Genomic DNA, 57,671 nt, shown 5'->3' with positions numbered 1-57,671 from the left:
GGGGCCTCGCCGCGTTGCAGCAGCCCGGCCGGCAGCGTCCAGCTGTAGCCGGGCGGCTGGCGCAGCAGCAGGATCCGGCCCGCGCCGGTGGCCTCCGTGTCCTTGACCAGCGTGACCGCGCCGACGATGTACTTCGGTACGGCCAGCCGGACCAGCCGCCGTCGCAGCGGGACCGGAAGCCGGTAGAAGATCTGGTAGCCGAGGGCCCGTCCGGTGGCACGCGCGCGGGGGATCATGCCGTCCAGGCTAGTGGTCCCGGCGCGGACCGGCTCCGTCTACTGCCTGTGGTCGACCAGATCGATCAACTGCTGGACCACGGTGTCCGGCTCGACGGTGCGGTCGAAGACCGCCACCAGCAGCGTCTCCAGGTCGGGGTAGCCCAGTTCCTCGGACAGCCGCAGCAGCGGCAGGTCGCTGGCCAGGCCCCGGCTGTGCTTGCGCAACGCCAGGCCGATCGAGGCCCGGCCGAGCCGGACCTTGTCGGCGATCGAGATGCCCGGCTCGGTGTGCTCGGCGAACCAGCGGTTGATCTGCATCTGGGCGTGCGGGGACTTCACGAAGCCCAGCCACTCCCGGCGCGGGCCGCGCGGGGCCACGTCCGCCTCGAAGCCGCTCTCCGCGTCGTTCTCGGTGAAGATCTCCACCACGTCGCCCTCTTCCAGTTCGGAGGACAGCGGCGCGAGCCGGCCGTTGATCCGGGCGGCCAGGCAGTGGTCGCCGCGCTCGGTGCCCAGCTCGTACGCGAGGTCGACAGGTGTCGCCCCGGCCGGCAGCACGACCTGCCGCCCGTCGGCCACCACCTGGATCTGCGCCTCGGACAGGTCACAGCGCAGCGACTCCATGAACTGGGTCGGGTCGACCGTCTCCTGCTCCCAGTCGAGCACCCGGCGCAGCCAGGCCAGCTCGTCCGCCCGGTCGGCGCCCCGGCCCGCGGCCCGGGGGAAGCGGTAGTGGGCGGCCACGCCGTACTCCGCGGAGCGGTGCATCTCGGTGGTGCGGATCAGCACCTCGACGGTGCGGTCCTGCGGGCCGCAGACGCTCGTGTGCAACGACCGGTAGAGGTTGTTCTTCGGGGAGGCGATGAAGTCCTTGAACCGGCCCGGCACCGGCCGCCAGAGCCCGTGCACGGCGCCCAGCGCGGCGTAACAGTCGGTCGCCGGACCGTCCACCACGATCGCGATGCGGGGCAGGTCGAACGGGGCGGCGTGGTCGCCGGCGACCGTGTCCTTCCAGATCGAGTAGAGGTGCCGGGGGCGGGGGGAGACGTCGGCGTCGACCCGGTTGCGGCGCAGCGCCGCCCGGGTGCGGGCCACCACGTCGGCCAGGTAGGCGTCCCAGCCGGGCCGGTCGTGCACGAACCGGGCGATCCGCGCGTGCTCCTCCGGCCGCAGGTGCAGCAGCACCACGTCGTCCAGCTCGCGTTTGAGCGTCTGGATGCCCAGCCGGTCGCAGAGCGGGACCAGCACCTCCTGGGTCTTGCGGGCGATCCGCTCCCGGGAGGCGGCCGAGCGGACGCCGAGCGTACGCATGTTGTGCAGCCGGTCCGCCAGCTTGATCACCAGCACCCGGACGTCCTTGCCGGCCGCCACGATCATCTTGCGGACGGTCTCCGCCTCGGCGGCCTTGCCGTAGAACGCCTTGTCGAACTTGGTCACGCCGTCGACCAGGTGGGCGACCTCGCGGCCGAAGTCCTCCTGGAGCGCCTGGAGCGTGTAGCGGGTGTCCTCCACCGTATCGTGCAGCAGCGCGGCGACCAGGGTGATGGTGTCCATGCCGAGGTCGGCGCAGATCTGCGCCACCGCCAGCGGGTGGGTGATGTACGGCTCGCCGCTCTTGCGGAACTGGCCGCGGTGCATGTTCTCGGCGATCGTGTAGGCCCGGCGCAGTACCGAGGCGTCGGCGCTCGCGTGGATGCCACGGTGGGCGCGGACCAGTGTGGTGACCGGGTCGCCGTCGGCCGTCGGCCAGGTGAGCAGGGAACGCAGGCGGCGGGTGAGCGGTAGTTCGCCCTGGGTCGGGAGCGCGCCACCCAGGGCGGCGCCGTGTCCGGCGTCGACGTCCACCTGGGACACCTCCTCACCCCGGCCCTCGGCCACCGGGAACCGGCGACCGGGAGCAGAGCCCGCGAATCGGGCAGGTCTGCACTCCTTTAACAGACTAAGGGAGTCGAGGTAGTCCGATCGGTCAGTTGGTCATGAGCGTTCGGTCGAGAGTTTGGCGGATCCGCCGTTCTCCGCCTTCGTCAGCAGGTCACGGAAACGCCCCGCACCGGCCACCGGCGAGGCCCACCCGTCTGTCGTCTCGACCAGCCGGGTCTCCGGTCGTTCCAACCAGGACAGGATCCGCTCGGTCTCCTCGGCGGTGGCGGCCGGCACCGGACCGTGCCCGGGCAGCACCGTCTCGGCGGTGGCGCGGATCGCCGCGATGGTGGGTCGCGGGTGGACACCCGGCGGGGACACCCCGGCCCCGGCGAGCCGGCCGTGCCGGACCAGCGCCAGCTCCCAGCCGCCCCGGGCGGCCGGACGGGCGGCGGCCAGCTCGGCGATGCCGGTCAACGCGGCCAGCCGCTGCATGCGGACCGCCGCGCGCAGCACCGCGACGAGCCGGCCGCGGACCACAGCCGCCTCCTCGTACCGCCGGGCGGCCGACAGCACCTCGATGCGGGCGAGCAGCGCGTCCACCACCACTCCGGGGTCGTCGCTGGTGGCGGTGCGGAACGGCGTCGCCGCTGCCTCGTCGTACTCCTCGGGGGTGATCCGGTGCTCGCAGGGCGCCGGGCAGCGACCCAGCTCGGCCAGCGCGCAGGCCGGCATGGTGGTGCGCCGGGAGAGCCGGTGCGTGCACTGCCGCAGCGGCACCGCGTCGTGGAAGCCGGCGGCGGCCAGCTCCGCCGCCTGCCGGGACCGGAACGGCCCCAGGTAGGCCGTGTCGGTGGGCGCGATGTCGCGCACGATCGACAACCGGGGGTACGCCTCGTCGGTGAGCTTCAGCCACACCTGGCGCTCCGGATACTTCGACCTGCGGTTGTACGGCGGCGCGTGCGCCGCGATCAGCCGCAGCTCACGGACCTCCGCCTCCAGCGAGTGGGCGCACTCGACCGCCTCCACCCGCTCGGCGGCGGCGAGCATCTCGGAGATCCGGGCCCGCTTCTCCGCGGCGGTGAAGTAGCTGCGGACCCGGGTGGCGATGTCGCCGGACGTGCCCACGTAGAGCGGCCGGTCGTCGGCGGCCCGGAAGATGTAGACGCCCGGCACCTTCGGCAGCCCGTCGGCGAGGTGCCGCTTGCGGCGCTGGGTGGGGGTGACCGCGCGGGCGAACTCGATCGCCTCGCCGACCGTGCCGACCCGGTGCCCGCCGAGGCGGCCGATCAGCCCGTGCAGCACGTCGACTGTGGCCTTCGCGTCGTCGAGCGCGCGGTGGGTGGGCTGGGTCGCGGTGCGGAAGTAGGCGGCGAGCGTGCCCAGCTTGCGGTTGGGCACCTCGTCGCGGGTGAGCACCCGCCGGGCCAGCGCGGCCGTGTCCAGCACCCGGGGGTTGGGCCAGCGGTAGCCGTGCTTCGCGCAGGCCGCCTTGAGGAAACCCACGTCGTACGGCGCGTTGTGGGCGACGAGCACGGCGTCGCTGACGAACTCCAGGAAACTCGGCAGCACCTGCTCGATCGGCGGGGCGGGCAGCAGCATGGCCTGGGTGATGCCGGTGAGCACGGTGATGAACGGCGGGATCGGCACGCCCGGGTTGACGAGCGTGGCGAGCACGCCCAGCTCCTCGCCACCGCGGACCTTCACCGCGCCGATCTCGGTGATCCCGCCGCCGTCGGGAGCGCCGCCGGTGGTCTCCAGGTCGACCACCACGAAGGTGGTCGCGTAGAGCGGCAGCGCCGGGTCGACACCGCTGCCCGCCGGGTCCAGGCCGGCCAGCGACTCCTGGACGTACTCCGCTCGTGTCACCCGCGGGACGCTAGCGGCACGGTCCGACACTCCTGTCACTGCCGCCCCAGGAGATACCACGGGGGTACGATGAGAGATCGGCTCACTCACCGGGCGGTGGGCCCGTTCGGGGTGGGAGACTTGCCTCATGCCCCTCACCGAGCCGTACGACGACCACTCCTCCGTGGAGGAGCCGGTGGTCGGCGTGCCCGCCGATGAGGACGCGCCACCCGCGATCGAGCCCGAGCCCGTGCTGCCCGAGCCGGTCCGGCAGCGGATCGTCACGCTGACCGCCGCCGTGCTGCCCGGCCTGCCCGCCGACGAGGTGCCGGTGCCGCTGCGGCGGGTCGCCAAGTTCGCCCCCAACCGCCGCGCCCGCCTCGGCGCGCCCGCGATCGCCGCGCAGCTCACCGCCGACCCGCTGTTCCGGCAGCGGATCACCGCCCGGGTCCTCGCCGACGCCGGTGACCTGGGTGCGGCTGTGGTCGAGGGCACCGCGCCGGCCGCCGCCGACCCGGTCGAGGTGGCCGCCCTGGCCTACCTGGCCCGGCCCCGCGGCTGGCGGGAACTCATCGACGCCAGCGGCGAGGCGGTACGCGCCGAGGCAGACAGCGCGGTAGTGGCCGAACTGGTACGCGAGGCCGAACAGCGGGCCGCCCGCGCCGAGCACGACCGTGCGGTGGCCCGGGTCGAGGCGGAGAAGCTGCGCGACGAGCTGGCCCGGGTCCGGGAGGAGCTGGGGCAGCTCCGCGAGGAGGCCCGCCAGCTGACCCGTACCCTGCGGGAGACCCAGGCCCGGGAGCGCAAGGCCACCGAGATGCTCGCCACCGAGCGGGGGCGGGCAGCCCGCGCCGCCGCCGACGCGGACGCCGAACTGCGCCGCGCCCGGGCCCGGCTGGCCGAGGCGGAGGCCGCCGCCGGAGTGGCCCGGGCCAGCGCCAAGGAGGCCCGCTCGGTCGACGACGCGCGGCTGTGGCTGCTGCTGGAGACGATCGGCCAGGCCGCCGTGGGGCTGCGCCGCGAGCTGGCGCTCGACCCGGTGGACAAGCTCCCGGCCGACTTCGTCGCCGACGCGTTCGCCGAGCAGCCGGGCGCCGCACCGGCCGGCCCGTCGACGCGGGCCCGCGACACCGACGACCCGGCCCGCCTCGACCAGTTGCTCGCGCTGCCCCGGGCGCACCTCGTGGTGGACGGCTACAACGTGACCAAGCGCGGCTTCGGCGAGATGTCCCTGGAGCAGCAGCGCAAGCGGCTCATCACCGGGCTGGGCGGGATCGCCGCGCAGACCGGGGACGAGGTCACAGTCGTCTTCGACGGCGCCGAGCGGATCCACGGCCTGCCACCGGCGCCGCGCGGCGTGCGGGTGCTGTTCTCCCGCAAGGGGGAGACCGCCGACGAGTTGATCCGCCGGCTGGTCCGCGCCGAGCCGGCCGGGCGGCCGGTGGTCGTGGTCTCCTCGGACCGCGAGGTCGCCGACGGGGTACGCCGGCACGGCGCGTACCCACTGGGCGCCGACTCGCTGCTGCGGCGCCTGGCGCGTTCCTGAGCCCGTCCTTTCTGCCGCTTGATCGACTCCAGTTCGGGGACGTGGCGGGGTCGCGCGCGTGCTGATCGCGCCACTTCGGCGTACTGGTTCGGGTTCGCGGCGGCTGCTGCCTCGATGTCCGGTTCTGTCGTACCCGAGCGTTAGCGTCGTGGTGACCGACGGTGGTGGCTCCTTCCCCGGCCGCCACCGGCGACCCGTCAGGAGGCGTTGATGCTGATCGACTGCGACACCTGCGGCAACCGTGGTGCCGACTGCTCCGGCTGCCTGGTGACCGCCCTGTTCGACTCCGGCCCGGCCGATCTCGGCCCGGCCGAGCACCGGGCGATCGAGGTGTTCGCGCGGGCCGGATTCGACGTGGAGGTGCTGCCGTCCCCACCGGCTGAGACACGGGCACCGGCGCCCCGCCGTGGTGGCCGTCGCCGAATCGCCTGACACCGCCTGCCTGCCCGGGCTCTGTCGGCCGTTCGCTGCCCAGCCCTCGGCCCCGGCCCTCGGCCCCCGACCCTCGGCCCTCGGCCCTCGGCTCTCGGCTCTCGGCCCCGGCCCCCGACCCCCGACCCCCGGCCCTCGGCCCTCGGCCCTCGGCCCTCGGCCCTCGGCCCTCGGCCCTCGGCCCTCGGCCCGGGCTCCGGCCCCGGTGCCGTGCCTGAGCCCTGCCCGACTGATGCCGGGCCACGCCGCCGGGTCGCGCGTCGGGCACGGCGGTCCCGATCGAGGGCCGGGCAATAGGATGGGCGGTCACGGCGGGAGGGGAGCGGCATGACGCGGACGGGGCACGACGGCGGGGTGGGTCGGTGACCCCGCGCGCCTGGGCGCTGCTGACCCTGGGCGGCCTGGTGGTCGCGCTGCTCGTGGCGGTGGCGCTGCTGGTGCCGTGGAGCCGCCCGCCGGCGCCCCGCGCCGACCAGCTCGCGGCACTGCGAGACCTCCCGGCCGAGCAGGTGACCCGGGGCCGGGCGTTCCACGGCGCGCTGCGCCCGGCGGCCTGGTCGGCGCTCGCAGTAGGGCTGGTGGTGGCGCTGCTGCTCGGGCTGACCCCGCTGGGCGGGCGCCTTGTCGAACTGGTCGGCCGGCCCTTCGGCGGGCACTGGATCGCGCAGGCCGTGCTCGGCGGGCTCGCCGTCATGTTCCTCGCCGACCTGCTCACGCTGCCGTTCGCGGCCTGGCGCCGGACCGTGCTGGTCCGCTACGGGCTGAGCACCCAGACCTGGGGCGGCTGGGCGGTCGACCTGCTCAAGTCGTACGCGGTCAGCGCGGTGATCGGCGCGCTGGTCCTGCTCGGCTTCTACACAGTGGTACGGCTCGCCCCGCGCTGGTGGTGGGCGTTCGGCGCGGCCGGCGCGGCGGTCCTGGTGGTGGTGCTGTCGTTCGTGCTGCCGGTGCTGGTCGAGCCGGTGTTCAACCGGTTCACCCCGATGGAGCCGGGCCCGCTGCGCAGCGAGCTGACCGCGATGGCCGCCCGGGACGGCGTACCGGTGCGCGACGTGCTCGTCGCCGACGCGTCCCGGCGCACCAGTGCGGTGAACGCGTACGTCTCCGGGCTCGGCCCGACCCGACGGGTGGTCGTCTACGACACGCTGCTGCGCGAGGCGGAACCGGCCGAGGTGACAAGCGTGGTCGCCCACGAGCTGGGGCACGCGAAGGACCGGGACGTGTGGACCGGCACGGTGCTCGGCGCGCTCGGTGCCGCCGCCGCGGTGGTGGCGCTCTACCTGATCGGTTCGTGGACGCCGCTGCTGCGGCTCGCCGGCGTCGACTCGATCGCCCAGCCGCGGGCGTTCCCACTGCTGATCGTGCTGGTCACGGTCGCCGGCCTGCTCTCCACCCCGGTGCAGGCGCTCGTCTCCCGCCGGATCGAGGCCCGCGCCGACGCCCACGCGCTGGCGCTCACCGGCGACCCGGCGACGTTCGAGGCGATGCAGCGGCGACTGGCCGGGGTCAACCTGGCCGACCCCGACCCGCCGCGCTGGGAGCGCCTCTGGTCGGCGACCCACCCGTCCACCGTGGAGCGGATGGCCGCCGCCCGCGCCTACGCCAGGGAGTCCGGCCGATGAGCCGCACCTTGCTGATCACCAACGACTTCCCGCCGCGCCCCGGCGGCATCCAGTCGTTCGTGCACAACCTCGCCGTACGCCAGCAGCCCGGCTCGGTGGTGGTGTACGCGTCGAGCTGGCGCGGGGCGGAGAAGTTCGACGCCGACCAGCCGTTCGAGGTGGTCCGGGAGCGGACCCGGGTGCTGCTGCCCACCCCGCTGATCGCCCGGCGGGCGGCGCGGCTGGCGCGCGCGTACGACTGCGACACCGTGTGGTTCGGCGCTGCGGCCCCGCTGGGGCTGCTCGCCGCGGGCCTGCGGCGGCGGGCCGGGATCCGCCGGGCGGTGGCGTTGACCCACGGCCACGAGGTCGGCTGGGCGGCGCTCCCAGGCGCCCGGTCGGCGTTGCGCCGGATCGGGCGGGGCGTGGACGTGACCACCTACCTCGGCGAGTACACCCGGGCGCGGCTGGCCCGCGTGCTGGACGGGCTCACCGAGCTGCGGCGGCTCGCGCCCGGCGTGGACGTGGACACCTACCACCCGGACGTCGACGGCGGGCGGGTCCGGTCACGGCTCGGGCTGGCCGACCGGCCGGTGGTGGTGTGCGTGTCGCGGCTGGTGCCCCGCAAGGGCCAGGACATTCTGATCCGCGCGCTGCCGGAGATCCGCCGCCGGGTGCCCGACGCCGCGCTGCTCGTGGTCGGCGGCGGCCCGTACCGCTCGACGCTGGAGAAGCTGGCCCGGCAGGCCGGGCTGGAACGCGACGTGGTCTTCACCGGCTCGGTGCCCTCGGCCGAGCTGCCCGCCCACTACGCGGCCGGCGACGTCTACGCGATGCCGTGCCGCACCCGCAACCGCGGGCTGGACGTGGAGGGCCTCGGGATCGTCTACCTGGAGGCGAGCGCGACCGGGCTGCCGGTGGTGGCCGGTGACTCCGGCGGCGCGCCGGACGCGGTCCGCGAGGGGGAGACCGGGTACGTGGTCGGGGGCCGGGACGTGGCCCAGCTCGCCGACCGGGTGGCCACGCTGCTCGCCGACCGGGATCTGGCCCGGCAGTTCGGCGCCGCCGGGCGCGCCTGGGTGGAGCGGGAGTGGCGCTGGGAGACGCAGGCGCAGCGGATGGCCGCCCTGCTGGCCGGCTGAGGGTAGGTCAGGCGAAGCGGACCACCACGATCGGGCCACGGAACCCCGCGCGGGCCGGGCCGGGAGGCCGCGTGCGGGCCGGATCAGGGCAACTGCGGGCCGGCCGGGTCAGGCGGCGGCTGGGTCAGGGCGACGGTCGGGTCAGGAGGCCGCGTCGACGTGGGCGGGCACCCGGCCCAGGTGCGGCGCGGCCGGGCCGGGACGGCCGAAGTGCCAGCCCTGCCCGGCGTCGCAGCCGATCGCGCGCAGCCGGTCGGCCTGGTCGGCCGTCTCCACGCCCTCGGCGGTGACTGTGAGGTCCAGCGCGTGCGCCAGCGACACGAGCGAGGCGAGGATCCGCTCGTCGGTGCCGCTGCCCGGCGCGCGCAGGCCGGTCACGAACTCGCCCGCCACCTTCAGCTCGTCGACCGGCAGGTCCCGCAGGTACGCGAGGTTGCAGTAGCCGGTGCCGAAGTCGTCGATGGCGACCCGGACCCCGAGGTCACCGAGCACCCGCAGGGCCCGCACCGGCTCGACCACTGTGCTCATCATGGTGCTCTCGGTGATCTCCAGCTGCAGCCGGTGCGGCGGCAGGCCGGTGCGCCCGAGCACGCCGCGTACCTCGGTCACCAGGTCGGTGCGGTGCAACTGCCGGACGGCGAGGTTGACGCTGACGAACGGCGCGTCGCCCTCCGCGTCCGGCCAGGTGCCCGCCTCGCGGCACGCCTCGGCCAGCACCCAGCTGCCGAGCCGGACGATCAACCCGGTCTCCTCGGCCAGCGGGATGAAGCTGTCCGGCCGCAGCACACCCAGCTCCGGGTGACGCCAGCGCACCAGCGCCTCCATGCCGAGCACCCGCCCGTCGCGCAACGACGTCAGCGGCTGGTAGTCGAGGTAGAACTCGCCCCGGTCCAGCGCGGCGGGGATCGCCGCGGACAGCGCGTACCGGGCCAGGTCGCGGCGGTTGCGGTCGGCGTCGAACAGCGACCAGCGGGCCCCGCCGGCGGCCTTGGCCCAGTGCAGCGTGCTGTCGGCCGCGCGCATCAGGTCCATCGGCGAGGTGCCCGCGACCGGGCGTTCCACGATGCCGATGCTCGCGGAGACGGTCAGCTCGTGGCCGTCGACGAGCGCCGGTTCGCGTACCGCGGCGAGGGCCGCCTCGGCGACCTTCACCGCGTCGTCGGTGCCGGCGGTGCGTTCGACCAGGATCACGAACTCGTCGCCGCCGAGCCGGGCCACCAGGTGCTCGCCGAGCGCCCGGTGCAGGCGCTGCGCCACCGTCACCAGCAGCGAGTCGCCGATCTGGTGGCCGAGGGAGTCGTTGACGACCTTGAACCGGTCCAGGTCGAGGAAGCAGACACCGACCCGGTCGGCGCCCCGCCCCGGCGCGGTGATCGCGGCGGTCAGCCGTTCGGTGAACAGCGTGCGGTTCGGCAGGCCGGTGAGCGGGTCGTGGGTGGCCTGGTGCCGGAACCGGGCCTCGCTGTCGCGCAGCGCCCGTTCCGCCTGCGCACGGGCCATCATGGCGGCGCGGCGGATGGACTCCTGCTCGTCCAGCGTGCGGTCGCGCAGGGCGCGGGCGTACCCGGTGGCGACCGTGGCGAGCAGCCGGGCCATCCGGTCCTCGACGTCGTCGACGACCAGGTCGAGGTCGCGGACCAGGCGCAGCTGGATCACCTCGACGGTGCGGCCCAGCCCTTCCGCGGAGGCGATGTGCGCCTGCACCAGCTCCGCGCCGACCTGCTGGCCGATCCGCAGGTCGAACGGTTCGGCGCGCAGCGCCTGGGCCAGCCGGTCAGTGAGCCGTTGCAGCATCTCCTCCAGCTGCGACTGGGTCATCGGCAGGTAGCTGGTGCCGGACACCGCCTTGGCCCAGGCCCGGGCGAAGACGCCGGGCCTGCTGCGGGCCGCGTCGTCACCCACCGAGCCGCCCGACCCCGCCCATGAAGACGGCCCGCTCGGCGTTCTCCGCCTGGTCGGGGGAGTCCGGCCGCCACTGCGGCACCCACACCACGCCCGGGTCGACCAGCTCGAAGCCGTCGAACAGCGCGGTCATCTCGGCCCGGCTGCGGATCCAGAGCTGGCTGTCGGTACGCCGGTAGACCCGCTCCGCCTCGGCCCGTTCGCCGGTGCCGGCGCGGCCGTCCTCGCTGGCCTGGGAGAGCACCAGGTGGCTGCCGGGCGCCAGCGCCCCGCGCAGCGTCCGCAGGATCTCCTCCGGGCGGTCGGCGTCCGGGATGAAGTGCAGCACCGCCACGACCATCACGGCTACCGGCCGGGTGAAGTCCAGCAGCCGGGTGACCTCCGGGTGAGCGAGGATCGCCTCCGGGTTGCGCAGGTCCTCCTGGAGCACCGCGGCGTGCTCGTTGCCGGCCAGGATCTCCTGGCTGTGCGCCACCGCCACCGGGTCCACGTCGACGTAGACCACGCGCGACTCCGGGTCGATCCGCTGCGCGATCTCGTGCACGTTGCCGACGGTCGGGATGCCGGAGCCGATGTCGAGGAACTGGCGGATGCCGGCCTGGGCGAGGTACTGCACCGCCCGGCGCAGGAACGCGCGGTTGGCCTGCGCCATCAGCGGCGCCTCCGGCACCGCCTCCACCATCGCGCGGGCGGCCGCCCGGTCGGCGGCGAAGTTGTGCGAGCCGCCGAGGTAGTAGTCGTACATGCGGGCGACGCTGGGGCGCTCGATGTCGATCGTCTCGGGTGCCCAGTCCGGCCGCTGCATGTCCTGCCCCTCGGGTGTCGGCGACACGCGGTCGTCACCGCCGCGCGGATCACCCGGGTATTCTGCCCCTCCGCCGTCGCGGTGCAAAGACCGCCGTCGCTACGCGTCCGGCTGCTCACCGTACGCGACCACACGTGGCCGGGAACGCCGAGAGGCCCGCGTCCGTGGTGGACGGGGCCTCTTCCGGCGGTACGCGTCAGAACTTCGGCGCGTCCGGGGCCTCCAGCAGCCCCAGCCGCAGCGCGGTCATCAGCGCCTGCGCCCGGTTGGCGGCGCCCAGCTTCTCGTAGAGCTTGGAGATGTGGGTCTTGGCGGTCGACTCGCTGACGAACAACTGCTTGGCGATGCCGGCCACGCTCATGCCGTCGGCGAGCAGCCGCAGCACCTGGCCCTCACGGGGGGACAGCTGCGGGCCGGACGGCGCCAGCCGGCGCTTCATCGCCTCGGCCAGGTCGGCGGCGGTGAACGCGCTGGGAGAGGAGGCGGCGTGCCGGGCGGCGGCCACCACCTCGTCGGCCGGGGCGGTCTTGGGCACGAAGGCGCTCGCACCCGCCTCCAGGGCGCCGAAGAGCTGGTCGTCACCGGCGTACATGGTGAGCACGACGATGCCCATGGACGCACTGGACTTGCGCAGGGCGCGGGTGGCCTCCAGGCCGCTGCCGTCGGGCAGGCGGAGGTCCATGATCACCACGTCGGGCTGGAGCGCGCCGGCCTGGCGCACGCCCTCCGCAGCGGTGGCCGCCTCGCCCACGACCTCGAACTGACGGTCGCGCTCGAACGCGTGACGCAGCCCCTTGCGGATGAGGTCGTGGTCGTCGACCAGGAGAACCTTGGTACGGGTGGCCGGTGTCGGACTGCTGGTCATCCTCGGGTTACTCCCCTTCTGCTGCTGCGGCGCTGCCGCGCACCTTATCGCGCCGGGGCGACGAACCGAGCACCACCGCCACAGTCGTCCCACTCGGCTGCCGCGGCCTGATCTCCAACCGGCCTCGGATACGTTCCGCCCTCTCGGCCATGATCGCAAGGCCATAGTGCCCGTCCGGGCGCTGGTCACCGATGCCGTGACCGTCATCCGACACTTCGATTCGGGTGTACGGGGGATCCACCTCGCACGTGACCCACAGGTTCGACGCGCCGGCGTGCTTGCGCGCGTTCGTCACCGCCTCCTGCGCGATGCGCAGCAACTCGGCCTCGGTGGCGGCCGGCAGCCGGGCGGTGGACTCGTCCAGCGACAGGTGCACCCGCAGGCCGCCGGACGCGCCGACGGTGCGGGCGTACTCGGCGATGGCGGCGGCCAGGCCACCGTGCCGGTCCACCTCGCTGCGCAGCTCGAACAGGCTCAGCCGCAGCTCGGTGATCACCCGGGTGACCTCCTGGCGCAGCGTGCGCAGCGAGTCGGCGGTCTCCTCCGCGTCCTCGTGCACGGTGGCGAGCGCGTTGTCGATGCCGTACCCGACCATGACCAGCTCCTGGGCGACCCCGTCGTGGATCTCCCGGGCCAGCCGCTGCCGCTCCTCGTTGGTCGCCAGCGAGCGCACCTCGTCGAAGAGCAGAGCGGCTTCGAGCCGCAGCGCCGCCGGGCCGGTCAGCGCCGTCACCCGGGACACCACGGGCGGCGGGTACGCGGCGGCGGTGTCCGCCTCGATCACCACCAGGCCGACAGTGCGTACGCCCGCCACCAGCGGGACGATCAGCGCGGAGACCTCGCCGGAGCGCCGGGACCGGGCCTGCGAGCGGGCCGAGACGGTCGGCTGCTGGCTGGCCCAGGCGTCGGCGATGGCGGAGTCGGCGTCGAGCGTGGTCTCCCAGTCGACCCGGTCCGCGCCGATCTGCGCGAGCACCACGAGCCGGCCGCCGCCGCTGGCGGACAGCACCGCGCCCCGGTCGGTCTTGGCCACCACCCGCAGCTCCTCCAGCAGGTGCTCGGAGATGCCGCCCGGGTCGAGGGTGGCGCCGGGCAGCTGGCGGGCGACCGTACGGAGCTGGGTGAGCAGGCGGGTCGCCTCGGCGTACGGCTGGGGTTTGCCCTCGCCGCGCACCCGCATGACGCGCTGGAGCGTGCCGGCGGTGTAGAGGCCGAGCCCGGCGAGGATCAGCCACTGGGCGCAGACCGCGAGGTAGCCGACCTGGCCGAGCTGCGGCCCGCCGTCGACCTGCGTGAACGCGGCGCTGGCCAGCAGCGTCGCCGCCGCCACGGCGAGCAGCGCGGCGCCCTCGCGGAACCGGCGGCTCAGCGCGGTCACGGTGACCGGCACGGCGAGGTACGGCAGCACCGCCGAGGCGCCCACCCCGCCGGTCACGCCGGACAGATGGGTGTCGGCGGCGACCTGGCTGGCGGCCAGCCCGAGCACCACCACCTCGGCGAAGCGGCTGATCGGGGCGAGCAGCCGGTGTTGGGGGGCGAGCACGGCGGGCAGGCCGGCGACGCCCAGCAGCGCGATCCACCAGAGCTGGGTGGCGTCGCGGGTGGCGAACAGGGTCAGGGCGGCGACCAGCGCGAGGAGGACCGCGCGAGCCGCCGCCGCGAGGGGCTGCGTCGACGGCTGGCGGGATGTGGAGGCGGGCACGTGACGGATGGTAGTCAGCCCCGGTAGATCTCGGCGATCTCCGAGGCGTACGTCTTGTGCACGACCTGACGCTTGACCTTCAGCGACGGGGTCAGCTCGCCGGTGGTCTCGGTGAAGTCATGCGGCAGGATCCGGAACACCTTGATCGCCTCGGCCTTGGAGACCGCCTGGTTGGCCTGGTCGATCGCGGACTGCACCTCGGCACGCAGCGCCGCGTCGTCGCGCAGCTCGGCCATGCTCGTGGTCTCCGGGCGCCCCTGCCCGGCCAGCCACTTCGGCAGCGCCTCCTCGTCGATGGTGACCAGCGCGGCGATGAACGGCTGCCGGTCGCCGACCACCACGCACTGGCTGATCAGCGGGTGCGCCCGCACCTGGTCCTCCAGCACCGCCGGGGCGACGTTCTTGCCGCCGGCGGTCACGATGATCTCCTTCTTCCGGCCGGTGATGCTCAGGTAGCCGTCGTCGTCCAGGTGCCCGAGGTCGCCGGTGCGGAACCAGCCGTCGGTGCTGATCGCCTCGGCGGTGGCCGCGTCGTTGTGCCAGTAGCCCTGGAAGACGATGTCGCCGGCGATCAGGACCTCGCCGTCGTCGTCGATCCGGATGGTCACGCCGGGCAGCGGGCGGCCGACGGTGCCGATCCGGGTGCCGGTGGGCAGGTTGGCGGCGGCGGCCGGCGAGGTCTCGGTGAGGCCGTACCCCTCGCAGATGGTCACCCCGACGCCGCGGAAGAAGTGCCCGAGCCGCGCGCCCAGCGGCGCGCCGCCGGAGATGGCGTCGCGGCACCGGCCGCCCATCGCCGCCCGCAGCTTGCGGTAGACCAGCTTGTCGAAGAGGGCGTGCTGCGCGCGCAGGCCCAGGCCGGGACCGCCCGGCAGCTCCTGGGCCTCGCTCCACGCGATGGCGACCTTCTCCGCGCGGTCGAAGATCTTGCCCTTCCCCTCGGACTCGGCCTTCTGCCGCGCGCCGTTGTAGACCTTCTCGAAGACCCGGGGTACGGAGAGCACGAACGTCGGCTTGAAGTCCTGCAGCTCGGCGACCAGGTTCTTGGTGTCCGCGCAGTGCGCCATGGTGGCCCGGGCGTGCACGACGCCGACCTGGATGAGCCGGGCGAAGGCGTGCGCGAGCGGCAGGAACAGCAGGGTGGAGGCGCCCTGGCGGAACAGGTTCGGCAGCACCGGCACCGCGTTGGCGATGTCGGAGTAGATGTTGCGGTGGGTCAGCACGCAGCCCTTGGGCCGGCCGGTGGTGCCGCTGGTGTAGATGATCGTGGCGACGTCGTCGGCCTTGAGCAGCGAGCGGCGGGTCTCCACCTCGGCCCGGTCCACCGACGCACCGGCGGCGACCAGGTCGTCGACGGCGCCCAGGTCGATCTGCCACACCTCGCGCAGCTCGGGCAGCCGGTCCCGGACGCCGGCGACCATGGTGGCGTGTGCGGTGCTCTCCACCACCACCGCCACGGCGCCGGAGTCGCCGAGGATCCAGGCGGCCTGCTCGGCGCTGGAGGTCTCGTAGATCGGCACGGTCACCGCGCCGGCCGCCCAGATCGCGTAGTCGAACAGGGTCCACTCGTAGCGGGTGCGGCTCATCAGGCCGACCCGGTCGCCGGGCGAGACGCCTGCGGCGATCAGGCCCTGCGCCACCGCCACCACCTCGTCGCGGAACTGGCGGCAGGTGACATCCTCGCGCGCGTCCGTTCCCGCGCCGGGGCGGACGAACTGCACGGTGTCCGGGGCGACCTCGGCGTTTTCCCAGACCGGGTCGGTCAGGTTGGCCGCGTCGCCGACGGTGACGATCGGCGGGACGGAGAACTCGCGCACCTGCACTCCCTCGTGCTCTACCGGCGGGGGCCGGCCTGGTCGGCTCTGTCGAAACCTACCCGCACACCCCGGGGGGTCTGCCAGGGAGGTTGCCCGCCCGGCTGGTGGGACGCCGTCCGGCGGGTGGAGCGGGACCGGGCGGGAGGCGGCCGGGTAGCCTCCCCACATGGCGGACTCCTCCACCCAGTCGATCATCGTCGGCGCGTCACCGGACCGGGTGGCGGCCGTCATCTGCGACTTCCCGAGTTATCCCGAGTGGGCCGAGGCGGTACGCCGGGCCGAGGTGATCGAGGAGTACGAGGACGGCTACGCCAGCCAGGTCCGGTTCACCCTCGACGCGGGCGTGATGGCCGACGAGTACGTGCTGGCCTACGAGTACGCCGAGGACATCTCCCGGATCGAGTGGCACCTGGTCGCCCCGTCGAAGATGCAGCGCTCCCAGCGCGGGTCGTACGACCTGGTGGGCAACCCGGACGGGACGACCACGGTGACGTACACCCTTGAGGTGGAGCTGTCCGTGGCGATGCTCGGCATGTTCCGCCGCAAGGCCGAGAAAATGATCATGGACGCGGCGTTGAAGCAGCTCAAGCGCCGGGTAGAAGCACCCGGTGCGGCGCAATGACCCGACCGTCGTCCCGGTAGTCACGCTGGAGGAGCCGAACCATGGGCACCACTGATCCGGGTTCGGCCCGGGAAGAGGCCGAGCGCCTCGTCGCCACACTGCTCGCCGGCGCGAAGATGGCCGCCGCACCCGGCTCCGGCGCCTGGGGTCCGCTCGGTGGGATCCTCTCCGGTGTCCTCGGTCACACCCCGCCCGGCGCCGGCCCCGCTCCGGAGACGCCCGCGCCCGCCGGTTTCGCCACCGGCTCGCCGGAATGCTGTGTCTGCCCCGTCTGTCGCGGTATCGCCGCGTTGCGGGATCCAAGTCCCGAGTTCGCCGAGCGGCTTGCCACCGGTGCCGGGGACCTGGCGGCCGGGGTGGCCAGCCTGCTGCGCGCGTTCACCCCGGCTGAGCCGGAGCGAACCGCCGACGCCGGCACCGCCGCACCGGCCGGATCCGGGGACCACGTGTGGCGCGAGGCGACCCGTACCGGGCATGATTCTCAGCCGGCACCCGAGCAGGACGTGTGGTCCGCCGCCACCCGGGGGGAGGGCGCGGCCGATTCGGGTGCCACCGCCGACGCCGCCGGGCCGCCGGAGCCGGACACGAGCCGGACACCGGCCGGCCGTCCCGTGGTGCCCGCCTCGCGGGCGTCCGGAGAGGTGGGCGCGGACGCACCAGGCGACGGGGCCTGACCACCGGACATCCCGGGACCGTACGGCCGGTTCGGCCGGTCCCCGGGCAGCACAGCAGAGGGGAGTGGCAGCGGTGACGCTGACCATCGGAGTCGACGTCGGTGGCACGAAGGTGGCCGGCGGTGTCGTGGACGACGCCGGCACGGTACTCGTGCAGACGCGACGGGACACCCCCGCCGACGACGTGGCCAAGACCCGCGACGTCATCATCGAGGTGGTCACCGAACTGGCCGCCGGTCACGCCGTGGAGGCGGTCGGCATCGGCGCCGCGGGCTGGATCGACGCCTCCCGCTCCACCGTGCTGTTCGCCCCGAACCTGGCCTGGCGGGACGAGCCGCTGCGCGCGTACGTCGGCGACGCCACCGGCCTGCCGGTGATCGTGGAGAACGACGGGAACGTGGCCGCCTGGGCGGAGTTCCGCTACGGCGCGGCCCGCGACGCCGACGACTCGATGGTCATGTTCACCATCGGCACCGGTGTCGGCGGCGGCATCGTGCTCGGCGGTGGCCTGGTCCGCGGCGCCAACGGCATCGCCGCCGAGCTGGGCCACATGCTCACCGTGCCGGACGGCCACCAGTGCGGCTGCGGCCGGCTGGGCTGCATCGAGCAGTACGCGAGCGGCAGCGCGCTGGTCCGCTTCGCCCGCGCCGCCGCCCGGCAGGAGCCGCACCGGGCGGCCGCGTTGCTGGAGCTGGCCGGGGGCGAGGCCGAGACGATCACCGGTCCGATGGTGACCGCCGCCGCGAAGGGCGGCGACCCGGTCTCCACCGAGGCGTTCGCCCAGGTCGGCCGCTGGCTCGGCACCAGCCTCGCCGACATGGCGCAGATCCTCGACCCGCAGGTGCTGGTGGTGGGCGGCGGCGTGATCGACGCCGGTGACCTGCTGCTCGGCCCGACCCGGCGGTCGTTCGCCGACGCGCTGGCCCAGCGCAGCCGCCTGCCCGTCGCCGAGGTGCGCCCGGCCGAGCTGGGCAACACCGCCGGTGTGATCGGCGCCGCCGACCTGGCCCGGCGGATCTGACATGACTGATGCGGGTGTGCCGCTGCGGGTCGTGTCGTACAACATCCACAGCCAGCGCGACGACACGGCCGCGCTGGCCGAGGTGGTCCGGACGGCAGCCCCGGACGTGGTGATCGTCCAGGAGGGACCGCGCCGGTTCCGGTGGCGGCAGAAGACCGCCGCGCTGGCCGAGTCGTTCGGCATGGTCGTGGCGGCCGGTGGCCTGCCGTCGCTGGGCAACGTGCTGCTGACCAGCCTGCGGCTGCGGGTCGTCGACACCAGCTGCCAGCGGTACCCGCTGACGCCGGGACGGCACATGCGCGGCGCCGCGTATGCGTACTGCCGGGTCGGCGGCGTCGACGTGCTGCTGGCCGGCTCGCACCTGTCCACCGACCCGGCCGAGCGGCCCGCCCAGGCGGCGGCGTTCAAGCGTGAGCTGGCCGCGTCCACGCTGCCCGTGGTGGCCGGCGCGGACATCAACGAGGGCCCGGACGGGCCGGCCTGGCAGACGCTCGCCGAGGGGCTCACCGACACGGCGCTCGCCGCCGACCGGGCCGACCGGCACACGTTCTCCTGCGCCGACCCGCGCCGCCGCATCGACGCGCTGTTCGTCGCCCCCCGGATCACGGTGGTCGACTACGACGTGGTGGACACGCCGGCGGCCCGCCGGGCCAGCGACCACTTCCCGGTCCTGGTCGACCTGCTGCTGCCCACCGCCTGACCGGCACGGACCGCCGGGCCGCACCTCGTCCGGCGGTCCACCCGCGTCGAACGCCTGTCCGCGCCCACGCCGCGCGCCCGCCTGCGCCGCGCGTCCGCCCGCGCTTGCGCAGCGGCCGGACCGTCGGGCCGTGACGCACGGCCAGGTGCCTGGCGGCCGGCAGGACCACCGCTTCGCCGCCTTTGCTCTGCCGCCATATGCGCACCAGCTACCCGCCGTGACCGGCGGACCGCGTCCCGGCCGGACGGCCGCGAGACATCGGCGCAGCTCCCGGCGGTGCTGCGTCCGTGGCTGCAGAGCAAAGGGCGGAAGAGGGTACGCCTCCCGCGCCGCCGGTCCACTCACGCTCGGTGACCAGCTCTGCGGTGACGCTGAGTCAGGGGAGCCGGGCGGGCGCCGGGTGCCGGATCCGATGGCTGGACAACGGCGGGCATTCTCGGCAGGATTTCGCTCCGACCCGGCACGCGTGCCGCACAAAGGAGAATTCGCGGTGTCCTCCTCCACCGACCCCGGCCGCCCCGATCCGGACCGGACGGACGTCCCGGTCCGCGACGACCGCCCGGTCTCCGACCGGGGCGACACGGTCTGCGTGATCGGCGCCGGCGCCAGCGGCCTGACCGCCGTGAAGAACCTGCGCGAGGCCGGCTTCGGCGTGGACTGCTACGAGCGGGAGACCGGCGTCGGCGGCGCCTGGAACTGGCGGCACGACCGCAGCCCGGTGTACGCCAGCACCCACCTGATCTCGTCCCGGCCGTTCACCCAGTTCCCCGACTTCCCGATGCCCGACGACTGGCCGGACTACCCGCACCACAGCCAGCTGCTGTCCTACTTCGAGCGGTACGCCGACCACTTCGACCTGCGCCAGCACGTCTGGTTCGGCACCGAGGTGGTCCGCGTCGAGCCGGTCGAGGGGGACCGCTGGGACGTGACCACGCGCAGCACCGGCGGCTACGGCCCCGAGCGCACCTCCCGGTACGCCGCCGTGGTGCTCGCCAACGGCCACAACTGGTCGCCCAAGCTGCCCCGCTACGAGGGGCTGGAGGAGTTCCGCGGCGAGGTCATGCACGCCTCGTCCTACAAGGACCCGGCGCAGTTGCGCGGCAAGCGGGTGCTCGTGGTCGGCGCCGGCAACACCGGCTGCGACATCGCGGTGGAGGCGGCCCAGCAGGCGTCACACTGCTGGCACTCCACCCGCCGCGGCTACTGGTACGCCCCCAAGTACGTCCTCGGCCGCCCCGCCGACCAGGTGAACGACACGCTGCTGGCGCTGCGGGTGCCGTTGCGCGTACGGCAGTGGCTCTACCACTGGACGCTGCGGCTGACGGTCGGCGACCTGACCCGGTTCGGCATGCCCAAGCCCGACCACCGGGTCTACGAGACGCACCCGATCGCCAACAGCCAGCTCGTCTACTACGTCGGCCACGGCGAGGTCACGCCGGTGCCGGACGTGGCCCGGTTCGACGACCGCGCGGTGGAGCTGACCGACGGCCGCCGGATCGACCCGGAGCTGGTCGTCTTCGCCACCGGCTACCTGCCGCGCTTCGAGTTCCTCAAGGGCCGGGTGCTCGGCGACGAGGACGGCTCCGGGCGGCCCCGGCTGTGGCTCAACGCGTTCACCGCCGGTCACCCCACGCTCGCGGTGGTCGGCCTGGTGCAGCCGGACTCCGGCATCTTCCCGATCTCGCACTGGCAGAGCGTGCTGTTCGCCCGGCTGCTCACGCTGCGCGCCACCCGGCCGGAGCGGGCCGCCGCGTTCGACCGCAAGGTCCGGGCCGGCCTGGGCGAGCGGTACTCGGCCAAGGTCAAGGACAGCACCCGGCACTGGTTCGAGGTCGGGCACGCCGACTACCTGCGCGCGTTGCAGCGCGCGCTGCACGAGCTGGAGGGAACCAGGTGAGCGCGAGGAACGCAGCGCAGCGGAGTCCCGCAGTCGCGAACGAAAGGCGGGCACGGTGACGGTTGAGCGGGTGCGGGTGGTCCGGTCTTGGGAGTGGGCCCGCCCGGAGCGGCCCGCCCGCCGCGAGGTGCTCGCCGCCCTGCCGGAGCGGGAGGAGGCGAAGCCGCCGCTGCTGTTCGTGCCCGGGTTCGGGCACGGGGCGTGGGCGTTCGCCGAGCACTGGCTGGGGCACGCCGCCGGTCGCGGCTTCCCGGCGTACGCGCTGAGTCTGCGCGGGCACGGCGGCAGCGAGCCGGCGCCGGAGGCGACGCTGCGGTCGTACACCCATGACGTGACGCAGGTGGCGGCGAGCCTGCCGCGGCAGGCGGTGCTGGTGGGGCACGGCGCCGGCGCCCGGGTCGTGGCGCACGCGATGGCCCGCTACCCGGCGCGGGCCGCGGTGCTGGTGGCGCCGGTGCTCGGCGGCTGGGGGACGTTCGGGACGGCGTTGCGGCGCAACCCGGTCGGCACGGTGCCTGCGGTCTTCGGCGCCGGACTGCGGCTCAACCGGCGGCAGTTGTTCAGCCGGGAGCTGCCGGACGCCGACGCGCGGCGGCACCTGGCCCGGCTGGGCCGGGCCGGGCGGCGGGCGCAGTGGCAGCTGCTGACCGGCCGGTCGCCGGAGCCTGCGGTGGGCCGCCCGCCGGTGCTGGTGCTCGGCAGCCCGGACGACCGGGTGCTGCCGGCCGCGGCGCTGACCAGGGCCGCCCGGCGGTACGCCTCGGCGCCGCTGCTGTTCCCCGGCATGGGGCACGACCTGATGCTCGACGCCCGCTGGCGCGAGCCGATCGACGCGATCCTGGACTGGCTGGACAAGGACCCGGCGCCCGCCCAGGGGTGAGCGCCGGGGCTCGGGTCACCGGGTGGCGGGGCGGCGGCCGACGAGCGTTCCGCTCTCCTCCAGCGCGCTGAGGTAGGACGCCGCCCAGGCGTGGATGTCGTTGTGGGCCAGGTGTTCGCGCATCGCGCGCATCCGGGTCGCGACGTCCTCCGGGCCGGCGCGCAGCGCGGCCAGCAGCCCCTGCTTCAGGCCGTCGAGGTCGTGCGGGTTGACCAGGTACGCCTGCTCCAGTTCGGAGGCGGCGCCGGCGAACTCGCTCAGCAGCAGCGCGCCGGTGCCGTCGACCCGGGCCGCCACGTACTCCTTCGCGACCAGGTTCATGCCGTCGCGCAGCGGCGTCACCGCCATCACGTCCGCGACCCGGTAGAGCGCCACCAGCTCGGCGCGGTCGAACGGCTGGGTGAGGTAGTGGATCGCCGGCTCGCCGACCCGGCCGAACTCACCGTTGATCCGGCCGACCTGGTGCTCCACCCGGTCGCGGAGGATCTGGTACTGCGCCACCCGGTCGCGGCTGGGCACCGCCACCTGGACCAGCACCGTGTCGCGGACCTTGATGTCGCCGTTGGCGAGCAGCTCCCGGTACGCCTTGAGGCGTTGCTCGATGCCCTTCGTGTAGTCCATCCGGTCGACGCTGAGGATCACCTGCTCGGGCCGGCCGAGGTCCTGCCGCAGCCGGCGGGCCCGCTCGGCGACCTCGGGGCGGGCGGCGAGCGCGGACATCTCGGCGGTGTCGATGGCGACCGGGAAGGCGCCGATGCGCACCACCCGGCCGTCCACACCGATCCGCCGGTCGGTGGCGGGCAGGCCGAGCACCTTGGCGGCGAGCTGGGCGAAGTTGTGCGCGGCCTGGGCCCGCTGGAAGCCGACCAGGTCGGCGCCGAGCATGCCGCGCAGCAGTTCGGCCCGGCGGGGCAGCTGCATGAACAGTTCCGGCGGCGGGAACGGCACGTGCAGGAAGAACCCGATCCGCAGGTCGGGGCGCAGCTCGCGGAGCAGACCCGGCACCAGCTGGAGGTGGTAGTCCTGCACCCAGACCAGACCGCCCGGCTCGGCCACCCGGGCCGCGGCCTCGGCGAACCGCTGGTTGACCCGCTGGTACGCCTCCCACCAGCGGCGGTGGTACTCCGGCTGCTCGACGGCGTCGTGGTAGAGCGGCCAGAGGGTGGCGTTGGCGAAGCCCTCGTAGTGGTCGCGGAAGTCCTCGGCGCTCAGCGGCACGGTGTGCATCCGGACGCCGTCCACGTCCGGCAGGTCGGGCGCGGGACCGGTGCCGCCGGCCCAGCCCACCCAGGTGGCGGGTGTGTGCCGCAGCAGCGGGTGCAGGGCGCTCACCAGGCCGCCGGGGCTGCGGCGCCACTCGAAGGCGCCGTCGGGCGCCACGCTGTCGTCGATGGGGAGGCGGTTGGCCACCACCACGAGGGGGCTCTGTCGCATCTCGGGCATTCCGCTCAGCAGGGGACCGGCAACCCGGAGGAGTCGCAAGCCGGACAGCCGGTGCGGGACGTGACGTTCGGCCTATTCCTACTGACTGTAAGTTACACGCTTGTTACGCCCCCGCCCAGGGCGGGCGGCGTCCCGCCATCCGGGCAGCGTCCGGTGCGCCGTCAGACGACCGCGCCGTCGTCCGGGTCGTGGTCGTCCCGGTCGCCCGGGCGCAGCCGCCAGATCAGCATGACGAAGCCGGCCAGGATGCCGGTGAAGCCGAGCAGCGTGACCACCGACGGGTCGACCAGCGACACCACGGTGGGGGACAGGAACAGCAGGAAGCCGAGCACGATGCAGGCCACGCCGAGCACCGCGTACTTGGAGAAGCGGGGCAGCGGGGGCGGCGGGGGCGGGGTGTAGTGCTCCTCGTCCGACGCCTCGTCGGGCAGGTTCGCGCCGAACGTGTCCAGGCCGTCGAGCAGCGAGGGCTCGTCGTGCCGGTCCCGGCTGAGCGAGACACCGGAGACGTCGGCGGCGTACGGCAGCCGGCGCACGTCGGTGGCGGTCGGGCCGGCGGGCTCCTCGGCCCGGCCGCCGGCGGCGGTGCCCGGCGCGGGCGGGTCGTCCACGTCCTCGGCGGCGGGCCAGGGGTGGCTGCCGGCGCTCGGCGCGGTGTGGAAACCGGCGACGATCTTCGCCCACTCGGCCTCGATGTCCGGCTCGTCGGCGCGCGGCGGGTCGCCCCCGCCCTCGTCGGCGAGCTGGGTCAGGTAGTCGCGGGCGGTGGTCAGGTGCGACCTGTCGACGTAGAGCCGGTCGACCGGGCGGGCCGGGACGGTGGTGGTGCGGGTCACCGGGTTCAGGTCGGCCGAGGGCTGGAGGTAGGCCGCGATGCCACCGGCGGCGAGCACGTCGAGCAGGTGCTCGCCGACGCGTGGATCGACGTCGCCCGCGATCGCGTACTCGGCCGCGTCGAGCCCGTTGTCCCGTCGTCCCCGACGGGGCCCGCCCCCTGACACCGGACACCCCCTTCGCCGATCCCTGCCCGTGCCCTGAATCGTGACACGTCGGCACCCGGTTCCGGGAGTGCGTTGTGGCGTGCCGCTCGTCGTTCGTACCCTCTTCCCGGACTCCCGTGGGCGCAGCCGGCGCCTCCGGGGCCACGCGGCGACCCGTCCGCCGCCACCGACACGGGAAGGACGCCGGTGCTGTACTGGCTGCTGAAGTACGTCGTTCTCGGCCCACTGCTGAGGTTGATCTTCCGCCCGCAGGTCGAAGGGCTGGAGCACGTTCCGGAGACCGGGCCGGTGATCCTGGCCAGCAACCACCTCTCCTTCTCGGATTCGATCTTCACACCGCTGATCGTCAAGCGAAAAGTCACATTCATCGCGAAAGCCGAATACTTCACCGGTAAGGGCCTCAAGGGCCGGCTCACCAAGATGTTCTTCGTCGGCTCCGGCACCATTCCGGTCGACCGCTCCGGTGGACGGGCCGCCCGGGCCGCCCTCGACACCCAGCTCTCCGTGCTGCGCGCCGGTGGCATCGCCGGGATCTACCCGGAGGGCACCCGGTCGCCGGACGGCCGGCTCTACCGGGGCAAGACCGGCGTGGCCCGGCTGGCGCTGGAGAGCGGCGCCCCGGTCGTCCCGATGGCCATGCTCAACTCCGACGCGATCCAGCCCACCGGCCAGATCGTCCCGAACCTGGGCCGGGTGCGGATCCGCTTCGGCCCGCCACTGGACTTCTCCCGCTACGCCGGGATGGCCGGCGACCGGTTCGTCGAGCGGGCGGTCACCGACGAGATCATGTACGAGCTGATGGAGCTGTCCGGCCGCGAGTACGTCGACACGTACGCCCAGAAGGCCAAGAGCGCCGCGGTGGGGCAGCCGGTCCCGGCCTGACCTCAGCCCGCCCCGGCGATCCGGAGCAGCCCGGTGGCGGCGTGCCGGCCGGCGAACGCGCGTACCCGGGCCAGCGTCGCCGCCGCGGCCGGCGGGTCCGCCTCGGTCAGCGGCCCGACCGCCAGCGCGGACGCGATCATCTGGTCGGTGACGTCGGTCATCTCCGCGTACCCCTCGGCGGCGGAGGTGAGCAGCCGGCCCGCCCGCGCGGCGTCCCCGTCGCCCCGGGCCAGCGCCGCCTCGGCCGACCGCCCGGCCTCCCGTGCCCAGCGGGTCACCCGTGGCGCGTGGGCCAGCAGGTCGCGCACCAGCACCGCGGCGTCGCCGCCGAGCAGCGCGGCGACGTGACCGACCGCCGGCACCCACTCGGCGAACGGGATCATCTTGGTCTGCCGCCAGTCCTCGTCCAGCTCGGTCAGCAGCGCCATCGTCTCGTCCCGGCGGCCCTGCACCGCGCGGCAGAGCGCGGCGTGCGCCAGCGTGGAGCGCAGCACGCGCTGGAAGCCGCTGCGCCGGGCCGCGACGAGCGCCTGGTCCACCAGGTCCTCGCCGGTGCCCGGCCCGGCCGGGTCGTCGCCGAGCGCCCGGATCCAGCCGGACACGGCCACGATGTGCAGGTCCCACTCGTCGGTCGGGCGCCGCGTCGACCCCTCGGCCATCCGCAGCGCCGACGTCCAGTCCCCGCTGTAGTACGACCGGGCCCACTGGTCGCTGAAGCTCACCGTGAGGGCGTGCTCGCCGGCCAGGTCCAGCGAGCGCTGCTCGTCGACCAGCCGGGCCGAGCCGGTCAGGTCGCCCTCCTCCTGGAGCACCCAGGCCAGGTTGTGCACCGCGCGGCGGCGGCTGGTCAGCCGCTCCACCCGGCACTCCTCGGTCACGTCGGCCAGCTCGGCATACGCCTCCTCGGCGCCGGCCTGGTAACGGACCACCGCCAGCGTGATGCGCGCGTTCGCCCGCGCCTCGCGCAGCTCCAGCCGCTCGGCCAGCTCGGCGGCGGTGCGCGCGGCCACGCACGCCGGCTCGGTCTCCGCGTCGAGCATGTGCGCCCGCGCCAGCTCCAGCAGCACGCCCACCTTGTCCTCGCTGTCCGGCAGCGTGGCGTGCAGCCCGATCGCCCGGTCCAGGCAGCGCATCAACTCCGAGCGGTCGGCCCGCGCGAAGGCCGCAGTGGCCAGCAGCCGCCACGCCTTCGCCGCACCGGGCCGGTCACCCGCGCCGGCCAGCCGGCCGGCCAGGGTGGTGAGCAGCGCCGTCCCGCCGCCGTCGAGGAAGCCGTCCCGGTCCCGGTAGAACGCCAGCTCGGCCTGGAACAGCTCGAGCGCCGGGTCCGGACCGCACTCCACGCTCAACGCGCGGTCCACCAGCGTGGCCGCGGTCTCCAGCGCGTGCAGGTCGTACGCCCGGCGTGCGGCCCGGTGCAGCGCGGACCGGGTCGCGGCGGCGTGCGGGGTCTGGTCCAGCCCGACCGTACGGGCGATCTCGTGCGCCGCCCACCTGTGGTTGGCCAGCACCTCGGCCAGGTCGTGCTGCCGGCCGTCGGCGAGCTGCTCCAGCCAGTCGGCGGTGCGCTGGTGCCGGGCGACCCGCTCGGCCCGGGGCAGCCGCTGATAGCAGACGTCCCGGACCAGCACGTGCCGGAACCGGTACTCCGCCTGTCCGGGCATTGTCGACACGGGCAGCTCGTAGACGAGGTCACGGCGCTGGAGGTGGTGCAGCGCGCGTTCGACCCACTCCACCGGGCGGCCGAGCGCCAGCGCCACCGGCGCGGCCCAGAACTGCACGCCGACGACGGAGGCGGCCTGGAGCACCGCGCGGTCGGCCGGGTCGAGCAGGTCCAGCCGGTTGGCGATGACCGCCTGCACGGTACGCGGCATCCCGGCGCCCCCGGCCGGATCGACGAGCGCCAGCCCGGCGGTCCGCTCGGCCAGCCCGCCGTCGAGCAGCATCCGCGCGTACTCCTGGGCGTAGAGCGGGTTGCCGTCGGCGAACTCGATCAGCGGCGCCCGTGCGTCCTGCGGCAGCGTGGCCTGGCCGAGCAGCAGCGAGTAGAGCGTGTCGATGTCCCCGTCGTGCATCGGCGGCACCGAGATGGACATCGCCCCGCTGATCGTGCCGGTCCAGGCCGGGTGCCGCTCGCGCAGTTCCGGCCGGGCGGTCGCGACGACCAGCAGCGGCACGTTGCGGGCCGCCGCGCCGAGCTGCTCGACGAAGGACAGCATCGCCTCGTCGGCCCAGTGCATGTCCTCGAAGACGAGCACCGTGGGGCCGGTCGCGGCCAGGGTGAGCAGGAAGCGCCGCCACGCCGCCTCGGTCTCCGCCGAGGTGAGCCGTTCGCCGGAGACGCCGACGAGCGGGCCCAGCGCCTCGGCCAGCCGTATCGCGTGCGGGTCGGCGAGGTGGCCCAGTCGCTCGCGCAGCCGGTCCCGGATGGTGGCCGGGTCGTCGGCGCCGGTCAGCCCGGCCCAGCTCCGGACGATGTCGGCCAGCGCCGCGTAGGTGACGTTCTCGCCGAACGGCGGGCACTGGCCGGTCAGCCAGGTGACCCGGGTGCCGGGCAGGCTGGCGGCGTGCCGGGCCAGCTCGCGCAGCAGCCGGCTCTTGCCCACCCCGGCCGGGCCGAAGACGGTGAGCAGCTGCGAGGTGCGCTCGGTCAGCGTGCGGTGCAATGCGCTGACCAGCAGGCCCCGCTCGTGGTCCCGGTCGACCATCGGGGTCAGCTCGGCGGTCTGCCCGTCGCGCCGGGGCCGCGCCCGTACGGCCAGCCAGATCCGGCTCACCGACGACCGGCCGCGCAACGTCACCGGTGGCTGGTCGTCGTACTCCATCTCGCGCCGGGTGGCCGCCCAGGTGCTCTCGTCGACCACCACGCCGCCGACCGGGGCGAGCCCCTGCAACCGGCTGGCGGTGTTCACCACGTCGCCGGTGACGAACGCCTGGCCGCCGTCGCGCGCCGCGGCCAGGTCGACCAGGGCCTCGCCGGTGGCGATGCCGACCCGGAACCCGAGCGGCGGGTGCGGTCCGGCCGGCTGCCGGGCCAGGCTGCGTTGCAGCTCCAGCCCGGCGCGTACGCAGCGCAGCGCGTCGTTGTCGGTGGCCACCGGCGCGCCGAACAACGCCATGACCGCGTCGCCGATGTACTTCTCCACCACGCCGCCGTACTGGTGCACCAGCCGGCGCACCGTGGCGAAGTAGACCTGTTGCAGGCTGCGGGCCTGTTCCGGGTCGGCCCGCTCGGCGTATGTCGTGAAGTCGACGATGTCGATGAAGAGCACGCTGACCTGGCGGCGGTCCTCCTGCACCGTGACCGCGTGGTCGCGCAGCGGCTGACCGCAGTTGGTGCAGAAGTTGGCGCCGGTGTCGTTGGCGTGGCCGCAGCCTGGGCAGGCCGCGGCCAGCGGACGGCCGCACCCACCGCAGAAACGGTCGTCCGGCCCGGCGGTCCGGGCGCAGTGTCCACAGGTGAGGTCGATGTCCGGCTCCGTACGCGTGAGGTCCCCAGTGTCCCGCGCGGCCGCGCAGTCGGGTACCCGACGGGTCGGCGGGACGTCACGGCTGTTCGGCCGGGTCTAGTCTCCCCTAGCAGGAAGTCCCGTCGACAGGGAGATTGCCGTGCACGTCCGGCTGTCCGCCTCATGGACCGATCCACGGGGGACGGTGTGGGCCGTCGGTGACACGGTCGACGTGGACGCTGTCACCCTCGCCGAACTGGAGGAAAAAGGCATGGTGGAGCAGCCCGCGGGTAGCGGATCGACCGAGACCACGACCACCACGACGACCCCGCCGAAGAAGACCGACCCGTCGAAGATCGGCCCGGGGCCGAGCTCGCCCCCGGCCGACACCACGAACGACTGACCGGGCGTACGACGAACGGGCGTACGACGAACGCGGCGGGGGCCGGCGGGACGACCGCCGGCCCCCGCCGTCGTCGTGTCAGCGGTCGTTCATGCCGGCCCGGCGGCGCAGCGCGGCCACGTCGGTGACCACGATGCGGCGTCCCTCGGTCCGCAGCCAGCCCCGGCTGGCGAACGAGCCGATGGCCTGGTTGACGCTCTGCCGGGAGCCGCCGGCCATCTCGGCGAGCTGGCTCTGGTTCAGCTCGATCGTGATCATCGGAGCCTGGCTCTCGCCGGCCAGCCGGACCAGCGTCTTTGCGACCCGGCCGGGCAGGTCGAGGAAGACGTGGTCGGCGTTCTGCTCGGTGAGCCGGCGGATCAGCTGGCCCAGCGAGCGCATCACCGCGTCCAGGATGCGCGGGTTGGAGTGCACCAGCTCCATGAACGCGGGCCGCGACAGCGCGAGCGCGGCGCAGTCCTCGATCGCCTCGGCCGACGCCGAGCGGGTGGAGGCGTCCAACAGGGACACCTCGCCGAGCACGTCCGGGGGTCGGATCACCGACAGCACCGCGCGCTCGCCGGTCGGGGCGGTGCGGAACACCGCCACCGCGCCGCGGCGCAGCACGATCAGCGACTCGCCGGGGTCGTTCTCGACGAAGAGCAGCTGGCCCTTGCGGTAGGTGCGCGGTACGGCCGCGGCGATGACACGCTGCCGCACCTCCGGCTCAAGCCCGGCGAACATCTCCACACCCGTGAGCGCGTCACCCGGCTCCGGCAGGCGAGACTCCACGGCTCAACCCCTCCCCGGTCAGAAGTCACGACTCGCACACCGGGTGAAGCTGTCAGTCCCGGTACGAGGCAGCTCAACCGGTTCGGCGCCCGACGGCGGTACACATCAGATCATGACGCTCTCGTCGCGTGCTGTACACCCCCGGAAACACTTCCGTGACCATGCCCGGCCGCCGACGGCACGCCCGCCGACCTCGGCGGACGCCCCGGCGACCGGCGCGTGCCGGTGATGGGTGAGGATGGGGGCGATGGTCTACCGCTATTTCTACGACTGCGAATTCATCGAGGACGGCCGCATCGTCGACCTGGTGTCGATCGGCGTCGTCGACGAGTACGGCCGCGAGTTCTACGCGGTCTCCACCGAGTTCGACGACTCCCGGGCGGTGCCCTGGGTGCGGCGCAACGTGCTGGACAAGCTCCCGTCGCCGGCCGACCGGGCCTGGCGCTCCCGCGCGCGCATCCGCGACGACCTGCACGAGTTCCTGCTGGAGCCGGTGCGGGACCGGCCGGGCGAGCAGCTGGAGCTGTGGGCCTGGTACGCCGCCTACGACCACGTCGTGCTGGCCCAGCTCTGGGGCGCGATGCCGGCGCTGCCGCGGGAGATCCCCCGCTTCACCAAGGAGCTGCGTCAGCTCTGGGACGACCTGGGGCGCCCCCGGCTGCCGGACGCCGAGGCCGACCGGCACGACGCGCTGGTCGACGCCCGGCACAACCTGGCGCGGTGGCGGGCGATGACGGCGCGGGAGGTTTGACCGGTTCCGCCCAGGGCACCGGAGCGGCATCTGCGCCGATCCGAGACAGGAGTGCCCCATGAGCAATGAGCCGACCAACGCCGCGGACGCCCGCCGCCGGGTCACCGAGCTGATCCGGGACGCCCGGATCTGCCTGCTCACCACCACCGGCGTGGACGGGCGTCTGGTCAGCCGCCCGATGGGGTTGCAGGAGGCGGACTTCGAGGGCGACCTGTGGTTCTTCGCGTACGCCGACTCGGCGAAGGTCCGGCAGATCCGGGTGAACCCGCAGGTGAACGTCGGTTTCTCCGACCAGCGTCACCACGCCTGGGTGTCGGTGGCCGGCACCGCCACCGAGGAGTGGGACGCCGACCGGGCGAAGGAGCTGTGGAGCCCGCTGCTGAAGGCGTGGTTCCCGGACGGGCTGGACACGCCCGGGATCACCTTGATCAAGGTGCACGCCGGGTCGGCGGAGTACTGGGACTCGCCCGGCAGCACCGTGGTCAACCTGCTCGGCTTCGCCAAGGCGGCGGTGACCGGCAAGCCGCCGAAGGCGGGGGAGAACCACGAGGTCGGCTACTGACGGGTAGCCCGTCCGCCGTCCGGAACGGCCCGGGGTGCGGTGCCGGCGTACACCTGCGCCGACTACAGTGCGCAGTGACGGCCCGCCCCGGGCCGGCAACGGCGCCGATGGTCTGATCTGACACATATCCTGGGGCTTATCCGGGCTTCACCTGATGCTCCAGGAGGATGAGCAGATCATGCGTATCGGCGTGCTCACCGGCGGCGGCGACTGCCCAGGTCTCAACGCGGTGATTCGGGCGGTGGTCCGCAAGGGCGTCGCCACCTACGGTCACGAGTTCGTGGGCTTCCGCGACGGCTGGAAGGGCCCGCTCGAGGGCCTGACCAAGCCGCTCGGCATCGCCGAGGTGCGCGGCATCCTGCCCCGTGGCGGCACCATCCTCGGCTCGTCCCGCACCAACCCGTTCAAGATCGAGAACGGCGTGGAGCGGATCAAGGACAACCTCGCCGCCCAGGGCGTGGACGCGCTGATCGCGATCGGCGGCGAGGACACGCTCGGCGTCGCGACCAAGCTGCACGAGCTGGGCGTCAACGTCATCGGCGTGCCGAAGACGATCGACAACGACCTCGGTGCGACCGACTACACGTTCGGCTTCGACACCGCCGTCAACATCGCCATGGAGGCGATCGACCGGCTGCACACCACGGCGGAGAGCCACCACCGCACGCTCGTGGTCGAGGTCATGGGCCGGCACGCCGGCTGGATCGCCCTGCACGCCGGTCTCGCCGGTGGCGCCAACGTGATCCTGCTGCCGGAGCGGCAGTTCGACGTCGAGCAGGTCGCCGGCTACGTCGAGAAGCGCTTCCAGCACCAGTACGCCCCGATCGTCGTGGTCGCCGAGGGCGCCCAGCCGCTCGACGGCCAGATGGTGCTGCACAACCAGGAGCTGGACGCGTTCGGTCACGTCCGTCTCGGCGGCATCGGCCAGTGGCTGGCCGAGCAGCTGGAGGCGAAGACCGGCAAGGAGGCCCGCACCGTGGTGCTCGGCCACATCCAGCGCGGTGGCACGCCGACCGCGTTCGACCGGGTGCTGGCCACCCGGCTCGGCCTGCACGCGATCGACGCCGCGCACGAGGGCGACTGGGGCAAGATGGTCGCGATGCAGAGCACGGACATCGTCCGCGTCCCGCTCGCCGACGCCACCCGCGAGCTGAAGACCGTGCCGCTGGAGCGGTACGCCGAGGCCGAGGTCTTCTTCGGCAGCTGATCGACGGCGCACGGGCGTGGCGGGCCGGTGACCCGGCCCGCCACGCCGTGCCCACGTGACCCGGGAAGGGGTACGGCTGATGGCACGCGAGGTGCACACGGTCGCGGTGATCGGCGCCGGCAAGATCGGTGAGCTGATGCTCTCCGGGCTGCTGCGTTCCGGCTGGCCGGTGGAGCGGCTGCTCGCCACCGCGCGGCGGCCGGCGCGGGCGCGGGAACTGGCCGACCGTTACGGCGTACGGGTGGTGGACAACCTCACCGCCGTGACCGAGGCCGAGGTGCTGGCCGTGTCGGTCAAGCCGCAGGACGCCGCCGCGCTGCTGGACGAGATCGGCCCGAAGGTGCCGGCCGACAAGCTGGTCATCTCGCTCTGCGCCGGTCTGCCGACCGCCTTCTTCAACCGCCGGCTGCCCGAGGGCACCCCTGTGGTCCGGGTCATGACGAACACCCCGGCGCTCGTCGACGAGGCGATGAGCGCGATCTCGGCGGGCGCGTACGCCACCGGCGAGCACCTGGCGCTGGCCGAGGAGATGTTCTCCCCGCTCGGCGCCACCGTCCGGGTGCCCGAGTCGCAGCAGGACGCGGTCACCGCGCTGTCCGGCTCCGGCCCGGCCTACTTCTACCTCCTGGTCGAGGCGATGATCGACGCGGGCATCCTGCTCGGCCTGCCGCGCCAGGTGGCGCACGAGCTGATCGTGCAAACCGCGATCGGCTCGGCGGTGATGCTGCGCGATTCCGGCGAGCACCCGGTGAAGCTGCGCGAGGCGGTCACCTCGCCCGCGGGCACCACCATCTCGGCGATCCGTGAGCTGGAGAACCACGGCGTACGCGCGGCCATGCTGGCGGCGCTGGAGGCGGCCCGGGACCGGGCGCGGGAACTCGCCGCCCAGGCCGACTGACGCCCAGGCCGACTGACGCCCAGGCGGACTGACGCTCAGCCGGGCCGCGACGCCGGTCCTGGTCGCCGGTGCCGGCGCAGCAGCAGGATCAGCACGGCCAGCGCGAGCGTCCCCCACAGCGGCACCCAGCGGGGCCGGTGCTGGGCGAGTGTGCCGACCGCGCCGCCGACGCTGTAGCTGACCAGGGCGAGCAGTCCGAGCAGGGTGCCCCGCCGGGCCCGGCCCCGGCCCGCGGTGGGGCCGAGCAGCCAGCGGGCGGCCCGCTCACCGGTCTTCGTCGTGGTGTCCGACTGGTACGTGATCGGCGTCGCGATGCCCGCGGTCCGGCTCGCCAGGGTGGTGAGGCTGCCCATGGCTACCGCGCCCGCGGCGGCGAGCAGCACCCGGGACGCCGTGCCGTGCCGGCCGTACGCGAGCACCAGGTTGAGCACCGTCCAGACGATCATGGCGGCCTCGGTGACCGCGATGTCGACGAGCGGCGCCACCGTCGGCCGGGTTCGGCGGCGGAGCAGATTCACCAGTCCGGCGGCGGTGGCGAACGCGACGATCGAGGCCGCCGAGACCGGCCACGTGGGATGCCCGCCGGCCGGTCCCATGCCGAGGAAGATGGCGTTGCCGGACTGGTTGGCGACGAACGCGCCGTACCGCAGGAACGCGAAGGCGTCCAGCGCGCCGGCGGTGACGACGGCGAGTACGAGCGCTGCGAGCGGGTGCCGGAACTCGCGGTAGGAGTCCGCGGGGCCGTACGGCGCCGACCGGTTCACCCTTCCCCCGTCCGTGTGCAGGAGCGACCCCGGCAGCGTCATCGTTTCGCTGTCGGACCGCTGCGGCGAACCTACTATATGTCGCATATATAGGTTTTCGGCCGTTTCGGTGGGCGGTCGCCGGCGGACGGGGTGACATGGCGGCGAGCGGACGCGCGGCCGGCCGGCCGGCCCGCCACAACCTCGTGGCGATCGTGTCGATCGTCGTCCTGTCCGGCGCGTTCTTCGGCTACAACCAGGGCGTCATCAGCGGTGCGCTGCACGACATCCGGCACACGTTCGACGTGGACACCTTCGAGGTGGAGGTGGCGGCGAGCTGGGTGACGCTCGGCGCGCTGGCGGGCGCGCTCGCCGGTGGTCACCTCGCCGACCGGATCGGCCGGCGCGGCGCGCTGTGGGTCGCCGCCGGGGCGTACGTCGTCGGCACGATCGTGCAGGCCGCGGCGCCGGCCATCGGCGCCCTGCTCGGCGCGCGGCTGCTGCTCGGCGTGGGCATCGGCGTGGCCTCGGTCGCCGGGCCGATGTTCGCGGCCGAGGCGGCGCCGGAACGGATCCGCGGCGGCCTGCTCGCGGTCTACCAGTTCTCGACCACCTTCGCGATCTTCATCGGCTACCTGGCGGACGAGCTGTTCACCGGCGGCGAGTCGTGGCGCTACCTGCTCGGCGCGGCGGTCGTGCTGGGCGTGGCGCTGATCCTGGTGACAGTGGTGGTGCCGGACTCGGCGGTCTGGTACCTCAAGCGGGGCGACCGGCGCCGCGCCCGGGAGTCGCTGCGCCGGACCGTTCCCGAGCAGCGGGTGGAGCAGCGCCTCGGCGAGATCGAGAAGAGTCTGCACGGCCGCACGGCGAGCTGGCGGGAGCTGCTGTCACCGCAGTGGCGGCGTCCGCTCGCGCTCGGCGTCGGGCTGGCGCTGTTCCAGCAGACGACAGGCATCAACGGCATCATCTACTACGCCGACTCGATCTTCTCGGCGGCCGGATTCCGTACCCCGGAGGCACAGCTCTCCGCGACCACCTGGGCGATCGGCGCGGTGGACGCGGCGTTCGCGCTCGTCGCGGTGGGCCTGCTCGACCGCGTCGGCCGCCGGCCGCTGCTGCTGGTCGGCCTGGCCGGGATGGCGGTCTCGCTCGCCGTGGTGAGCGTCAGCTTCCTGGGCGCGGGCACCGGGCGCGGCGACGGCCGGATCACCACCTCGGGCCTTTTCCTGCTGGTCGGAGTGGTCTTCTTCGTCGCGTTCTACGCGGTGTCGATCGGGCCGGGCGCGTGGACCGTGATCAACGAGATCTATCCCGGTCCGATCCGCGGCCGGTGCGTGGCGATCGCGTCCGCGACCCACTGGGGCACCGAGTACCTGATCACGCAGTTCTTCCTGAGCCTGCTCGACGCGCTGGGCCGGTCGGGCGTGTTCGCGCTCTTCGCCGGGCTGTGCGTGCTCGGCTTCCTGTTCGTCCGGCGCTACCTGCCGGAGACCAAGGGCCGGACGCTGGAGCAGATCCAGCAGATGTGGGTCGCCGACTACCACCGGCGCGAGCGGGCCCACACCGGTTCCTGAAATCTCCCTGAACGGGCTGCGGGCGGACCAAACCGCTCTTACCGTGACGCAATAGCTGAAACCGTACAGAAGGTGCGGACGAAGGGATCGCGAAGTGCATCTCACGCCGAAGGAATTCGACAAGCTGACGATCCACTCGTTGGCGATGGTGGCAAACGCCCGCAAGGCGCGCGGGGTCAAGCTCAACCACCCCGAGGCGGTGGCGGTCATCTGCGCCGCGGCGCTCGAAGGCGCGCGCGAGGGCAAGACCGTCGAGGAGGTCATGAACGACGCGAGCCACGTGCTCACGGCCGACGACGTGATCCCCGGCGTGGCGGACATGATCCCGATGCTCCAGGTCGAGGCGGTCTTCACCGACGGGTCACGGTTGATCACCGTCCACTCACCCATCCAGTAGAGCAGCGACCGGAGGCCACGGTCTCCGGCAGAGCGGGGGCGACATGGCGAAGCAACACCCGGGACCGAACTCCAAGCACCTTCGGCCCATCGGCGGCTACAAGCTCAGCGACCAACCTCTGGAGCTCAACGCCGGGCGGCCGGTGACCGAGGTGGTCGTGCACAACACCGGTGACCGGCCCATCCAGGTCGGCTCCCACTTCCACTTCTTCGAGGCCAACCGCTTCCTGGAGTTTGACCGTCCGTCGGCGTTCGGCAAGCGGTTGAACATCCCGGCCACGACCTCGATCCGGTTCGAGCCCGGCGACCGCAAGACCGTCCAGCTCGTCCCGTACGGCGGCTCCCAGCGGGTGTACGGCTTCAACGGCCTGGTCCAGGGCTGGACCGGCGACGGGCCGATCCCCGGCTACCGGCCGGACCGGGCCGAGGCGCTCCACCAGGCCCAGACGCGCGGCTTCAAGACCACGTCGCAGCAGCAGGACCAGGGCAAGGGCCAGAGCAAGGGTCAGGGCAAGGGCCAGGACAAGAGCGGCAAGGGCGACAAGTAGCCGGCAATCCTTCGACGCGCCAGAGCTGGAGCGACAACGCATGAGTCAGATCTCACGGCAGGAATATGCCGGAATGTACGGCCCGACCACGGGCGACCAGATCCGTCTGGGTGACACCGACCTCTACATCGAGATCGAGAAGGACCTGCGGGTCCTCGGTGACGAGGTCATGTACGGCGGTGGCAAGACCCTGCGCGACGGCATGGGCAGTGCCAGCCAGGCCACGAGCGCCGAGGGCGTGGTGGACCTGGTGATCACCAACGTGACCGTCGTGGACGCGCTGCTCGGCGTGGTCAAGGCGGACGTGGGGATCAAGGACGGCAGGATCGCCGGGATCGGCAAGGCCGGCAACCCCAACATCATGGACGGGGTGACCCCGGGCCTGGTGACCGGTCCGGGCACCGACGCGATCTCCGGTGAGCACCTGATCCTGACCGCCGGCGGCATCGACGCGCACGTCCACCTGGTCACCCCGCAGCAGGTGTACGCCGCGCTCAGCAACGGCGTCACCACCCTCTGGGGCGGCGGCACCGGGCCCACCGACAGTACCAACGGCGTCACCATCACGCCCGGTCCCTGGAACATCCACAACATGATGCGGTCGTTCGAGAACCTGCCGATCAACATCGGCCTGCTGGGCAAGGGCAACAGCAGTGGCCGGGCGCCGCTCGTCGAGCAGATCATGGCCGGGGTGCCCAGCTTCAAGATCCACGAGGACTGGGGTGCGCCGCCCGCGGTGATCCGGTCCTGCCTGGCCGTCGCCGACGAGTACGACGTCCAGATCAGCATCCACACCGACACGCTCAACGAGAGCGGCTACATCGAGGACAGCATCGCCGCCTTCGAGGGCCGGACCATCCACACCTTCCACACCGAGGGTGCCGGCGGCGGGCACGCGCCGGACATCATCAAGGTCGCCGGCCAGATGAACGTGCTGCCCGCCTCGACCACGCCGACGGTGCCGTACGGCATCAACAGCCAGTCCGAGCTGTACGACATGATCATGGTCTGCCACAACTTCAACCCGAAGGTGCCCTCGGACGTCGCCTTCGTGGAGAGCCGGATCCGCACCGAGACCATCGCCGCCGAGGACGTGCTCCTCGACGAGGGCGTCATCTCGATGATGCAGAGCGACTCGCAGGCCATGGGCCGGGTGGGGGAGACCTGGCTGCGCACCGTCCAGCTCGCCGGGCAGATGAAGAACGTCCGCGGCAAGCTGGCCGAGGACTCCGACGCCAACGACAACTTCCGCGTCCTGCGCTACGTCGCCAAGATGACCATCAACCCGGCGATCACCCAGGGCGTCTCGCACGTCATCGGCTCGGTCAGCCCGGGCAAGCTCGCCGACCTGGTGCTCTGGGAGCCCGCGTTCTTCGGCACGAAGCCGAAGATGGTGCTCAAGGGCGGCATGATCGCCTGGTCGATCATGGGCGACCCGAACGCGTCGCTGCCCACCCCGCAGCCGGTCTACTACCGGCCCATGTTCGGCGCCACCGGCTCCCAGGTCGCCAAGAACTGCGTGACGTTCGTGTCCCGGGCCGCGCACGAGTCGGGGGTGGCCGAACAGCTCGGTCTGCAACGGCAGGTCATGCCGGTCTACGGCTGCCGCAACCTGACCAAGCGCGACATGGTGCGCAACGACCGTACGCCGAAGCTCGAAGTCGACCCGGAGACCTTCGCCGTGAAGATGGACGGCGTGCACGCGACAGTGCCGGCGGCCAAGAACCTCCCCCTCAGCCAGCTCTACTTCTTCAGCTGACCCGGCGCGGTGCCCGCCCCCGGCCGGGCCGGTGGCGGGGTCGCGTGAAAGGAGAACACATGCTCGTCGAAACGGTACTCGGCAACGTGAACGAGCCGGCCTGGACCGAGCGGCTCCGGGAGGCCAAGGTCGACGACCTGGTCCTCGACCAGTGGGACGCCCAGAAGAGCCGGCTGCGCCGCACCACAAGCCTCGGCACCGAACTGGCGCTGTCCCTGGCCCGCGGCGTACGGCTGCGCGACGGCGACGTGCTGGCCTGGGACGACGCCACCGCGACCGCGGTGGTGGCCCGGATCGCGCTCGGCGAGGTGATGGTCGTGCACCTCGACACGCTGCACGGGGAGTCCCTGGACATGGTGATCCGCTCGGCCGTCGAACTGGGCCACGCGATCGGCAACCAGCACTGGCCGGCGGTGGTGAAGGGCACCAAGATGTACGTCCCGCTGACTGTGGACCGCAAGGTCATGGACTCGGTGATGCGGACCCACGCGTTCACCGGTCTCACCCACGAGTTCATCCCCGGCACCGAGATCATCGCGTACCTGGCCCCGCACGAGTCGCGGCGCCTGTTCGGCGGGGCCGACTCGACCCCGCACACACACCTGCCCGCCGACCTGAACTGAGGGGCCGGGGTGTCCACGGTGACCGAGGCACTGAAACTGCTCCAGTTCGGCGACTCGGTCTTCCCGGTCGGCGCCTTCTCCTTCTCCAACGGGCTGGAGACGGCGGTCGAGCAGGGCGCGGTGCACGACCGGACCACGTTGCAGGAGTTCGTGCGTACCGTCACGCGCGCCGCCGCCACCGGTGACGGGGTGGCGCTGCTCGTGGCGCACCGCGCCGCCCGCGCCGGCGACCTCGACCGGATCCGGGCGGCCGACGAGGCCGTACACCTGCGCAAGATCAACGAGGAGACGCGGACGATGACCGTCCGCATGGGGCGCAAGCTGGCCGAGGCCGCCGAACGGGTGGTGGGGGAGTCCCTGCTGCGCAAGCGCGTCGCGGAGAGCGGCGGCGGCGTCCCGGTCACCTACCCGGTCGCGCTCGGCGTGCTCTTCGCCGAACTCGGCGTGGGCGAGGCGGACGCGTTCGCCGCCCACCAGTACGGCGCGGCCTCCATGGTGCTCGGCGCGGCGGTCCGGCTCATGCGGGTGGACCACCTCGACACCCAGTCGATCCTCTTCGCGGTCAACGAGCGGGTCGGCGAGGACTACGAGGAGGTGCGCACCGCCGGGCTCGACGACATGCAGAGCTTCGCACCGCACCTCGACGTGCTGGCCGGCGCGCACCAGCACGCACACGTACGGATGTTCATGAGCTGAGCGCTCACCCACCTGAAGGGCTTTCGGAAATGAAATCAGCGAGTCGGATCGGCGTCGGCGGCCCGGTGGGCAGCGGCAAGACGGCCATCATCGAGGCCGTCGTGCCCCGCCTGGTCGAGCAGGGCCTGCGCATCCTGGTCATCACCAACGACGTGGTCACCACCGAGGACGCCAAGCACGTCCGCCGCGCCCTGACCGGCGTGCTGGTGGAGGAACGCATCGTCGGCGTGGAGACCGGCGCCTGCCCGCACACCGCTGTTCGCGAGGACCCCAGCATGAACCTCGCCGCGGTCGAGGACATGGAGGCGCGGTTCCCGGACAGCGACGTCGTGCTCATCGAGAGCGGCGGCGACAACCTCACGCTCACCTTCAGCCCCGCGCTGGTCGACTACTTCATCTACGTGATCGACGTGGCGGCCGGCGACAAGATCCCGCGCAAGAACGGCCCCGGTATCTCCAAGTCCGACATCCTCGTGATCAACAAGACCGACCTGGCCCCGTACGTCGACGCCGACCTGGACGTGATGGCCCGCGACGCCGAGCTGATGCGCGGCGGCAAGCCGTTCGTCTTCACCAACTGCAAGACCGGCGAAGGCATCGACGACCTGGTGGACCTGGTCCGCCGCAACGCGCTCTTCGACGCCGAAGTCCTCGCATGACCACTCTGGACTCCGTCCGGGAACTCGCGCCGTACCAGGATCAGCCGGCGCAGCTGCCGGCCGCCGCGAACGGCAAGGTGGGCATCCTCCGGCTGGGGTTCGAACGGCGCGAGGACCGGACCATCATGCGCGACGTCTTCCGGCAGTCCCCGCTGCTGGTGCAGCGCGCGCTGTACTGGGACGAGGAGATGCCGGGCCTGCCCTGCGTCATGATCCTCACCACCTCCGGCGGCGTGCTCCAGGGCGACCGGCTGCGGATGGACGTCGACCTGGGGCCGGGCGCGCAGGCGCACCTGGTCACCCAGGCCGCCACCAAGATCCAGGAGATGGACGCCAACTACGGCACCCAGGCCCAGAGCTTCACCCTGGCCGACGACGCCTACCTGGAGTTCCTGCCCGAGCCGGTGATCCCGTTCCGGCGCAGCCGGTTCGTCTCCGACACCGTGGTCCGGCTGCCGGAGACCGCCACCATGCTGTACGCCGAGGTGCTCCAGCCCGGCCGCAAGTACTACCGCGACGGCGAGATCTTCGCGTACGACCTGTTCTCCACCACCCTGCGGGCGCAGCGGCCCGACGGGCGGCCGCTGTTCGTCGAGAAGTTCGTCATCACGCCCGGCCGGTTCCCGGTGTCGCGGATCGGGATGATGGACCGCTTCCACGTCTTCGGCAACGTCGTGCTGCTCACCGACCCGGACCGGGCGGCCCGGGTCTTCGAACGGACCGCGACGCCGGTGTGGGACGAGCAGACACCGCTGGCCACCGCGGTCAGCCGGCTGCCGAACGACGCCGGCCTGGTGTTCAAGGTGCTCGGTCAGGAGACCGAACCGGTCCGCGCCGCGGTACGCGCGTTCTGCACTGCCGCCCGCGAAGAGGTGACCGGCTGCACCTTCCCGCCGGTCTTCAGCTGGCGTTGAGGCGAGGAGGGCAGCGACATGGCCGACATCGGACGAGGCTGGCGCCACCTGGCCGACCGGAACCCGCTGGTCCGGTTCGTCGACGCCGGCCTGCGCGGCGCCGCGCAGGTGGTGCTCCAGAACAACCCGCTCAGCGGCCTGCTCATCCTGATCGCGCTCGCCTGGGGCGCGTTCGAGAACGGGACGCCCCGCGTGTTCGGCGGCGGCGTGCTCGGCCTGGTCGTGGGCACCGCGACCGCGCTGGCGCTGCGGGTCGACATGTCGAGCTGGCGCAAGGGCCTGTTCGGCTTCAGCCCGCTGCTGACCGGGCTCGCGGTGCCCACGTTCCTCGACCAGCGCCCGCTGATGTGGCTCTACCTCGTGCTCGGCGCGATCGGCACGGTGGTGGTCACGCTCGCCCTCAACGCCGTCTTCAAACGCTGGAACCTGACCGCCTACACGTTCCCGTTCGTGCTCACGACCTGGTTCCTGCTGATGGCGGCGTACCAGTTCGACAGGTTCACAGTGCTCACCAAGCTGACGCCGAAGTTCCCCGGTGAGGGATCGCTGACCGGCGGCACGTTCGACTGGGGCCTCATCCCGGTCTTCTTCAAGGGCGTGTCCCAGGTCTACCTGATCGAGAGCTGGGTCACCGGCCTGCTCATCCTCGTCGCCCTGCTGATCAACTCCCGGTGGTCGGCGCTGTTCGCGGTGATCGGCGCCGTCGGCGCGACACTGCTGGCGCTCTGGTTCGGCGCCGACGGCGCGTCCCTGGACAAGGGGCTGTTCGCCTTCAACGCGGTGCTGACCGCGATCGTGGTGGGCGCTGTCGCGAACCGCCCCGGCGCGCTGGTGACCGTCTACACGCTGTTCGGCATCGCGCTGACGCTGTTCGTGCAGATGGCGCTGACCACCATGCTCACGCCGCTCGGCATCCCGGTGCTGACCGGGCCGTTCAACATCGCCACCTGGCTGTTGCTGCTGCCGGACCGGCACTTCGCGCCGGTACCGAACCACGAGCGGGTGAAGGACACCGTGCTGCACACCGTCCGCGACTCCGTCAACCTGCGATAGAAGGAGGGAAACCGTGTCCGCTCCGAACGCGGGTGACACCGCCTGGGTGCTCGTCTGCGCCGGCCTCGTCCTGTTCATGACGCCGGGGCTCGCCGCGTTCTACGGCGGCATGGTCCGAACCCGCAACGTGCTGGCGATGCTGCAACAGAACATGATCGCGCTCGGCGTGGTCAGCCTGACCTGGGTGCTCGTCGGCTACACGATCGCCTTCGGCGACGACGCCGGCAGCGGGCTGTTCGGCAACCTGGAACTGTTCGGGCTCACCGACCTGAAGGTGCCGCCCGCACCCAACCTGCACGTGGTCGACGGCCGGATCACCATCCCGACGCTGGCGTTCGTGCTGTTCCAGATGATGTTCGCGGTGATCACACCCGCGCTCGTCACCGGCGCCACCGCGGGCCGGCTGCGCTTCGGCGGCTGGGTGCTGTTCCTCGCGGTCTGGTCGATAGTGGTCTACGCGCCGATCGCGCACTGGATCTGGCACCCCGGCGGGTGGCTGGCGAAGTTCGGCACCCAGGACTGGGCCGGCGGGCTGGTCGTGCACGCCAGCGCCGGCGCCGCCGTCCTCGCCGTCCTGCTCGTCGTCGGCCGACGCCGGGACTGGCCGCACACCGCCGCGCCGCCGAACTCGATCCCGCTGACCATCGTCGGCGCCGGCGTCCTCTGGTTCGGCTGGTTCGGCTTCAACGGCGGCGACGGCCTCCAGGCCAACGGCCTCGCCGCCCAGGCCGTCCTCAACACGCACCTCGCCGCCGCCGCGGCGATGCTCGTCTGGCTGGCGCTGGAACGCGTCACCGACGGACACAGCACCGTCGTGGGCGCGGTCTCCGGCGCGGTGGCGGGCCTGGCGACGGTCACCCCGACCGCCGGGTACGTCAACGCGGCCTCGGCCGTCGCGATCGGCGCGCTGGCCGGCCTGGTCTGCCACTTCGCGCTGAAGCTGAAGTACCTGCTACGCCTCGACGACGCGCTCGACGTGCTCGCCGTGCACTTCGTCGGCGGCATGCTCGGCACGCTCCTGCTCGGCCTGTTCGGCAACCGCGGGGTCAACCCGCTCGGCGCCGACGGGCTGTTCCTCGGCGGCGGAGGCGGCCTGCTGTGGCGCCAGCTCGTCGGCGTGGTGAGCGTGGTCGCGTTCTCGTTCGTCCTGACCTGGCTGATCGCCGCCGGGGTGCAGGCGCTCATCGGCCTGCGTGTGCCGCCGGCCGATCAGGAACGCCTGGACCAGGCGCAGCAGGGCGCCGACGCGTACCACCTTGGTGGCGTGACCAGCCTGACCGCGCCGGGCGCGCCCCGGCGCCGTAGCGCGGCGGCGCCGGCCGGCGAAGCGTCCGTGCCACCCGGTCAGCGGGTACGGGTGGTCACCGCGCTGCTGGAACCGGACCCGGCCGCGAACAGCGCCGACCTGCGCGACGCGCTGCTGCGCGCGGGCGCGATCTCGGTCATCGTCAGCGACGCCGCCGTGGCGACGACGACGCCACAGGCGAGCCTGCTGCCGCGCGGCTACTGGCAGGACCAGCCGTTGTCGGCCCGGCTGCGCGTCACAGTGCTGGTGGGTGCGGACGGGGTGGGTGCGGTGCTGGACGAACTGGACCGGATGGGGGCCCGGCGGAGCGATACCTTCGTGCAGGAGGCGGAACGCGTCCAACCCTGACAGGCGGGTGCCTGCCATCGATTCGAGTCTGGTAACCCGTCCCCTCACTCGGCAAGCACATCGAGACGTCTGATCCTTGAGTGTTGGAACGCGATGACGCAGGCTGTGCGTATGGGGCGACAGCATCTGCCGAACCTCGACCCGCCACCCGGATACGGCCCTCGCCGTGCGCTGGGATCGGACGGCTCGTGCTAACGAGCAATGGCCGACTCGACAGGTCAAGCCGTCGAGTCCCGCGGCGGGACATGATCATCCGCCCATTCCCCGTCTTGGCGGCGGACCAACCGCCTGAGGCCGTCCTGGATCGCTTGCGTGGGTGGGCGGAGGGGCAGGCCGAGGACGCGGTTGCCTGGTACCTGCGCGACAAGGCGGTGCGCCGCACGATTTCCCGCCTGCTGCGCGGCTGCGCCATCCTGCTGGGGATCGCCGGCGGAGTCGTACCCCTGGTTAGCGCGGCGAGCGCTGGGAGCGGCGCCAGCTGGGGATATGTCCTGCTCGCCATGGCCGGTGGCTGTCTGGCCTTCGATCACTTCTTCGGCCTGTCCTCGGCCTGGATGCGCGACATCGCTACCGCGCAGGCGCTTCAGCGGGCGCTCACCGAGTTCCGGCTGGACTGGGTGACCACGGAACTGCGCACCTCAGCCACTGAGGAAGCGGTGCTACGGCGGCGCGAGGAACTGATCCGCGTGCTCGTGCTGCGGACGGCCGAGTTGGTCGAGGCGGAGACCGGCGAGTGGCTGAGTGAGTTCCGGAGCAACATCGGCGACCTGAACCGGCGGAACGGATGGTCGCCCGCAACGGGTCACCCCTCTGTCGGAGCGGGTCAATCGGCCGGCCCTGACGGCAAGCAGGCCGATATCACTTGAGGCCGCCTCGGTTGCGATGCTGCACGGAATGTGTAGTGCTCGCGTAACTCGTGAAATGCGTCAAGCGTTACGTCCGGCTCGTATTGCGGCGGATCATCGCTCTTGGCTTCTGCTGCGGTGACGGCCGCGGGATCCCAATGGGACAGCGCGACCAAGCCGCGCCAGAGGTCGGAATCGTGGTGGGTGCCGTAGCGGGCCCAGGCGGCGAGCATCCCCGCTCGCTTGGCCATTGCCACGTCCTTGCTCAAGCTGTCGCCCACGTACAGACAGTGGGCGGCTGGAACGCCCAGCTGCTCGGCGATCTGACGGGCGATCTCCGGATTGGGCTTGCGTGCCGTCGGTGGCAGTACCCGAACCTCGATTGCGGCCGGAACAGACCGTCGATCGGCGCCCAAAGGGTGAGGCGGCCCGACGAACCGGGGCGCGTAGATCGCCTCCAACATCGCGTCCAACCCGAGCGACCTCGCTCGACTGCTGATGTTCACGTCCTTGGCCTCGGTGTGCCCCACAACGTGACAACCTGTGGCCTTGATAGTCTGGAGCGTGCTTTCCACGTCCGGGTAGAGGTGGAGGTGGCGTCGCCGGACCTCGTTGAAGGCGGCGAAGGCCGGAAGCAGGTGCTCGTGTCGTGCTCGTTGGCTCATCCCGGGCAGGCGTCGCTCGACGGCCGAGGTCTCGAGCAGCGCGAAGGGGTGCTCGGTATTGCCGTGGTTGCGGTGCACGGCCTGGAGGTCGCTCCGCAACTCGTCCTCGGACACGTCGAGGATCTCGGCGGCCACGGCCACCATCGCCCGCACTGCGGGCACAAAGTACGCCACCCAGTCGTACAGCGTGTTGTCCATGTCGAGGATGAGGGCGTGCACGACCTGGCGCCTGGTGGTCATGGGGAAACGACCTTCCAGGGAGCAATCTCGAGTCGGCCGTCTGCCCCGGTTACCAGCGGGGCCCGCCAGGTCATGAAGCGCTCGAATGAGCCCTGCTGTTGACTCCGGTACATTTCCAACTCCACGACGGGACCCGCCATCCGGATCAGGTTGAAGAAGTTACGCCGCCCGTCTGACGATCTCGAGCCGCTGCTCCCACCACCGACGATGTTGAAGCGTCCCAGGTCCCAGCGTTCGTTGCTGTATTCGGGGAGATGGTACGCCTCGGTACGCCAGACGAACGCGCGGTGTTTGTGCCCGTGCACCGCGAGGTGCACCCCGTCACGGGCGGCCAGGCGCTGGATCCTGGGTGCGTCGATGGCGATCCCGAAACCGGTCGCGTACTCGTCGGGCGATTCGAGGTCCTCGGTCAGCGCGAGATGATGATGCAGCGCGAGCACGCGCAGGGCTGATCCAGGGTTCGACCAGGCGAGCGCGCTGGTCACCTCGCGGTACGCGGACTCCTGCACCCGGCCCATGCCCGCCAGGAACGACTGCCCCTGTTCCAGTGAGCTGGAGTTGACCGCGGCGATGTCGACAAGGTTGCCGCCAGGGAAGATGAAACGGCGAGCCATCGAGAGGTGGGGCGAGGCCGGGTATCCGTAGAGCGCTCGAAAGAACTCCCGGTAGTTGGCCGTTGCCGCCGCCGGAGCCACCTCGACCGGTGCTCCATATTCGTACGAGTCACCGCGGGTCCAGGCGATGTCGTGATTGCCGGGTATGACGACGAGGTGCTCCATGCCCAGCCCGAGCAGCCCATTGGTGAGCTTGAAGAGGCCAGCCCGCGCCGCCGCGAACTCGTCGCGGTGGGCGACATAGGTGAGATCGCCTGTGACGAGGACCGCTCCGACCGACCGCTGGTCACGAGCCAGGGCATCGGAGATCGCGTCGACCATGGTCGGGCGGGTAGCGCCGTCCTCGGTCTCCAGCCGCCACTGATGCTCCGACCGAAACCGCCCCGCCGCATAGTGCGGATCGGTGAGGTGCAGCAGCCACGGCCCCGGGCAGGCGATCGGCTCGGGAGACAGCGCGCCGTCCTGGCGTGGCGACGCTGTCAGGAACCGCTCGCTGGAGTCAGCCGGCTGGGCCGGCCGGATCTCCCAGATGGTGGTGTCCATCGCGCGCAGCTCGTCAGCGTCCAGGATCCGCTTACCCACCAGCCGCTCCAGTTGGCTCCGTGGATGATGGGGCAACGGCGGTGCGGAGGCGAAGGAGAACCTCCCGAAGAATTCCATCGGCTCCTCGGCCAGGGCCACCAGCCGTAGCCAGCCCCGGCTGTGCCGACTCGCCCGATAATAGGGTGGAACGCCGTCCCGTTCGGCGTCGGGCGGACTGAGCGAGGTGAAGGCCCCGAGTTCGTCCGGCTGCGGCAGGATCACGCGTTCGACGATGGCGGGATGAACGAGGCCCGTCCCGGAGTGGAACAGCCCGATCGGCACCCGACGTCCCTCCAGCGTCTCGCGTTCGAGCGCCTTCCACACCTCCAGCCGGCCGGGTTCGTTGGGTCGTTTCCACCAGCCCCACCAGCACCAACCACGCTCCTGCAGGACGGCGCGATGCTCGGGCAGGGTGTCGGCGACCAGGTCCCGGTACCGGAACAGGTACCGCGGGTCCGGGGTGCTGGAGCTGGGCGAACGATCGCTCATGCCAGTGAGCCTCCGACGACGGGCGAGGGGCGTCCGGGCAAGCCGATGGCCGATCCGGGAGGAACCATCTGTATACCCGAGCGCGACCATGCCCGATACCCGGCGCCGGCTTGCGGCGGTGACGCCCAGGCCCCGGCGTTTGACGACGTGCATCGAGGTGCGGCGTGTGCCGTGTGGAAGCTTCCCTCTGGACGGTCGTGCCGCATACTGGCCCGGTGTTCACTCTCGCCCAGGCGCGTCACCTGGTGGCCACGTTGCGGCCGCGCGTTGACGAGCTGATCCGGCTGCGGGCCGACCTGGCCGAGTTGCGGGTCGACCTGGCCGACCACGGCGTCAGCGCGCTCGGCGGGCTCGCCGAGGTGAAGGCGCTGGAGGCGCGGCTGCACGCGGTGGTGGACGAGTTCCACCAGCATGAGATCGCGGTCAAGGGGATCGCCCCGGTGCTGCTCGACTTCCCCGGTGAGCGCGACGGCCGGGCGGTGCTCTGGTGCTGGCTGGAGGGCGACACCGACATCCGGTGGTATCACCGGGTCGAGTGCGGTTTCGCCGGCCGTCGTCCGGTCTGAGTCGACCCGTCCGCGCCTGATCTGCGTCGATCTGCCCCCACTGGCGGAATCCTTCAGCCCGCTCCGCGAAACCGGCAACGATTTGTAGGCGTAAGTCGCTATGCGCGCCCGGCCGCAAATCGGTGATCTTCCATGCGGTGTGATCTTATTGATATCTATCTCTCACCACCACTTCACGCCTCCAGGAGTGCGACGTGCGGAGATCCCGTCTTGCCACCCTCGCCCTGACTCTGGCCGCCTCGGTCGGGGTCACTCTGTCTCTGGCCGCCCCCGCCCAGGCGGCCCCGTCCGACCGCTACGTCGCGCTCGGCGACTCGTACGCCTCCGGCGTCGGCGCCGACAGCTACACCTCCGAGAGCGGTAACTGTCTACGCAGCACGAACGCCTACCCGGCGCTCTACAACACCAACATCAAGCCCGCGTCGTACCGTTCGGTCGCCTGCTCCGGCGCCACCACGGCGGACGTCATCAACAGCCAGCTCTCCGCGCTCTCCTCGACCACCACGCTGGTCAGCGTCACTGTGGGCGGCAACGACGTCGGCTTCGCCAACATCATGAGCACCTGCGTGCTCCAGGGGGAGACCCAGTGCGTGGCGGCCGTGCAGTCCGCCATGAACGTGGCCCGTACCTCGATGCCGGGCCGGCTCGCCAACGTCTACAACGGCATCAAGAGCCGCTCGCCCTCGGCCCGCGTCGTGGTGGTCGGCTACCCGGTCTTCTACCAGCTCGGCACTCCCTGCGTCGGGCTCAGCGCGACGTCCCGGGCGAAGATCAACGAGGGCATCAACCTGCTCGACGACATCACCCGCACGGCCGCCGTCTCGGCCGGCTTCACCTTCGCCGACGTCCGCTCCATCTTCGTCGGCCACCAGCTGTGCAGCTACGGGACGAAGTGGCTGCACGCGCTCAACGTGCTGAGCCTGAGCAAGTCGTACCACCCGACGGCCGCCGGGCAGTCCGGCGGCTACTACCCGGTGTTCCGGGCCGCCGCCGGCTGACCCGATCCGCGGCAGCGGCACGCCTCCCCCGGGGGGGCGTGCCGCTTCGCCGTGCCCGGCGGCGGGTGCGCCGGTCAGGCCGGCAGGACCTTCTCGATCGCCGCGCGCAGCTCGGGATCCTCGGGTGTGACCTGCGGGCCGAACCGGGCGGCCACCGTGCCGTCCGGCGCGACGAGGAACTTCTCGAAGTTCCAGCGCACGTCGCCGGTGTGCCCCTCGGCGTCCGGCGTGGACACCAGCTCCGCGTAGAGCGGGTGCCGGTCCGGCCCGTTGACGTCGACCTTTTCCGTCAGCGGGAACGTCACGCCGTAGTTGACCTGGCAGAACTCCTCGATCTCGGCGGCGCTGCCCGGCTCCTGGCCGGCGAACTGGTTGCACGGCACCCCGAGCACCGTCAGCCCGCGTCCGGCGTACGTGTCGGCGAGTTCCTGAAGGCCCGCGTACTGCGGGGTGAGGCCGCAGCGGGAGGCCACATTGACCACGAGCAGGGCGCGGCCGCGGTAGCGGCCGAGGTCGGCCGGGCCGCCGGTGAGGGCGTCGATCTGGACGTCGAAAACGGTCATGGGACGAGGCTACGACCCCTCGCGCCCACCGTCCCGCGTCACCCGTGAAATCGATGCATCTACATCTTGACGAAGTGGTGACGGCGTGAGTAGCGTCTCAGCAATCAATTTGGAAAGTTTCCTAACTATTGGAGGGACGCCGTATGAAGAGATCGCTCCGCCGGGCCCTGTGGGCCACCGGCGCCGTGGTCGCGCTCGCGGTCGCCGCGGTGCCCATGACCACCGCGTCGGCCGCCGGCAGCGTCACCGCCACGTTCGCCAAGGTGCAGGACTGGGGGACCGGCCACGAGGGACGGGTGACAGTCACCAACGGCACCAGCTCCACCCTCAACGGCTGGCGCATCGAGTTCACGCTGCCCTCCGGCACCTCGATCAGCAGCTCCTGGGACGCCGACATCACCCGCAGCGGTGACCGCTACGTGGCGGTCAACAAGAGCTGGGCGTCGACGCTCGCCCCCGGCGCCAGCTTCAGCTGGGGCTACAACGGCACCGGCGCGTACAAGGCACCGGTGAGCTGCACGATCAACGGCGGCTCCTGCACCGGCGGCGGCACGCCGACGACCACCGCGCCGACCACGGCGCCGCCGACCACCACGCCACCCACCACCACGCCGCCGACGACCACCCCGCCGACCACGCAGCCGCCGACCACGCCGCCGCCCGGCGGCAAGAAGATCGTCGGCTACTTCGCCGAGTGGGGCGTCTACGCCCGCAACTACCACGTCAAGAACATCCACACGAGCGGCTCGGCGGCGAAGCTGACCCACATCCTGTACGCCTTCGGCAACACCACCGGCGGCCGGTGCAGCATCGGGGACAGCTACGCCGACTACGAGAAGGCGTACACCGCGGCGGACAGCGTCGACGGCGTCGCCGACACCTGGGACCAGCCGCTGCGCGGCAGCTTCAACCAGCTGCGCAAGCTGAAGAAGATGTACCCGAACCTGAAGGTGCTCTGGTCCTTCGGCGGCTGGACCTGGTCCGGCGGCTTCACCCAGGCCGCGCAGAACCCGGCCGCGTTCGCCGACTCCTGCTACTCCCTGGTCAAGGACCCGCGCTGGGCGGACGTCTTCGACGGCATCGACATCGACTGGGAGTACCCGAACGCCTGCGGCCTCCAGTGCGACAGCAGCGGCCCGAACGCGTTCAAGAACGTGATCTCGGCGCTGCGGAGCAAGTTCGGCTCCAGCTTCCTGGTCACCGCGGCGATCACCGCCGACGGCAGCAACGGCGGCAAGATCGACGCCACCGACTACGCCGGCGCCGCGAACAACCTCAACTGGCTGATGCCGATGACGTACGACTACTTCGGCGCCTTCAACGCCCAGGGGCCGACCGCGCCGCACTCGCCGCTCTACTCCTACGCGGGCATCCCGCAGCAGGGCTTCTGGTCGGACGCGGCGATCCAGAAGCTCAAGTCCAAGGGCGTACCGTCCAGCAAGCTGCTGCTCGGCGTCGGGTTCTACGGACGCGGCTGGACCGGTGTGACCCAGGCCGCACCCGGCGGCAGCGCCACCGGCGCGGCCCCGGGCACCTACGAGGCCGGCATCGAGGACTACAAGGTGCTCAAGAACAGCTGCCCGGCCACCGGCACCGTCGGCGGCACGGCGTACGCCAAGTGCGGCAGCAACTGGTGGAGCTACGACACCCCGTCGACCATCGGCGGGAAGATGAGCTACGCCAACAGCCAGGGCCTCGGTGGCGCGTTCTTCTGGGAGCTCTCCGGTGACACCAGCAACGGTGAGCTGATCGGCGCCATCAAGGGCGGTCTCGGCTGAGCCGAGGGCCGACGCACCACCCACCCGGCGGGGAGGGGCCGCACCGGCCCCTCCCCGCCCGCGTGCCGTCCTGGCCGAGCGCGCCGATCCGGATCAGGATGGGGAGTCATCCGACCGATCTGGCCGGATGTGGCACACTCGCCGCTCGACGAGTCCACGCGACGGGAGGACAGATGGGTCGCAGCCACCGGGGCCGGTTCACCGGGCTCGCGCTCCTCGCGCTCCTGCCGGCGGCCCTGGCCGCCTGCGGCTCGGGCGGCCAGAGCGGCGACACCCCGCCCAGCGGGAAGGCGCCGGCCGAGGAGGCGGCGGCCAAGAGCCGGGAACGCGTGCAGGCGTACCTGGACGCGCTGACCGCCCGCGACGCCGCCGCCGGCCGCAGCCAGCTCTGCGCGCCCATGCACGCCGCCTTCGACTCCGCCGCCACCGGCCCGAACGGCGACTTCGCCGACCACTTCACGGTGCCCGAGGCGACGATCACCGAGGTCCGCTCCGGCCCGAACGGCCAGGAGGTCAGCGCCTCGATCACTGTTGCCGCCGGCTCGCGCAAGGCCGCCCGGTCGCTGCTGTTCACCGTCACCCGCAACGGCGCGGACTGGTGCATCTCCGGCGAGGCGCCCGGCGAGCGCGCGGTCGAGCCGACCGCCGACCCGGCGGGGCCGCCGCCGCCGGCGATGGCGCCCTCGCCGGTGTCCTCCCAGTGACCGGAACCATCCCCCTCGGCGGTGAGTGATCGCGACGGTCGCCGTACGCTTTCCTTCATGCGCCATGAGTGGCATCAGCTGAGTCACCCCGCCGTGGGCAGCCCTGGTCTGCAGACCAGCCGCCCGACCGCCGACTCCGCCGAGGACGCGGCCCTCGGCCTCGACCGATGGCGGGAGCTGCCGCGCGCGCAGACCCCACCCTGGGACGACCCGGCCCAGGTCGCCGAGGTCTGCCGGGTGCTGGACACGGTGCCCTCGGTGGTCGCGCCCTACGAGGTCGACCAGTTGCGGCAGCGGCTCGCGCTGGTCTGCGAGGGCAAGGCGTTCCTGCTCCAGGGCGGTGACTGCGCGGAGACCTTCGCCGACAACACCGAGAGTCACCTGCTCGCCAACGCCCGCACGCTGCTCCAGATGGCCATCGTGCTCACCTACGGCGCGTCGCTGCCGGTGGTCAAGGTCGCCCGGGTCGCCGGCCAGTACACCAAGCCCCGGTCGCTGCCGACCGACGCCCGGGGCCTGCCGGCCTACCGCGGCGACATGATCAATTCCCTGGAGGCCACGCCGGAGGCGCGGGTCGCCGACCCGCAGCGCATGATCCGGGCGTACGCGAACTCGGCCGCCGCGATGAACATGCTCCGGGCGTACCTGGCCGGTGGGCTGGCCGACCTGCACGCCGTGCACGACTGGAACAAGGACTTCGTCCGGCGGTCCCCGGCCGGCGAGCGCTACGACGCGATCGCCCGCGAGATCGACCGGGCGCTGGCCTTCATCCGCGCCTGCGGCATGACCGACGACGAGGCGCTGCGCACCGTCACGCTGCACTGCTCGCACGAGGCGCTGGCGCTGGAGTACGACAGGGCGCTGACCCGGATCTCCAACGGCAAGGCGTACGGGCTGTCCGGGCACTTCCTCTGGATCGGTGAGCGGACCCGGCAGATCGACGGGGCGCACATCGACTTCATCTCCCGCATCGCCAACCCGATCGGCGTCAAGCTCGGCCCGACGACCACCCCGGACGAGGCGATCGAGCTCTGCGAGAAGCTCAACCCGGACAACATCCCCGGCCGGCTCACGCTGATCAGCCGGATGGGCAACCACCGGGTCCGGGACGCGCTGCCGCCGATCGTCGCCAAGGTCACCGCCGCCGGGGCGAAGGTCGTCTGGCAGTGCGACCCGATGCACGGCAACACGCACGAGTCCTCGAACGGCTACAAGACCCGGCACTTCGACCGGATCGTCGACGAGGTGCTCGGCTACTTCGAGGTGCACCGGGGCCTGGACACCCACCCGGGCGGCCTGCACGTCGAGCTGACCGGCGAGGACGTCACCGAGTGCCTCGGCGGTGCCCAGGGCATCGAGGATCTCGACCTGCCCGACCGGTACGAGACCGCCTGCGACCCCCGGCTGAACACCCAGCAGTCGCTGGAGTTGGCGTTCCTGGTGGCGGAGATGCTCCGTGGCTGACGCGAGGAGTGAGCTTGCGAGCCCCGCAGTCGGCAGCCGGAGGAGGCACAGTGGCTGACGCGAGGAGTGAGCTTGCGAGCCCCGAACTGATCGATCTGCGGACGGACACCGTGACCCGGCCGACGCCGGGGATGCGGGAGGCGATGGCCGCCGCCGAGGTGGGCGACGACGTCTACGGCGAGGACCCGACGGTCACCGCGCTGGAGGCCGAGGTGGCCGCGCTGTTCGGCCACGAGGCGGCGCTGTTCGCCCCGAGCGGCTCGATGGCCAACCAGATCGCGCTCCAGCTGCACGTACCACCCGGCGACGAGCTGCTCTGCGACGCCGACGCGCACGTCGTCACGTACGAGGTCGGCGCCGCCGCCGCGTACGGCGGGATCTCCTCGCGGACCTGGCCCGCGGTGGGCGCGGAGCTGGACCCCGACGTGGTCGCCGGGATGATCCGGCCGGACGGCTACTTCGCGGTGCCCACGCGCGCGATCGCCGTGGAGCAGACCCACAACCGGGGCGGCGGTGGGGTGATCCCGCTGCCGACGCTGCGCCGGATGCGTGAGGTCGCCGACGAGCACGGGGTGGCCCTGCACTGCGACGGCGCGCGGATCTGGCACGCGCACGTGGCCGACGGGGTGCCGCTGGCCGAGTACGGCGTGCTGTTCGACACGCTCTCGGTGTGCCTCTCCAAGGGCCTCGGCGCGCCGGTCGGCTCGCTTGTGGTGGGCAGTGCCGAGAAGATCGCCCGGGCGCGGTTCCTGCGCAAGCGGATGGGCGGCGGCATGCGGCAGGTCGGCATCCTCGCCGCCGCCGGCCGGTACGCGCTGGCGCACCACGTCGAGCGGCTCGCCGACGACCACGTGAAGGCGGCCCGGCTGGCCGAGGCGGTCGCCCCGCACGGCGTGCTCGCGTCGGTGGTGCGGACCAACATCGTGCCGCTGGACCTGACCAAGCACCCGTTGGACGCGCACGCGCTGGCGACTGCCGCGCGGGCGGAGGGGTTGCTGATCTCGGTGCTCGGCCCGCGTACCGCCCGGCTGGTCACCCACCTGGACGTCACCGACGCGCAGATCGACCGCACCGCCACCATCCTGAACACCGCCCTGCGCGCCTGACCCGCGGGCCCCACTGCGCCCCGCGCTCCCCGCGAGGGGGGCGGGCGGACCCGTCAGGGGTGGAGGCGCTTCAGGGTGGCGATGTCGGCGGCGTGGCCGATGTGCTTCTCCGTGGGGGTCTCCACCAGCACGGGCACCCCGGCGGTCGCCGGGTGGCGCATCAGCTCGGCGAACGCCGGCTCGCCGATGGTGCCCTTGCCGATGTTCTCGTGCCGGTCCCGGGTGGAGCCGCACAGGTCCTTCGAGTCGTTCGCGTGCACCAGTCGCAGCCGGTCCGCGCCCACCGTGGCGACCAACGTGTCGAGCGTGGCGGTCATGCCACCCTCGGCGGCCAGGTCGTGACCGGCCGCCCAGGCGTGACAGGTGTCGAAGCAGACCCCGAGCATCGGGTGCCGGTCGACCGCGTCCAGGTAGGGGCCGAGGTGCTCGACCCGGGACGCCAGTGACCGGCCGCCCCCGGCGCTCGGCTCGACCAGCAGCATCGGCCCGCCGGTGGCGGCGATCTCGTCGAGCAGCGGGAGCAGCGCCGAGCGGACCTGCCGCAGGGCCACCTCGGCGTGACCGGCGTCGACAGCGCTGCCGGCGTGGAACACCACGCCCTCGGCACCGATCGCCCGGCCCCGCCGCAGCGCGTGCGCCAGCGTCTCCGCCGACCGGGTCACAGTCGCCGGGGTGGGGGAGCCGAGGTTGACCAGCAGCGAGGCGTGGATGAACACGGGCAGCCCGCGCTCGCCGCACCCGTCGCGGAACAACGCGTCCTGCGCCGGGTCGCCGGACGGCAGCGCCCAGCCGCGCGAGTTCGAGACGTAGACCTGCACCACCTCGGACTCGGCCGCGTCCGCGTACGGCAGGGCCGCCCGGGCCAGACCGCCGGAGGTGGGGGTGTGCGACCCCACCCGCCGGCGTCCGTCACATCCGCTCACAGGCACGTCACAGTGATCGTCGTACCCGGCGGCACCGGCGTGTTCTCGACCGGGTTCTGGATCCGGACGATGCCGTTCGGGTTGAGCTGGACGTTGACCGGGAAGCCCTGGCTCTCCAGCGTCTGCTTGGCCTGCTGGCAGGGCATGTCGACCACCCGGGGGACGGCCACTTGCGGCGGGCCCTTGCTGATCTCCAGCTTGACCTGGGCGCCCTTCTCCACGCCGGTGCCGTCGGCCGGACTCTGGCCGAGGATCTCGTCCTTCGGCTTGTCGGAGTCCTTGACGTTCTCCACCGGCTTCAGCCCGAGCTGCGCGAGGATGGTGCGCGCCTCGGTGAGGCTCTTGCCGACCAGGTTGGGCACCGTCACCGGCGCGCGACCCTTGCTGAGGATCACCGTCACCTTCGCCCCGGGCTTGACCACTGTGCCCACCTTCGGGTCGGTGGCCAGCACCACACCCGCGGGCAGCGTGTCGTCGTACCGGGAGGAGCCCTTGGCCACAACCAGGTTGGCGCCCTCCAGCTCGGCCTGGGCCAGCGCGTAGTCCTTGCCCACCACGTCCGGCACCGGCAGCCGCTCCGGACCGAGCGACAGGGTCAGCGTGATCGTGCCGCCCTTGACGATCCGCGCGGCCGAGCCGGGAGACTGCCCGAGCACCGTGTCCTTGGGGACGTTCTCGTCGTGGCGCGGAGTGGCGTACTTCAGCGTGAAGCCGCCGCGCTGGGCCTGCGCCTCCGCGTCGGCCTTGGTCAGGCTGACCATCTGCGGCGCCACCGTGTAGCGGCCCACGCCGAACCACCAGCCACCCACCGCGGCGACCAGGCCGAGCACCACGACCGCCGCGGCGACGGCCAGCCGTCCGCGCGGCGAGCCCATGATCCGGGTACGCAGGGCGGCGAACCCGGTCCCCGGGCCGTCCTCCTCGACGGCGCGGCGCCGGTGCGGGCGCTGCGCGGCGCCGCTCTCGGGCAGCCGTGCCCACGCCGGGCGCTCGACCGGCTGGAGCGCGGCCACCACCTGGGTCGGCTGGCTCAGGACCGCCGTGTCGTCGCTGAGCTGCCGCAGCACAGTGGTGTGCGCGTGCGGGTTGCCCAGCTCCTCGCGGGCCGCCTGCACCTCGCTCAGCAGCGCCGCGGCGTCGGCCGGCCGTCCGGCCGGATCGCGCCGGGTGGCCCGGGCGACGAGCGCGTCGAGAGCCGGCGGCAGCGTCGGCACCAGCGTCGACGGCGCCGGTACGTCCCGGTCGACGTGCTGCCACGCGACCTCCACCGGACGGTCGCCGTCGTAGGGCACCCGGCCGGTGAGCATCTCGAACAGCACGATGCCGGCCGAGTAGACGTCGGTGCGCGGGTCCGCGTGGCCCTGGGTGACCAGCTCCGGCGCCACGTACGCCACCGTCGCCATGAGCTGGTTGCCGTTCTCGTCCTCGGCGCTGGCCTCGACGGCCCGGGCCAGCCCGAAGTCGGCCACCTTGACCACGCTGTCGACGAGGTTGCGGCTCCCGCCGGTGGGCACCTCGGCGACGAGCACGTTCTCCGGCTTGACGTCGCGGTGCACCAGGCCGGCCCGGTGCGCGGCGGCGAGCGCGGCGAGCATCTGCTCGGTGATCGCGAGCGCCTCGTCCGGGTTCAGCCGGCGGCGCTCGGCGAGCACGTCGCGCAGCGTGCGGCCGCGGACGTACTCCATCACCAGGTACGGCAGGCCGGCGTGGATGCCCTGGTCGTAGACCGCCACCACGTTCGGGTGGGTGAGCCGGGCGATCGTCTTCGCCTCGTCGGTGAAGCGTTCGACGAAGCCGGCCATCCGGGCCTTGGCCTGCGGCGCCTGGGTCGGGTGAATGATCTTGACCGCCACGGTGCGCTCCAGGCGCTCGTCGGTGGCGGTGTACACGGTCGCCATGCCGCCACGGGCGACGCGCCCGCGAATGCGGTAGCGCCCCTCGATCAGCGAGCCCAGCAACGTGTCGGCGACCTGTGTGTCCATCGGCAGGCAGTCTATGTGTCGGAGGGATGAAGGTAGAACAGGATGCTACCGCCGGGTTGCGACAAGGGGGGACCGCCGCGCTCCCGGCGGCGGTGCGGGGTGCCGTGCACCGGGTCCGGCGGGCACGTGGCAGGGTGGTCGGGTGACCGATTCCGTACCCGCCGAGACCGGCCCCGAGCTGGCCGGACCGGCCGACCCGGCCGGATGGCTGACGCTGCCCGACGTGGCCGAGCGCCTGGACCTGTCGATCAGCAAGGTGCACCAGATGATCCGCGACCGTGAGCTGATCGCGGTGCGCCGCGACGGCGTCCGCCGGATCCCGGCCGACCTGGTGGCCAACCGCACCGTGCTCAAGCACCTGCCCGGAGTGCTCAACCTGCTCGCCGACGCCGGTTACGACGACGAGGAGGCGCTGCGCTGGCTCTACCGGGAGGACCCCACTCTTCCCGGCACCCCCGCCGTAGCCCTCGGCGGCGACCTGGCCCGAGAGGTGAAACGCCGAGCCCAGGCAGTCGCCTTCTAACCCCGAGGACCGCCTCACCGTTCTCGTTGATCATGAAGTTGGCGGCGGAGTCGATCTCCGAAAGTGCCGCCAACTTCATGATCGACCGCTTCGGGGGCGGGTGTGGGGGTG

General features: G+C 72.6%; 51 protein-coding genes and 1 pseudogene (1 of these 52 running past the window's edge). 34 read left to right on the top strand and 18 right to left on the bottom strand.

What is annotated here, in order from left to right:
* From IF06_RS0125180 to IF06_RS0125170, 3 genes are all read right to left on the bottom strand, one after another.
* Positions 1–236, bottom strand: partial view of an NUDIX hydrolase gene (locus IF06_RS0125180; RefSeq protein WP_030273957.1) — the 5' portion only. It extends 292 nt beyond the left edge of the window; the window shows 236 of its 528 coding nt (coding positions 1–236); the start codon lies at positions 234–236; its stop codon lies off the left edge, out of view.
* A 39-nt stretch (positions 237–275) separates the two neighbouring features.
* Positions 276–2,063 carry a RelA/SpoT family protein gene (locus IF06_RS0125175; protein ID WP_030273955.1) on the bottom strand — a complete coding sequence of 596 codons (1,788 nt, stop codon included), beginning with the start codon at positions 2,061–2,063 and terminating at the stop codon, positions 276–278.
* Between the two features lie 129 nt (positions 2,064–2,192).
* Positions 2,193–3,947 (bottom strand): DEDD exonuclease domain-containing protein, encoded by a 1,755-nt coding sequence (locus IF06_RS0125170; protein WP_030273953.1) that lies wholly within the window; start codon positions 3,945–3,947, stop codon positions 2,193–2,195.
* Positions 3,948–4,074: 127 nt separating this feature from the next.
* Here IF06_RS0125170 and IF06_RS0125165 point away from each other — a divergent pair, with 127 nt between their 5' ends.
* The 4 genes from IF06_RS0125165 (at position 4,075) to IF06_RS0125150 (ending at position 8,647) form a co-directional block, all read left to right on the top strand.
* Positions 4,075–5,472, top strand: coding sequence for an NYN domain-containing protein (locus IF06_RS0125165; protein ID WP_013475730.1), 1,398 nt, complete (start codon positions 4,075–4,077; stop codon positions 5,470–5,472).
* A 210-nt stretch (positions 5,473–5,682) separates the two neighbouring features.
* On the top strand, positions 5,683–5,904 hold the full coding sequence (locus IF06_RS0125160) for a hypothetical protein (protein WP_030273951.1): 222 nt from the start codon (positions 5,683–5,685) through the stop codon (positions 5,902–5,904).
* Between the two features lie 362 nt (positions 5,905–6,266).
* Positions 6,267–7,526 carry a M48 family metallopeptidase gene (locus tag IF06_RS0125155; RefSeq protein WP_013287682.1) on the top strand — a complete coding sequence of 420 codons (1,260 nt, stop codon included), beginning with the start codon at positions 6,267–6,269 and terminating at the stop codon, positions 7,524–7,526.
* On the top strand, positions 7,523–8,647 hold the full coding sequence (locus IF06_RS0125150; RefSeq protein ID WP_030273949.1) for a glycosyltransferase family 4 protein: 1,125 nt from the start codon (positions 7,523–7,525) through the stop codon (positions 8,645–8,647). The genes IF06_RS0125155 and IF06_RS0125150 overlap by 4 nt, the downstream gene beginning before the upstream one ends.
* A gap of 141 nt (positions 8,648–8,788) precedes the next feature.
* On the opposite strand, the gene IF06_RS0125145 is transcribed toward IF06_RS0125150, so the two are convergent.
* The 5 genes from IF06_RS0125145 to IF06_RS0125125 all read right to left on the bottom strand — a co-directional run bounded on the left by IF06_RS0125145 (position 8,789) and on the right by IF06_RS0125125 (position 15,738).
* A complete protein-coding gene (locus tag IF06_RS0125145; protein WP_225319615.1) occupies positions 8,789–10,465 on the bottom strand; it encodes a putative bifunctional diguanylate cyclase/phosphodiesterase in 1,677 nt (558 codons plus the stop codon).
* A 76-nt stretch (positions 10,466–10,541) separates the two neighbouring features.
* Complete coding sequence (locus IF06_RS0125140) at positions 10,542–11,354, bottom strand: SAM-dependent methyltransferase (RefSeq protein ID WP_030273947.1); 813 nt, start codon at positions 11,352–11,354, stop codon at positions 10,542–10,544.
* 196 nt (positions 11,355–11,550) lie between these two features.
* The gene (locus IF06_RS0125135) at positions 11,551–12,219 is read right to left on the bottom strand and encodes a response regulator transcription factor (protein WP_013287678.1); all 669 of its coding nucleotides are present in this window, start codon (positions 12,217–12,219) and stop codon (positions 11,551–11,553) included.
* 7 nt (positions 12,220–12,226) lie between these two features.
* A complete protein-coding gene (locus IF06_RS0125130; RefSeq protein WP_013287677.1) occupies positions 12,227–13,921 on the bottom strand; it encodes a GAF domain-containing sensor histidine kinase in 1,695 nt (564 codons plus the stop codon).
* Positions 13,922–13,935: 14 nt separating this feature from the next.
* Entirely contained in the window at positions 13,936–15,738 is a 1,803-nt protein-coding gene (locus IF06_RS0125125) for an AMP-dependent synthetase/ligase (RefSeq protein ID WP_013475734.1), read from the bottom strand.
* A 166-nt stretch (positions 15,739–15,904) separates the two neighbouring features.
* On the opposite strand from IF06_RS0125125, the gene IF06_RS0125120 reads away from it, so the two are divergent.
* The 6 genes from IF06_RS0125120 to IF06_RS0125095 all read left to right on the top strand — a co-directional run bounded on the left by IF06_RS0125120 (position 15,905) and on the right by IF06_RS0125095 (position 21,532).
* On the top strand, positions 15,905–16,360 hold the full coding sequence (locus tag IF06_RS0125120; protein WP_013287675.1) for an SRPBCC family protein: 456 nt from the start codon (positions 15,905–15,907) through the stop codon (positions 16,358–16,360).
* 41 nt (positions 16,361–16,401) lie between these two features.
* Positions 16,402–17,034 (top strand): hypothetical protein, encoded by a 633-nt coding sequence (locus IF06_RS0125115; RefSeq protein ID WP_030273944.1) that lies wholly within the window; start codon positions 16,402–16,404, stop codon positions 17,032–17,034.
* A 73-nt stretch (positions 17,035–17,107) separates the two neighbouring features.
* Complete coding sequence (locus IF06_RS0125110) at positions 17,108–18,055, top strand: ROK family glucokinase (protein WP_036311523.1); 948 nt, start codon at positions 17,108–17,110, stop codon at positions 18,053–18,055.
* Position 18,056: 1 nt separating this feature from the next.
* The gene (locus tag IF06_RS0125105; protein ID WP_030273940.1) at positions 18,057–18,755 is read left to right on the top strand and encodes an endonuclease/exonuclease/phosphatase family protein; all 699 of its coding nucleotides are present in this window, start codon (positions 18,057–18,059) and stop codon (positions 18,753–18,755) included.
* Positions 18,756–19,245: 490 nt separating this feature from the next.
* Positions 19,246–20,652 carry a flavin-containing monooxygenase gene (locus IF06_RS0125100; RefSeq protein ID WP_030273938.1) on the top strand — a complete coding sequence of 469 codons (1,407 nt, stop codon included), beginning with the start codon at positions 19,246–19,248 and terminating at the stop codon, positions 20,650–20,652.
* A gap of 55 nt (positions 20,653–20,707) precedes the next feature.
* Positions 20,708–21,532 (top strand): alpha/beta hydrolase, encoded by an 825-nt coding sequence (locus IF06_RS0125095; protein ID WP_030273935.1) that lies wholly within the window; start codon positions 20,708–20,710, stop codon positions 21,530–21,532.
* Between the two features lie 15 nt (positions 21,533–21,547).
* Here the strand turns inward: IF06_RS0125095 and IF06_RS0125090 are convergent, their stop codons facing one another.
* Positions 21,548–22,966 (bottom strand): alpha,alpha-trehalose-phosphate synthase (UDP-forming), encoded by a 1,419-nt coding sequence (locus IF06_RS0125090; protein WP_013475738.1) that lies wholly within the window; start codon positions 22,964–22,966, stop codon positions 21,548–21,550.
* Positions 22,967–23,136: 170 nt separating this feature from the next.
* Positions 23,137–23,976, bottom strand: a complete 840-nt coding sequence (locus IF06_RS0125085) for a DUF308 domain-containing protein (protein WP_013287668.1) — start codon at positions 23,974–23,976, stop codon at positions 23,137–23,139.
* Between the two features lie 186 nt (positions 23,977–24,162).
* Between IF06_RS0125085 and IF06_RS0125080 the strand changes: the two genes are divergently transcribed.
* A complete protein-coding gene (locus IF06_RS0125080; protein WP_013475739.1) occupies positions 24,163–24,858 on the top strand; it encodes a lysophospholipid acyltransferase family protein in 696 nt (231 codons plus the stop codon).
* A gap of 2 nt (positions 24,859–24,860) precedes the next feature.
* On the opposite strand, the gene IF06_RS0125075 is transcribed toward IF06_RS0125080, so the two are convergent.
* Entirely contained in the window at positions 24,861–28,328 is a 3,468-nt protein-coding gene (locus IF06_RS0125075) for an ATP-binding protein (protein ID WP_083395322.1), read from the bottom strand.
* 139 nt (positions 28,329–28,467) lie between these two features.
* On the opposite strand from IF06_RS0125075, the gene IF06_RS0125070 reads away from it, so the two are divergent.
* Positions 28,468–28,710, top strand: coding sequence for a hypothetical protein (locus IF06_RS0125070; protein ID WP_013287665.1), 243 nt, complete (start codon positions 28,468–28,470; stop codon positions 28,708–28,710).
* 78 nt (positions 28,711–28,788) lie between these two features.
* Here the strand turns inward: IF06_RS0125070 and IF06_RS0125065 are convergent, their stop codons facing one another.
* Positions 28,789–29,481, bottom strand: a complete 693-nt coding sequence (locus IF06_RS0125065) for a Crp/Fnr family transcriptional regulator (protein WP_013287664.1) — start codon at positions 29,479–29,481, stop codon at positions 28,789–28,791.
* Positions 29,482–29,728: 247 nt separating this feature from the next.
* On the opposite strand from IF06_RS0125065, the gene IF06_RS0125060 reads away from it, so the two are divergent.
* From IF06_RS0125060 to proC, 4 genes are all read left to right on the top strand, one after another.
* Positions 29,729–30,232, top strand: a complete 504-nt coding sequence (locus IF06_RS0125060) for a polyadenylate-specific 3'-exoribonuclease AS (protein WP_013475742.1) — start codon at positions 29,729–29,731, stop codon at positions 30,230–30,232.
* Positions 30,233–30,290: 58 nt separating this feature from the next.
* The gene (locus tag IF06_RS0125055) at positions 30,291–30,794 is read left to right on the top strand and encodes a pyridoxamine 5'-phosphate oxidase family protein (RefSeq protein WP_030273931.1); all 504 of its coding nucleotides are present in this window, start codon (positions 30,291–30,293) and stop codon (positions 30,792–30,794) included.
* Positions 30,795–30,972: 178 nt separating this feature from the next.
* A complete protein-coding gene (locus IF06_RS0125050; RefSeq protein WP_030273929.1) occupies positions 30,973–32,001 on the top strand; it encodes a 6-phosphofructokinase in 1,029 nt (342 codons plus the stop codon).
* 79 nt (positions 32,002–32,080) lie between these two features.
* Entirely contained in the window at positions 32,081–32,899 is an 819-nt protein-coding gene (proC, locus tag IF06_RS0125045; RefSeq protein ID WP_013287660.1) for a pyrroline-5-carboxylate reductase, read from the top strand.
* 35 nt (positions 32,900–32,934) lie between these two features.
* Here the strand turns inward: proC and IF06_RS0125040 are convergent, their stop codons facing one another.
* Positions 32,935–33,663 carry a YoaK family protein gene (locus IF06_RS0125040; RefSeq protein WP_232236767.1) on the bottom strand — a complete coding sequence of 243 codons (729 nt, stop codon included), beginning with the start codon at positions 33,661–33,663 and terminating at the stop codon, positions 32,935–32,937.
* 137 nt (positions 33,664–33,800) lie between these two features.
* On the opposite strand from IF06_RS0125040, the gene IF06_RS0125035 reads away from it, so the two are divergent.
* The 11 genes and pseudogenes from IF06_RS0125035 to IF06_RS0124985 all read left to right on the top strand — a co-directional run bounded on the left by IF06_RS0125035 (position 33,801) and on the right by IF06_RS0124985 (position 44,384).
* Positions 33,801–35,216: a sugar porter family MFS transporter gene (locus IF06_RS0125035; protein ID WP_030273925.1), complete on the top strand. Its 1,416-nt coding sequence runs from the start codon at positions 33,801–33,803 to the stop codon at positions 35,214–35,216.
* 94 nt (positions 35,217–35,310) lie between these two features.
* Positions 35,311–35,613 carry an urease subunit gamma gene (locus IF06_RS0125030; protein WP_013287657.1) on the top strand — a complete coding sequence of 101 codons (303 nt, stop codon included), beginning with the start codon at positions 35,311–35,313 and terminating at the stop codon, positions 35,611–35,613.
* Between the two features lie 43 nt (positions 35,614–35,656).
* Positions 35,657–35,992: pseudogene (locus IF06_RS0125025) on the top strand (urease subunit beta); the annotation flags it as partial.
* Positions 35,993–36,200: 208 nt separating this feature from the next.
* Positions 36,201–37,919: an urease subunit alpha gene (locus IF06_RS0125020; protein WP_030273921.1), complete on the top strand. Its 1,719-nt coding sequence runs from the start codon at positions 36,201–36,203 to the stop codon at positions 37,917–37,919.
* A gap of 59 nt (positions 37,920–37,978) precedes the next feature.
* Entirely contained in the window at positions 37,979–38,542 is a 564-nt protein-coding gene (gene ureE / locus IF06_RS33700) for an urease accessory protein UreE (protein WP_013475749.1), read from the top strand.
* Between the two features lie 18 nt (positions 38,543–38,560).
* Positions 38,561–39,238, top strand: a complete 678-nt coding sequence (locus tag IF06_RS33695) for an urease accessory protein UreF (protein ID WP_223201363.1) — start codon at positions 38,561–38,563, stop codon at positions 39,236–39,238.
* 29 nt (positions 39,239–39,267) lie between these two features.
* Positions 39,268–39,897, top strand: a complete 630-nt coding sequence (gene ureG / locus IF06_RS0125005; RefSeq protein ID WP_013287653.1) for an urease accessory protein UreG — start codon at positions 39,268–39,270, stop codon at positions 39,895–39,897.
* Positions 39,894–40,811: an urease accessory protein UreD gene (locus tag IF06_RS0125000; protein ID WP_013475751.1), complete on the top strand. Its 918-nt coding sequence runs from the start codon at positions 39,894–39,896 to the stop codon at positions 40,809–40,811. Before ureG ends, IF06_RS0125000 begins: the two co-directional genes overlap by 4 nt.
* An 18-nt stretch (positions 40,812–40,829) precedes the next feature.
* Positions 40,830–41,864: an urea transporter gene (gene yut / locus IF06_RS0124995; RefSeq protein WP_030273918.1), complete on the top strand. Its 1,035-nt coding sequence runs from the start codon at positions 40,830–40,832 to the stop codon at positions 41,862–41,864.
* 13 nt (positions 41,865–41,877) lie between these two features.
* Positions 41,878–43,518, top strand: a complete 1,641-nt coding sequence (locus tag IF06_RS0124990) for an ammonium transporter (RefSeq protein WP_030273916.1) — start codon at positions 41,878–41,880, stop codon at positions 43,516–43,518.
* 245 nt (positions 43,519–43,763) lie between these two features.
* Positions 43,764–44,384 (top strand): SLATT domain-containing protein, encoded by a 621-nt coding sequence (locus IF06_RS0124985; RefSeq protein WP_013287649.1) that lies wholly within the window; start codon positions 43,764–43,766, stop codon positions 44,382–44,384.
* Here the strand turns inward: IF06_RS0124985 and IF06_RS0124980 are convergent.
* Both IF06_RS0124980 and IF06_RS0124975 read right to left on the bottom strand, forming a co-directional pair.
* Positions 44,342–45,268 carry an HAD family hydrolase gene (locus IF06_RS0124980; protein WP_013287648.1) on the bottom strand — a complete coding sequence of 309 codons (927 nt, stop codon included), beginning with the start codon at positions 45,266–45,268 and terminating at the stop codon, positions 44,342–44,344. The genes IF06_RS0124985 and IF06_RS0124980 overlap by 43 nt on opposite strands.
* Entirely contained in the window at positions 45,265–46,953 is a 1,689-nt protein-coding gene (locus IF06_RS0124975) for a metallophosphoesterase family protein (RefSeq protein ID WP_030273914.1), read from the bottom strand. The genes IF06_RS0124980 and IF06_RS0124975 overlap by 4 nt, the downstream gene beginning before the upstream one ends.
* 215 nt (positions 46,954–47,168) lie before the next feature.
* On the opposite strand from IF06_RS0124975, the gene IF06_RS0124970 reads away from it, so the two are divergent.
* Together IF06_RS0124970 and IF06_RS0124965 are read left to right on the top strand one after the other, a co-directional pair.
* Positions 47,169–47,519, top strand: coding sequence for a DUF2203 domain-containing protein (locus IF06_RS0124970; protein WP_036311517.1), 351 nt, complete (start codon positions 47,169–47,171; stop codon positions 47,517–47,519).
* A 194-nt stretch (positions 47,520–47,713) separates the two neighbouring features.
* On the top strand, positions 47,714–48,517 hold the full coding sequence (locus IF06_RS0124965; RefSeq protein WP_013287645.1) for an SGNH/GDSL hydrolase family protein: 804 nt from the start codon (positions 47,714–47,716) through the stop codon (positions 48,515–48,517).
* Positions 48,518–48,591: 74 nt separating this feature from the next.
* On the opposite strand, the gene IF06_RS0124960 is transcribed toward IF06_RS0124965, so the two are convergent.
* Positions 48,592–49,080 (bottom strand): glutathione peroxidase, encoded by a 489-nt coding sequence (locus IF06_RS0124960; RefSeq protein WP_013287644.1) that lies wholly within the window; start codon positions 49,078–49,080, stop codon positions 48,592–48,594.
* 143 nt (positions 49,081–49,223) lie between these two features.
* On the opposite strand from IF06_RS0124960, the gene IF06_RS0124955 reads away from it, so the two are divergent.
* The 4 genes from IF06_RS0124955 to IF06_RS0124940 all read left to right on the top strand — a co-directional run bounded on the left by IF06_RS0124955 (position 49,224) and on the right by IF06_RS0124940 (position 54,132).
* Positions 49,224–50,858 carry a glycosyl hydrolase family 18 protein gene (locus tag IF06_RS0124955; protein WP_013287643.1) on the top strand — a complete coding sequence of 545 codons (1,635 nt, stop codon included), beginning with the start codon at positions 49,224–49,226 and terminating at the stop codon, positions 50,856–50,858.
* Between the two features lie 173 nt (positions 50,859–51,031).
* Positions 51,032–51,562 (top strand): hypothetical protein, encoded by a 531-nt coding sequence (locus tag IF06_RS0124950; protein WP_030273909.1) that lies wholly within the window; start codon positions 51,032–51,034, stop codon positions 51,560–51,562.
* Between the two features lie 57 nt (positions 51,563–51,619).
* The gene (locus IF06_RS0124945; protein ID WP_013475760.1) at positions 51,620–53,026 is read left to right on the top strand and encodes a class II 3-deoxy-7-phosphoheptulonate synthase; all 1,407 of its coding nucleotides are present in this window, start codon (positions 51,620–51,622) and stop codon (positions 53,024–53,026) included.
* 86 nt (positions 53,027–53,112) lie between these two features.
* Positions 53,113–54,132: a threonine aldolase family protein gene (locus IF06_RS0124940; protein WP_030273907.1), complete on the top strand. Its 1,020-nt coding sequence runs from the start codon at positions 53,113–53,115 to the stop codon at positions 54,130–54,132.
* Positions 54,133–54,185: 53 nt separating this feature from the next.
* Here the strand turns inward: IF06_RS0124940 and IF06_RS0124935 are convergent, their stop codons facing one another.
* Positions 54,186–55,055: a deoxyribonuclease IV gene (locus tag IF06_RS0124935; RefSeq protein ID WP_030273905.1), complete on the bottom strand. Its 870-nt coding sequence runs from the start codon at positions 55,053–55,055 to the stop codon at positions 54,186–54,188.
* A complete protein-coding gene (pknB, locus tag IF06_RS0124930; protein WP_013287638.1) occupies positions 55,052–57,037 on the bottom strand; it encodes a Stk1 family PASTA domain-containing Ser/Thr kinase in 1,986 nt (661 codons plus the stop codon). The genes IF06_RS0124935 and pknB overlap by 4 nt, the downstream gene beginning before the upstream one ends.
* Before the next feature lie 142 nt (positions 57,038–57,179).
* Between pknB and IF06_RS0124925 the strand changes: the two genes are divergently transcribed.
* Positions 57,180–57,560, top strand: a complete 381-nt coding sequence (locus IF06_RS0124925) for an Rv2175c family DNA-binding protein (protein WP_013287637.1) — start codon at positions 57,180–57,182, stop codon at positions 57,558–57,560.
* Positions 57,561–57,671: the final 111 nt, after the last annotated feature.

The sequence above is a fragment of the Micromonospora globosa genome (genome assembly GCF_000717585.1).
Lineage (GTDB): Bacteria > Actinomycetota > Actinomycetes > Mycobacteriales > Micromonosporaceae > Micromonospora > Micromonospora aurantiaca.
The sequence above is the reverse complement of the archived record's forward strand: the minus strand, read 5'-3'. Positions and strand labels throughout refer to the sequence as shown.

Bases quoted from the DNA above. Each gene is read 5' to 3' on its own strand.
- IF06_RS0125165 (WP_013475730.1), top strand. From the start codon at position 4,075: ATGCCCCTCACCGAGCCGTACGACGACCACTCCTCCGTGGAGGAGCCG.
- IF06_RS0125160 (WP_030273951.1), top strand. From the start codon at position 5,683: ATGCTGATCGACTGCGACACCTGCGGCAACCGTGGTGCCGACTGCTCC.
- IF06_RS0125150 (WP_030273949.1), top strand. From the start codon at position 7,523: ATGAGCCGCACCTTGCTGATCACCAACGACTTCCCGCCGCGCCCCGGC.
- IF06_RS0125145 (WP_225319615.1), bottom strand. From the start codon at position 10,465: ATGACCCAGTCGCAGCTGGAGGAGATGCTGCAACGGCTCACTGACCGG.
- IF06_RS0125140 (WP_030273947.1), bottom strand. From the start codon at position 11,354: ATGCAGCGGCCGGACTGGGCACCCGAGACGATCGACATCGAGCGCCCC.
- IF06_RS0125135 (WP_013287678.1), bottom strand. From the start codon at position 12,219: ATGACCAGCAGTCCGACACCGGCCACCCGTACCAAGGTTCTCCTGGTC.
- IF06_RS0125120 (WP_013287675.1), top strand. From the start codon at position 15,905: ATGGCGGACTCCTCCACCCAGTCGATCATCGTCGGCGCGTCACCGGAC.
- IF06_RS0125115 (WP_030273944.1), top strand. From the start codon at position 16,402: ATGGGCACCACTGATCCGGGTTCGGCCCGGGAAGAGGCCGAGCGCCTC.
- IF06_RS0125105 (WP_030273940.1), top strand. From the start codon at position 18,057: ATGACTGATGCGGGTGTGCCGCTGCGGGTCGTGTCGTACAACATCCAC.
- IF06_RS0125090 (WP_013475738.1), bottom strand. From the start codon at position 22,966: ATGCGACAGAGCCCCCTCGTGGTGGTGGCCAACCGCCTCCCCATCGAC.
- IF06_RS0125060 (WP_013475742.1), top strand. From the start codon at position 29,729: ATGGTCTACCGCTATTTCTACGACTGCGAATTCATCGAGGACGGCCGC.
- IF06_RS0125055 (WP_030273931.1), top strand. From the start codon at position 30,291: ATGAGCAATGAGCCGACCAACGCCGCGGACGCCCGCCGCCGGGTCACC.
- IF06_RS0125050 (WP_030273929.1), top strand. From the start codon at position 30,973: ATGCGTATCGGCGTGCTCACCGGCGGCGGCGACTGCCCAGGTCTCAAC.
- proC (WP_013287660.1), top strand. From the start codon at position 32,081: ATGGCACGCGAGGTGCACACGGTCGCGGTGATCGGCGCCGGCAAGATC.
- IF06_RS0125035 (WP_030273925.1), top strand. From the start codon at position 33,801: ATGGCGGCGAGCGGACGCGCGGCCGGCCGGCCGGCCCGCCACAACCTC.
- IF06_RS0125020 (WP_030273921.1), top strand. From the start codon at position 36,201: ATGAGTCAGATCTCACGGCAGGAATATGCCGGAATGTACGGCCCGACC.
- ureE (WP_013475749.1), top strand. From the start codon at position 37,979: ATGCTCGTCGAAACGGTACTCGGCAACGTGAACGAGCCGGCCTGGACC.
- ureG (WP_013287653.1), top strand. From the start codon at position 39,268: ATGAAATCAGCGAGTCGGATCGGCGTCGGCGGCCCGGTGGGCAGCGGC.
- IF06_RS0125000 (WP_013475751.1), top strand. From the start codon at position 39,894: ATGACCACTCTGGACTCCGTCCGGGAACTCGCGCCGTACCAGGATCAG.
- yut (WP_030273918.1), top strand. From the start codon at position 40,830: ATGGCCGACATCGGACGAGGCTGGCGCCACCTGGCCGACCGGAACCCG.
- IF06_RS0124985 (WP_013287649.1), top strand. From the start codon at position 43,764: ATGATCATCCGCCCATTCCCCGTCTTGGCGGCGGACCAACCGCCTGAG.
- IF06_RS0124980 (WP_013287648.1), bottom strand. From the start codon at position 45,268: ATGACCACCAGGCGCCAGGTCGTGCACGCCCTCATCCTCGACATGGAC.
- IF06_RS0124975 (WP_030273914.1), bottom strand. From the start codon at position 46,953: ATGAGCGATCGTTCGCCCAGCTCCAGCACCCCGGACCCGCGGTACCTG.
- IF06_RS0124960 (WP_013287644.1), bottom strand. From the start codon at position 49,080: ATGACCGTTTTCGACGTCCAGATCGACGCCCTCACCGGCGGCCCGGCC.
- IF06_RS0124955 (WP_013287643.1), top strand. From the start codon at position 49,224: ATGAAGAGATCGCTCCGCCGGGCCCTGTGGGCCACCGGCGCCGTGGTC.
- IF06_RS0124950 (WP_030273909.1), top strand. From the start codon at position 51,032: ATGGGTCGCAGCCACCGGGGCCGGTTCACCGGGCTCGCGCTCCTCGCG.
- IF06_RS0124945 (WP_013475760.1), top strand. From the start codon at position 51,620: ATGCGCCATGAGTGGCATCAGCTGAGTCACCCCGCCGTGGGCAGCCCT.
- pknB (WP_013287638.1), bottom strand. From the start codon at position 57,037: ATGGACACACAGGTCGCCGACACGTTGCTGGGCTCGCTGATCGAGGGG.